This window comes from Priestia sp. USM5, from assembly GCF_058323215.1.
Window position 1 is genome coordinate 749,730 of the sequence record NZ_JBSGKN010000001.1, and the last position, 57,671, is coordinate 807,400.

Here is a 57,671-nt window from a genome sequence, read left to right on the forward strand (position 1 = left end):
CAGGTGAACACTACTCGATTCTAACGGACATTCAAGGAATGGAAGATCACCTAGGAGACATGGACTTTAAAGTAGCAGGTACCGAAAATGGCGTAACTGCGCTTCAAATGGATATTAAAATTGACGGGTTATCTCGTGAAATTTTAGACGAAGCCCTTCAACAAGCAAAAAAAGGCCGTATGCAAATCTTAAATCATATGATGTCAACGATTGCTACGCCTCGTCAAGAGCTTTCTCAATATGCGCCTAAGATCCTTACAATGGCGATTAACCCTGATAAAATTCGTGATGTTATTGGACCAAGCGGCAAGCAAATCAATAAAATCATCGAAGAAACAGGCGTTAAAATTGATATCGAACAAGATGGTACAATCTTCATTTCTTCTATTGATCAGCCGATGAATGAAAAAGCGAAGAAAATTATTGAAGATCTTGTACGCGAAGTTGAAGTCGGCCAAATGTACTTAGGAAAAGTAAAACGAATTGAAAAATTCGGTGCATTTGTAGAAATCTTCAGCGGAAAAGATGGGCTTGTTCATATTTCAGAGCTTGCAGAAGAGCGTATTGGAAAAGTAGAAGACGTTGTAGCGATTGGTGACGAGCTTTTAGTTAAAGTCATGGAAATTGATAAACAAGGTCGCGTTAACTTATCTCGTAAAGCAATTTTAAAAGAACAAAAAGAAAAAGAAGAAAAAGCAAAAGAAACAAAATAATCTTCTTTTACTACTATATAGATATTGTGAAATCGTCCATACATGAAGAAAATCCATGTGTAGGGCGATTTTATCGTTTGTAGATGTTTGTTCTACCTTGTCCTCTTTATACATATTTTAAATGGTAAAGGGGGAAGGATAAGTGAAGAGAACCATTGTGCAATTTACAGCATTTCTATTTTTACTGGCAATTACATATAAATCTATTTATAATCCTTTTGCTGAAGCATATATAGAAGCACTTAAATCCGATGTACAACTTGTATCAGCTCAGCATGATGCGTTATATCAAAAGATTGAAGAAAAAGCAAAAGATTATGAAAAGCCAGCGGCGAATGCACGAATCGATCCCGTTTGGAAACGGGTTCCTGGCTATAACGGCATAAAAGTTGATCTTGCTGCTTCTTATAAAAATATGAAACCTGCGGGTAAATTTGATGAAAAAAAATTAGTGTACAAACAGGTTAGACCAAAGGTTCACTTGAAGGATTTACCACAGGAACCTATCTACCGTGGACACGATGAAAAGCCTATGGTATCGTTTACAGTGAACGTAGCATGGGGGAACGAGTATTTGCCTAAAATGTTAGAAGTGCTGAAAAAGCACCATGCTAAAGCAACCTTCTTTTTAGAAGGAAAATGGGTTAAAAATAATCCAGATATGGCAAAAATGATTGTAGACGCAGGGCATGAAGTGGGAAACCACTCTTATTCTCATCCTGATATGGCCACTTTATCGGCTAGTCAAATCAATCAGCAGCTTAAAAAAACGAATGATATTATTACATCTACTACGGGACAAAAAGTAAAATGGTTTGCTCCGCCGAGCGGCAGTTTTCGCCCCGAAGTAGTAACGCTTGCTTCTCAGTTAAAAATGAGTACAATCATGTGGACAGTTGATACAATCGATTGGCAAAAGCCAAGTTCAGAAGTGTTAATTAATCGAGTAATGAAAAAGATTCATCCAGGGGCTATTGTACTGATGCACCCGACTGAATCAACGGCTGAATCGCTTGACCAATTGTTAACCGATATTGAACGCAAAGGCCTGAAAGTTAGCGATGTGTCAACAATGCTAGATGAAGAAAGAATGATGAAAATACCTTCTTCTACTAAGAAGTAAGTGAGATAAGCAAAAGGGAGGCACTAGCTTGATAAAACGATATACGTGCAAAAATGGTGTAAGAATTGTATTGGAAAATATCCCAACTGTTCGATCTGTGGCCATTGGGGTATGGATCGGAACGGGTTCTCGAAGTGAACACCCTGAAATTAATGGTGTATCACATTTTCTTGAACATATGTTTTTTAAAGGAACAAAAACAAGATCTGCTCGTGAAATTGCAGAAAGCTTCGACCGCATTGGGGGACAAGTAAATGCATTCACTTCTAAAGAATACACGTGCTACTATGCAAAAGTATTAGACGAACACGCAGATCAAGCGCTAGATGTGCTGGCGGATATGTTCTTTAATTCTTCATTTGATGAAGAGGAATTAGCTCGTGAAAAAAATGTTGTATATGAAGAAATTAAAATGTATGAAGATACACCTGACGATATTGTACACGATCTATTAGGAAAAGCCGTATATGGCAATCATCCATTAGGGTATCCAATTTTAGGAACGGAAGATACGTTAAAAACATTTAACGGTGATTCGCTTCGTCAATATATGGAGCAAATGTATATTCCTGAAAACATCGTTATTTCAGTAGCTGGAAACATTGATGAGAGTTTTATACAACAGGTGGAAAACTATTTTGGTACATATACGTCAAGTCATTCCGCTCATCAATATGTTCAGCCTGAGTTCCATACAAATCATATTGCGCGCAAAAAAGAGACAGAACAAGCTCATCTTTGCCTTGGCTTTAAAGGTTTGCCAATCGGCGGAGAAGATGTATATAGCTTAATTGTATTAAACAACGTGCTTGGCGGAAGCATGAGCAGTCGTTTGTTCCAAGAAGTCCGTGAACAGCGCGGCTTGGCTTACTCTGTTTTCTCTTATCATTCTTCTTATCGAGACAGTGGTCTTGTAACGATTTATGGGGGAACTGGAAGCCATCAGCTCGACGTATTATATGATACGGTTCAAGAAACGCTTTATGATTTGAAAGACAAAGGTATTACAGATAAAGAACTTGCTAACAGCAAAGAGCAGCTGAAAGGAAACTTAATGCTGAGTCTTGAAAGTACAAATAGCCGTATGAGCAGAAACGGAAAAAATGAGTTAATGCTGGGCTATCACCGTTCATTAGATGAGATTTTAGACCTTGTTAATGCCGTGACTAAAGATAGTGTAAATGGTCTTGCACGAGATATTTTCAAAGACGAATTTGCGCTTTCATTAATAAGCCCGAGTGGAGATTTACCTAAGGGTTTTAAAGGAAATTAAACCATAAAAGTAAGGTTGGCTAAAATAATTGAGCCAGCCTTATTTTTATGTCATTTTTTGTATGGTTGTTCAATAAATTAGATGAAAGGAGGGATTTCATGAGATTAAGTGAGCTGAGTGGAAAAGAAATTGTAGATGTTAAGCGAGCAGAGCGTTTGGGTATTTTAGGGCAAACAGATCTTGAAATTAATGAACATACGGGACAAATTAATGCGCTTATTATTCCATCTGTGAAGTGGTTTGGATTTCGAAAACAAGGAGATGAAGTGCGAGTGCCGTGGGGGAATATCGAAAAAATTGGTACGGATATGGTGATTGTAAATGTTCATCAGCTAGAAGACATAAATAATGAGTCAACAAAATAACAAACGAGATGCTTCCTGCATCTCGTTTCTTTTATTTTCAGGGATAAAGATTCACCGATTCCTGTGTGTTTACATAGTATGTTGAAGAAAAGCAATAGGCATTCTAGGGCGTAATGATAGCACTTTACATCTCGATGGTTTAAGCGAAGGATACATCTATTTAATGTTAAAGAAGGTGAAAATGAAACATGTTAACGGATTTGCACATAGCTGTAATTGGCGGTGATGCTAGGCAGCTTGAAGTCATTCGAAAATTAATTCAATTAGATGCAAAAACCTCTCTTATTGGTTTTGATCAGCTAGATCATGGTTTTACAGGTGCGACGAAATATCAGATAGAGGAGCTGGATTTTTCAGATGTTGACGCCATCATCCTTCCAGTGCCTGGAACAAATCACGAAGGGCAAGTAGATACTATTTTTTCAAATGAAAAAGTAGTATTGACTGAAGAAATACTTAAAAAAACGCCTGAGCACTGCATTATTTATTCTGGTATTAGCAATGGGTATTTAAACGAATTAGTCAAAACGACAAACCGTAAACTCGTTCAGCTATTTGAGCGTGATGATGTAGCAATTTATAACTCTATTCCTACTGTTGAAGGTACCATCATGCTTGTTATTCAACATACGGATTTTACCATTCACGGTTCAAATATTTCTGTCCTAGGTTTAGGAAGAGTAGGAATGAGCGTGGCGAGGTCCTTTGCTGCACTTGGTGCCAATGTAAAAGTAGGAGCTAGAAAATCTGAACATTTAGCACGTATTGCTGAAATGGGTTTGCAGCCTTTCTATCTTTCTGAACTCGATAAAGAAATTGCTGATAGTGATATATGTATTAACACCATTCCATACCCCATCTTAACGGCTAAGACATTATCTAATGTCCCGACCCACGCGCTCATTATTGATTTAGCTTCAAAGCCTGGAGGAACCGATTTCCGCTATGCAGAAAAACGAGGAATTAAAGCTATTTTAGCACCTGGTCTTCCAGGGATTGTGGCTCCAAAAACAGCAGGTCAGATTGTCGCTAATGTATTAGTGAATTTATTAAAAGACGCTGCGGATGCGAGAGAGGAGAAAAAATAATGTCATTAAAAGGTAAAAGAATAGGATTCGGCTTGACCGGATCTCACTGTACGTATGATGCGGTTATGCCAGAAATTGAAAAGCTTGTTAATTTGGGAGCAGAAGTGTTACCGGTTGTTTCTTACACTGTACAATCCACAAATACTCGTTTTGGAGATGGAGAAGACTGGGTGAAGAAAATTGAGGAATTAACAGGTCACGCCGTCATCAATACAATTGTAAAAGCAGAGCCTCTAGGACCAAAGATTCCGCTTGATTGTATGGTAGTTGCCCCAATCACTGGGAATACGATGAGTAAGTTTGCGAATGCAATGACTGAATCTCCGGTACTCATGGCAGCTAAAGCAACGCTTCGTAATAATAAGCCAGTGGTACTGGGAATTTCGACTAATGACGCACTAGGGCTAAATGGTGTAAACTTAATGAGGCTAATGGCGACTAAAAATATTTATTTTATTCCATTTGGTCAAGATGACCCGGTGCTTAAACCAAATTCAATGGTAGCGCGTATGACGATGTTATCAGACACGGTGTACGCAGCGCTTGAAGATAAACAGATTCAGCCTGTTATTGTCGAAAGGTTCCGCGACGGTCAAGAGTCATAGGACATATATGCCTCTTGCTGTTGTATGAATCTGTTCAATACTGCGGCTGTAAGAGAACTCTCAATCTCAAAGAAGAGAAGATTTTAAAAATCTTCTCTTCTTTGACGCAATGAAGCATAATAATATGTTAAAATAGTCAGTATATGCAGATAAATGTTGAGTAGTTGAAAATTGTTGGAGGCGGTATTAAAATGACAAGAGAATTACATGTAGCAGTAGTAGGAGCAACAGGTGCAGTAGGACAACAAATGATTAAAACCCTACAGGAGCGTAATTTTCCAGTTGGTAAATTAACGTTATTATCTTCAGCTCGTTCAGCTGGTAAAAAAGTGTTGTTTAACGGAGAAGAAGTTGTTGTGCAAGAAGCAACTCCTGATAGCTTTGAAGGCGTAGACATTGCTTTATTCAGTGCAGGCGGCAGCATTTCAAAAGCACTTGCACCAGAGGCAGTAAAACGCGGAGCAATCGTTGTAGACAACACAAGCGCTTATCGAATGGATGAAAATGTCCCGTTAGTTGTGCCGGAAGTGAACGAAGATGCATTACACGCACATAACGGAATCATTGCTAATCCAAACTGCTCTACAATTCAAATGGTAGCAGCATTACAGCCATTACGCGAAACATACGGCTTATCTAAAGTGCTAGTATCAACGTATCAAGCCGTTTCTGGAGCAGGTGCTGCTGCAATTAATGAATTAAAAGAACAAGCTAAAGCTATTTTAGAAGAAAAAGAGTTTACACCGGAAATTTTACCGGTTGGTGGAGATAAAAAACATTATCAAATTGCTTTTAATGCCATTCCGCAAATTGATAAATTTCAAGATAACGGTTTTACATTTGAAGAAATGAAAATGATTAATGAAACGAAAAAAATTATGAGCATGCCTGAATTGCCAGTAGCTGCTACTTGTGTTCGTCTACCGGTTGTAACAGGTCATTCAGAGTCAGTGTACATTGAAATTGAAAAAGACGGTGTAACGGTAGCTGATGTGAAAAATTTATTGGCTGATGCACCTGGTATCGTATTGCAAGATGATCCAGAAAATCAAGTATATCCAATGCCAGCAGACTGTGTAGGTAAACGAGATGTGTTTGTCGGCCGTATTCGTAAAGATTTAGATCGCGATAACGGTTTCCATATGTGGATCGTTTCTGATAACTTGTTAAAAGGTGCAGCTTGGAATTCTGTACAAATTGCAGAATCACTTATTAAGCTTAGCTTAGTAAAATAAGCGCAACCAGAGTGTCTCGGAACATGATGAGGTGTAAGTATGAAAATAATCGTCCAAAAATTTGGAGGAACTTCCGTTCGTAACGAAGAAGGAAGAGCAAGAGCAATCTATCATTTAAATAATGCATTAAGTGAGGGTTACAAAGTAGTCGTTGTTGTATCGGCAATGGGACGAAAAGGTGAACCGTATGCAACGGATACATTGCTTTCACTTGTTGATGGAAATAAAGCGTCTCTTAACAAACGTGAGCTTGATATGCTTATGGCATGCGGAGAATTAATTTCATCGGTTGTATTTACAAATTTATTAAACGAAAATGGGATTAAAGCTACAGCATTAAACGGTGCACAGGCAGGGTTTGTGACGAATGATGATTTTACCAATGCCAAGATACTAGAAATGAAATGCGACCGTTTGTTAAAAGAATTAGAAGAATATGATGTCGTTGTCGTAACAGGCTTTCAAGGGGCAACTGCTGAAGGTGATACAACAACGCTTGGACGCGGAGGTAGCGATACATCTGCTTCAGCGTTAGGTGCAGCCCTTATGGCTGATTACATTGACATTTTCACGGATGTAGAAGGTGTGATGACAGCGGACCCGCGTATTGTAGAAGATGCAAGACCGCTATCCGTTGTCACATATAACGAAATATGCAACATGGCTTATCAAGGTGCAAAAGTAGTTCACCCACGTGCCGTAGAGATCGCCATGCAAGCAAAAGTACCGATGCGCGTCCGTTCCACGTATGCTGATTCAGAAGGTACGCTCGTTACATCTCAAGGTGAAGCACAGCAGCGTGGAAGCGATGTGCAAGAACGCCTTGTAACAGGAATCGCCCACGTATCCAACGTGACTCAAATTAAAGTTTTTAGTAAAGAAGGCCATTATGATACGCAAGCAGAGGTATTCAAAGCAATGGCACAAGAAAAAATCAGCGTAGATTTTATCAATATTTCACCGAAGGGTGTTGTATATACGGTAACAGATGAAGCAACTGACAAAGCAATTGATGTGCTTCATGCGCTAGGGTATGAGCCGGCTGTTATTCGCAACTGTGCCAAAGTATCAACGGTTGGAGCAGGAATTGCAGGGGTGCCTGGTGTTACATCTAAAATTGTTACAGCTCTTTCTAGCGAAGGTATTCAGATTTTACAATCTGCTGACAGCCATACGACGATTTGGGTGCTTGTAAAAGAAGAGGATTTAAAGAAAGCCGTTAATGCTCTTCATGGTGCCTTTGACTTGTCAAAAGCACCGCAAAAGAGATAAACTACATGTTCCGTTAGCTATAAGCTAACGGTTCATTACATGAATAGGGATAATGCAATTTCAAGGAGTGAAAACATGATTGATTTTGGGAAAGTCGCAACAGCGATGGTAACGCCTTTTGATCATAAAGGAAATATTGATTTTGAAAAAACAACGCAGCTTATTAACTATTTAATCAGCAACGGTTCAGATGCGTTGGTTATTGCAGGAACAACGGGTGAATCTCCTACGCTTTCAACAGAAGAAAAGCTGGCGCTGTTCCGCCACTCAGTAAAGGTAGTAGATGGCCGTGTACCTGTTGTTGCAGGTACAGGAAGCAATAATACGTATGCATCAATTGAATTAACGAAAAAGGCAGAAGAAATCGGCGTAGATGCGATTATGATTGTAGCACCTTATTATAACAAGCCGAATCAGGAAGGCTTATATCAGCACTTTAAAACAATTGCTGAAAGTACAGAGCTGCCTGTCATGTTATACAATATTCCAGGGCGATCCGTGATCAATATGTCTGTGGATACAATTGTACGCCTAGCTGAACTGCCAAATGTTGTAGCGTTAAAAGATGCAAGCGGCGACCTTGACGCAATGACAGCTATTATCGCACAAACAAGCGATGATTTTGCTTTATACAGCGGTGATGATGGCTTAACACTGCCGGTATTAGCAATTGGAGGAACTGGGATTATTTCTGTTGCCTCTCACGTTATTGGAAATGAAATGCAAGAGATGGTTAAGTTGTATGAGTCAGGAAATCCGAAAGAAGCAGCAAAAATTCATCAGCGTATTGTACCTGTGATGAAATCTCTTTTTGCGGCTCCAAGTCCAACGCCTGTTAAAACAGCTTTACAGCTAAAAGGGTTAGACGTAGGATCGGTACGATTACCTTTAGTTCCGTTAACGGAAGAAGAACGCCAAACGTTAGTCAGCACATTAAATACGCTATAAGCTATAAGTATGTTTTTTAAACGTCTCTTCATTGACCGTATATACGAGTTGATGAAGAGACGTTTTTTTCTTATAAGATAATAGAAGAGCACATGACGGAAATAGACGAATGAAATTTCTTGTATTCCAATTCTTACTTCAGTTATAATGTAAGCAAATGAAATTGTACGGGTGAAAGTAAGTAGGAGGAACTTATGGTACTAGAAAAGACAGAAAATATTAAAATTTCAGCCTTGGGTGGAGTTGGAGAACTTGGAAAAAACATGTATGTGGTGGAAATCAATGAAAACATATATGTGTTAGATGCAGGGTCAAAGTTTCCGGGAGGGGAAATGTTAGGAATTGATATTGTCATTCCTGACATTACATATTTAGTAGAAAATCAGCAGAACGTAAAAGGCATTTTTGTTACTCATGGACATGAAGAGCAAATTGGGGCTATTCCCTTTATACTTCAAAAATTGGACGTGCCGGTATATGGTACAGAATTAACGCTAGCACTTATCAAAGAAAAGTTAAAAGAGTATGGAATTAAAAAATATGAAGCTTTACATCCTATCACTTCGTCAACGGTTTTATCGTTTGAAGGAGTGGATATTTCATTTTTTAGAACGCAGCACAGTATACAAGATTCAGTCGGCATTTGTTTACAAACCAATCAAGGTGCGATTGTATATACAGGTGATTTTAAATTTGATCAAAACTCAGTCAGCATTCAAAGCGCTGATATTGGAAAAATGGCTGCCATTGGGGAAAAAGGCGTCCTGTGTTTGCTTTCAGACAGTACAAATGCGGATAAGCCAGGCTATACAGTTTCCGAGGCCGTCATCGGACAAAATATTACCGACGCTTTTTATAAAAGCAAAGGTCGAATCATTGTTGCTGCATACAGTTCCAATCTGCACCGTATTCAGCAAATTATTCATGCCGCATATCAGCATGGCCGTAACCTGATCGTTATGGAAAAGAGTATGCTGAAAATTATTGATATTGCAGCAAAACTTGGACATTTGCAGCTGCCTGAGGATTTAATTGTTCCTGTGCAAAAGCTAAAGGATCTTTCAGAACATGAAACGGTTATTTTAACAACAGGTCATCACGGAGAGCCGATTTCAGGTCTTACTCGAATGGCTAGACAGTCCCATAAATTGATTCAAATCAAACAAGATGACACGGTCCTGCTGGCTGCTACACCCGTGGCGGGGCACGAAACGACCTTTTCAAAAACAATTGACGTCATCTTTCGTTTAGGAGCAAGCGTAGTGTTTGCTCAGAAGAAAGTGCAGGCTTCCGGACACGGCAGTCAAGAAGAACTAAAATTTATGATTAACTTAACAAAGCCGAAATATGTCATGCCTGTGAATGGAGAGTACCGAAAACAAAAAGCTTATGCAAAGCTAGCCGGTCAATTAGGAATATCAGAAGATCATATTTGTTTGCTTGAAAAAGGTGAGCGAGTTGAGTTTAAAGATGCTCGCATGTACCCTAGCGGTTCTATTCAAGCGGGAAATACGCTCATTGATGGACTAGGAGTCGGCGATATTGGGAATATCGTTCTGAGGGATCGCAGGCTGCTGTCACAGCACGGAATCTTAACGGTAGTAGTTACGATTAATAAACGTCAAAAAACAGTAGTAGCGGGGCCAGAAATCATCTCCCGAGGCTTCGTCTATGTAAGAGAATCAGAAAAGCTTTTAGAAGAAGCAACGAAGATTGTTCAGCAAATTTTAGAAAAGTGTATGGAAGACAAAGTGATCGAGTGGTCTTCATTAAAATTAAAAATGAGAGAAAGTTTAAATCAATTTTTATATGAAAAAACCCGTCGTAAACCGATGATTTTACCGATTATCATGGAAATCTAATGTGAAGCCTTCCCGCTGGGAAGGCTTTTTATTTGCAGCTGATGCGGATGTAATAACTATGAGAAGTTCATACTACTACTATCAATAAGTGAAAGGAGCTAGAATATGTTTGAAAATAACGAAAGATTACATTCTGATGAAGCGCCTCAGCAGCCTAATAAAAATGAAGAAAGCAAGGGCGGAATATTAGATAAAATTCAACAATTGGGACAGACCAACGTGGCTCAGCTTCCTCAGGATTCTAATATTCACTGTTTAACGATTGTAGGACAAATCGAAGGGCACATGCAGCTGCCTCCTCAAAATAAAACGACAAAATATGAGCATGTCATCCCGCAAATTGTGGCGATTGAACAAAATCCAAAAATTGAAGGATTGCTTATTATTTTGAATACAGTAGGTGGAGATGTAGAAGCAGGTCTTGCCATTGCGGAAATGATTGCTTCGTTATCCAAGCCTTCTGTGTCCATTGTGCTAGGAGGCGGACATTCAATCGGTGTTCCAATTGCGGTTTCAACTGATTATTCGTATATTGCCGGTACAGCGACCATGACCATTCATCCCATTCGCTTAACGGGTCTTGTTATTGGTGTACCGCAAACATTCGAATACTTAGATAAAATGCAAGAGCGCGTGATTAACTTTGTGAGAGAACACTCTCATATTTCAGAAGAAAAGTTTAAAGAACTTATGTTTTCAAAAGGGAACTTAACGCGTGATATCGGGACAAATGTAGTTGGCGGAGATGCTGTTTCATACGGGTTAATTAACGAAGTAGGCGGAGTTGCTCAAGCAATCAAAAAATTGAATGAACTGATTGAGCAAGGACGTCAGAATGAGGAGCAGCTGCTGCAATGATTTTATATACAATGATGCCACAAGAACTGATTTTTCAGCAGTCTTATCATCAAGAACAATCTCAGCCAAAGCTTATTAATCATAATGGAATCCCGGTTATCGTTGAAGAAAATGAACAAAAACAACAGCAAATTGTGAGGGTTTTAAGCACGAATCCTCAAGATTATTTGAATGAAAATTATTATCCTGGTCAAATTTTGTCGTAAGGATTTCAGTATAATTATGGTGAATATGGTATAATGAATATGACGAAGAAGGCAGCCGCTGTATTGGCTGCTTTTTTATTCAACTGATAAAAGAAACAAAATCAACATAGGGTGTTGGACGTTGATTGGAGTGGAAAAATGGCAAAGAAAAAACGAAGAGGTCAAATAAAAAAGGATGAATGGAAACGCATATTGCGCTTTGAGCTTATTGGCTTATTTTTATTAGCGTTAACGTTAATTGCCATGGCAGGACTCGGTGCTGTAGGACAGGCTCTTGTACTCGTGGTCCGCTTATTTATTGGCGAATGGTATATGCTGTGTTTAATCGGAATGGTTATTCTATCTGTTTATATTATTTGGAAAAGAGAAATGCCTCCTTTAGTGACGCGGCAGCTTATCGGTACATACCTCATTATTTTATCTATTTTACTGTTTAGTCACGTGACGTTATTTGAAAATTTATCGAAAAACGGAACGTTTACAGATCCATCTGTCATTATGAATACGTGGGATTTGTATATGCTCGAAGCAACGGGACAATCGAATCACAGTGATTTAGGGGGAGGGATGATAGGAGCTATTATGTTTGCCATGTTCTACTATCTGTTTGATAGCTTAGGAACAGAACTTATCGCTGCCTTGCTTATTGTGATTGGGGTACTGCTCATTACCGGACGTTCGCTTCACGAAACGGTATTAAAACTTCTGTCACCTCTAGTTAATTTTTTAACAACGGAGTTAAAAGAAGGCTGGCAAGATATTCAGACGTGGAAACATAAGAAGAAAAAAGCCCCTAAAACAACAAAAAAGAGACGCCAAGAAAAAGCTGTTCAAGAACCTGAAGAAAGCGTGGAAATAGAAGTGGAAGCACCTTCGCCTCCAATTATTGAACACTTTGATTATGGAGAGGAAGAGTCTAGTCAATCTCCTGCTGCTCCTATAGCTCCGGCGCCTCCGGTTATGGAATCGAAGCCTGTAGCTGCTGCACCGCAACAGCCAAGGCCGCAAAAGGAACAGGAAGAAGAAAAAGCTCCTATGATTACCTTTACTGAAACGGAAAATAAAGAGTATGAGCTTCCTCCTATCAAGCTATTGACGATGCCAAAGAAAAGTAACCAGGCAAAAGAGCATAAAAACATTTATAAAAATGCCGAAAAGCTTGAAAAAACGTTTCAAAGTTTCGGCGTAAAAGCAAAAGTGGCAAAAGTTCACCTTGGACCAGCTGTTACAAAATATGAAGTATATCCTGATGTAGGAGTAAAAGTAAGTAAGATTGTCAATTTAAGTGATGATTTAGCACTTGCATTAGCTGCCAAAGATATTCGGATTGAAGCTCCAATTCCCGGGAAATCAGCGGTAGGAATTGAAGTGCCGAACGAAGAAGTAGCGATGGTTTCACTTAGAGAAGTACTTGAAGCGACTGAAAATAACCGACCTGATAAAAAGCTATTAGTTGGTTTAGGAAGAGATATTTCAGGCGAAGCTGTGCTAGCAGAGCTTAATAAAATGCCTCATATGCTTGTAGCAGGGGCAACAGGAAGCGGAAAAAGTGTGTGTATCAACGGTATTATTATTAGTATTTTAATGAGAACAAAGCCTCATGAAGTAAAATTAATGATGATTGACCCTAAAATGGTTGAGTTGAATATGTACAATGGTATTCCGCATTTATTGGCTCCTGTCGTAACAGATCCGAAAAAAGCTTCTCAAGCATTAAAGAAAGTTGTAAGTGAGATGGAGCGACGTTATGAGTTGTTCTCACACAGCGGAACGAGAAACATTGAAGGATATAACGATTTAGTAAAACGTATGAATGATGATGGAGACGCCGATGCAAAACAGCCGACTCTTCCTTATATTGTGGTGATTGTTGATGAGTTGGCTGACTTGATGATGGTTGCTTCATCTGACGTCGAAGATTCGATCACACGTCTTGCTCAAATGGCTCGTGCTGCCGGCATTCATTTGATTATTGCTACACAGCGACCATCAGTAGATGTTATTACTGGAGTTATTAAAGCAAACATTCCTTCCCGAATCGCTTTTAGTGTATCTTCACAAACTGACTCTCGTACGATCCTAGATATGGGAGGAGCTGAGAAGCTTCTAGGAAGAGGAGATATGCTGTTCATGCCTGTTGGAGCTTCAAAACCTGTGCGTGTGCAAGGTGCCTTTTTATCAGATGAAGAAGTAGAAGAGATTGTTGATTTTGTAATTGCACAGCAAAAAGCACAGTATCAAGAAGAAATGATTCCAACAGATGCCCCTGAACAAGTCGATGATTTTGCAGATGAGCTATATGACGAAGCGGTTCAGCTTGTGGCAGAAATGCAAACAGCTTCTGTTTCTATGCTGCAGCGACGCTTTCGAATTGGCTATAACCGGGCTGCACGCTTAATCGATGCGATGGAAGATCGTGGAGTGGTTGGGCCTTACGAAGGAAGTAAGCCGCGTTCGGTGCTGATTTCTCAGCAAAATGAAGATGTTGGATCTTAATAAGGTTATTAAAAAAGATGGAGCTGGGACAAAAGTATTTTAGCCTAAGTGAAAAACGAATCACTAATCAACATGTCTGATTAGCGGTTCGTTTTTTTTGTTAGGGTGAATATAGGTTTCATCCGTTTCGTTCCTTCTAGAAGTTGACTGAAAGACAAGGTGAAGACTCCTGCGGGAAAAGCGTAAGCGACGAGGAGGCCCATCGCCCGCCCGTGGAAACCGAAGTCTTGCACGGAAATCAACTGCGGTGTCGCAAGCGTTTCAGCTCATGTATCTTATTTGATTGTCTTTAGATTGGATTCATTTAGTTATGTCTCAACCTCATTTTTTTATGGAAGAAGAGACGGTAAGAATAGTATTATACAAAAATATGTCATGCTAAATAAATAAAATAAAAACGAATATTAAAAAATTTAATGACTAAAATGTTTGGGTTTTATCTAATATTAGAAGAAAAGTAGGTTGTTAGGTATGCTGACATTAAAAAATAACAAAAATTCATTTTTTTTAAAAAATATTAAAAATTTTAACAAAAAATTAATATAACCTATTTATTTATCTGTCGAAAAATGATATATTATTTTCGATTAAGTAGTCGAACATCAGAGGTCTGATGACTTTTTAATATGGAGGAAGAGTGATGTCTATACGTGCGGATAATCGGCACTTGTATTTACAAGTGATTGATAAAATTAAACAAAATATAGAAAAAGGAATTTTTAAAGAAAAGGAAAGACTCCCTTCAGAGTTTGATTTATCAAAGCAGCTAGGGGTTAGCCGCGCAACGCTACGTGAGGCACTTCGCATATTAGAAGAAGAGAATATTATTGTTCGCAGACACGGCGTGGGAACATTTGTCAACACGAAGCCTACTTTTTTGTCAGGGATTGAGCAATTAAATAGTATAACACATATGATTGAACAAGCTGGTATGAAGGCCGGAACAATCTTCTTATCTTCTCAAATACAAGAGTTGTCTGAAAATGATTTAACACGTTTTGCTTGCGGGGAAGACGAACAGATTTTATTTGTTGAACGGGTGAGAACGGCAAACGGAGAGCCTGTTGTATATTGCATGGACAAGGTTCCTCAAAAAATATTGCCTGAAAATTTCGAATATAAACAGGAATCTTTGCTAGAAATTCTTGAAAAACAAGCAGGAAAGCACATTTCATACGCCGTGGCAAATATTGAGCCTCTAGGCTATCATGAAAAAGTTTCTCCTATTTTACAATGCGAGCCAGAAACCGCTTTGCTTGTGCTGAAACAAATGCATTATGACCAGTATGATGAACCCATTTTATATTCCATCAATTATTTTAAAGCAGATCAATTTAGTTTCCAAGTACTGCGTAAACGCGTCTAGTTTTTTTATGGTTAAATGTCAGAAAATTTACAACTATTTAACATTGTCCTTTTAAGGAGGTGTCAAATGTAGGTCACAGGGACGAAATAGAAAATTGGCTTTATACTTTTAAAACTATTCAGGGGGTTAAAACATGTTAAAACGTAAAACGGGACTTGCATTATCACTAGTATTAGCGGCAGGAACACTTTTAAGCGCGTGTGGCTCAAACGACGCAGATAAGAGCAGCGGAGATAAAAAAGCAGCGGATTTTAAAGTGGGAATGGTAACAGATACGGGCGGGGTAGATGATAAATCGTTTAACCAATCTGCTTGGGAAGGTCTAACAAAGTTTGGGAAAGACAACGGACTTGATGAAGGGACTGGATACAAATATTTGCAGTCTACAAAAGCATCTGAATACGAGAGCAACCTTTCTAAATTTGCTGAGAGTGGCTATAACTTGACGTATGGAATTGGCTTTTTGTTAAAAGAAGACATTAAAAAAGCAGCGAAGCAGTATCCAGATGCTAACTTTGCATTAGTAGACGATACGCTAAAGTCAGAAAACTTAGATAACGTGGCAAGCATTCTATTTAAAGAAGAGCAGGGCTCTTTCTTAGTAGGTGTAGTGGCAGCGAAACAAACGAAAACGAACAAAATCGGCTTTATCGGAGGCGTTGAATCTCCATTAATCAAGAAGTTTGAAAACGGATTTAAAGCAGGTGTTAAATCTGTAAACCCAGACGCTGAAGTTATTTCTCAATACGCGGAAAGTTTTAACTCTCCAGAAAAAGGCTCAGCTATCGCTTCTACCATTTACAGCAAAGGCGCTGATATTATTTATCAAGCGGCTGGCGGTACTGGAAACGGCGTATTTACAGAAGCTAAAAACCGTTCAAAAGGCGGTAAAGACAAAAAGGTTTGGGTAATTGGAGTTGACCGCGATCAGCATGAAGAAGGTATGCCTGAAAACGTAACGTTAACTTCGATGGTAAAACGCGTTGACCTGGCTGTAGAAGATGTTGCAAAACAAGCAATGGACGACAAATTCCCAGGCGGTAAAGAGGTTGTGTTTGGCTTAAAAGAAGACGGAGTGGGAATTGCTCCATCACAAGATAATGTAAGCAAAGATGCGTTAAAAGCAGTTGATGAGTATAAGCAAAAAATTCTAGACGGTGACATTACAGTGCCTCAAACGGATAAAGAATTTAAAGAGTTTGAAAAAACGCTTAAAAAATAAGCTGATATCTGTTAAGCAATGATTATATGAGTATAAAAGGCTAGTGAAAACTAGCCTTTTTCATAGCCAAAAAACGGAAGACAGAATCCTGTAGCAGGCAGGAATAGGGAGTGAAAGTAGTGGAATATGTTATTGAAATGCTAGATATTCGCAAAGAGTTTCCCGGTATTGTCGCTAATGACAATATTACACTCCAAGTGAAAAAGGGAGAAATTCATGCTTTGTTAGGAGAAAATGGTGCAGGTAAGTCAACGCTGATGAACGTTTTATTTGGGCTTTATCAGCCTGAAAAAGGGCAGATTCGTGTAAACGGCCAAGAAGTCAAAATCACGGACCCTAACGTAGCGAATGACTTAGGAATTGGAATGGTTCATCAGCATTTTATGCTTGTTCAAAACTTTACAGTCACAGAAAATATTATTCTTGGGAACGAACCGACGCGAACGGGGAAAATCAATATTAAAAAAGCAGCTCAAGATATTCAAGAGCTTTCAAATCAATATGGATTATCGGTAGATCCATATGCGAAGATTCAAGATATCTCAGTTGGCATGCAGCAGCGAGTGGAAATTTTAAAGACGCTTTACAGAGGAGCCGACATTCTTATTTTTGATGAACCTACTGCCGCCTTAACACCTCAGGAAATTACGGAATTAATTCAAATTATGAAAAAATTAATTCAAGAAGGAAAGTCGATTATTTTAATTACGCATAAATTAAAAGAAATTATGTCAGTGTGTGACCGCTGTACAATTATTCGAAAAGGTGTCGGGGTTGGTACGGTAAATGTGCAAGAGACCAACCCTGATGAACTTGCTGCTTTAATGGTAGGAAGAGAAGTACATTTTAAAACTGAAAAGAAAACAGCGACTCCAAAAGAAGCTGTGTTAACAATAAAAGAATTAGTAGTAGAAGACAGCCGAGGAGTAGAGGCTGTAAGTTCACTTGATCTAAGCGTTCGAGCAGGCGAAATTGTAGGCATCGCGGGTGTGGATGGAAATGGCCAAACAGAGCTGATTGAGGCAATTACGGGTCTAAGAAAAATAAAGTCGGGCTCGGTCACGTTAAAAAATCAAGAGTTGTCTACGTTATCCACGCGTAAAATTACGGAGTCAGGAGTAGGACATATTCCGCAGGATCGCCATAAGCACGGGCTTGTATTAGATTATACAATTGGTGAAAATATCGGTCTTCAAACGTATTATCAAAAGCCGATGTCTAAATCAGGTATTTTGAATTATAAAGAGCTGTATAAAAAAGCAAAAGAGTTAATTGCAGAATATGATGTGCGAACCCCTAGTGAATATACGCAAGCGCGATCGCTATCGGGCGGAAATCAGCAAAAAGCCATTATTGCCCGTGAAGTAGACCGCAGTCCGGAACTATTAATTGCAGCTCAGCCAACGAGGGGGCTGGATGTAGGAGCCATTGAATTTATTCATAAAAAGCTGATTGAAGAACGAGATAAAGGACGGGCAGTGCTGCTCGTTTCGCTAGAACTAGATGAAGTAATGAATCTAAGCGATCGCATTGCGGTTATTTATGAAGGGAAAATAGTTGACATTGTAGATCCAAAAGAAACGAATGAACAAGAGTTAGGTCTATTAATGGCAGGCGGTACGCGTGAGAAAGCGGGTGGAACAGCATGAATAAACTTGTGAAAAATGAACGTGTAATGATGATTTTGATCCCTGTTGTATCGGCCATATTAGGACTCATTGCCGGAGCGGTTATTATGTTACTAGGCGGCTATGATCCAATGCTTGGCTATCAATCTCTTTTTGACGGGATGTTTGGAACGCCAAAAGCCATTGGAGAAACGATTCGTGCCATGACGCCTCTTGCTCTGGCCGGTATTGCGGTTGCGTTTGCTTATAAAACCGGTCTCTTTAACATTGGAGTAGAAGGACAGCTTTTGGTTGGCTGGTTGGCTTCAGTATGGGTTGGGTATGCGTTTGATTTACCAGCAGTCATTCATATTCCTTTAGCTGTATTAGCAGCAGCTGCAGCTGGAGCAGTTTGGGCGTTTATTCCAGGATTTTTAAAAGCAAAATTTCATGTTCATGAAGTAATTGTTTCCATCATGATGAACTATATTGCTCTTTACACCACGAGCAGTTTAATCCGTACGTATTTATACGCGGGTAATGAAAAATCGTATGATATTAAAGAATCGGCATCTTTAGCATCAAGCTTTTTAGCACAGTTAACCAATAACTCCCGCCTTCATTACGGCATTCTTATTACCATCGCTGCAGCCGTCGTAATGTGGTTTATTTTGAATAAAACAGCTAAGGGATTCGAGCTAAGAGCCGTTGGTTTTAATCAGCATGCTTCACAGTATGCAGGAATGAATGTAGGCCGAAACATTGTGTTATCCATGGCTATTTCAGGCGCTTTTGCCGGGCTTGCCGGAGCTATGGAAGGGCTTGGAACATTTCAATATATGGGCACATTCACTGCGTTTACGGGTACGGGATTTGACGGTATCGCCGTAGCCCTTTTAGGAGCTAACAGCGCAATTGGAATTTTATTAGCTTCATTCTTTTTCGGAGGACTGCAAACTGCGGCTCCTCAAATGAACTTTATGACAGGCGTACCGTCTGAATTAATTCAAATTGTCATTGCGCTTATTATCTTTTTTGTTGCATCTAGTTATTTAATTCGCTGGGTGCTTGGCCGTGCAGGCAAGGGGGGAGCAAAATGAACTTCTTAGAGGTGTTAGCCATTATTATTCCAGCGGCGCTTTATTCAGCTGCACCGCTTATCTTTACCGCGCTCGGAGGGATATTTAGTGAACGTTCCGGGGTCGTGAACATTGGATTAGAAGGGCTGATGATGTTTGGCGCGTTCACAGGTATTGTTTCAACCCTTTTACTTCAGGATTCATTAGGTGCTTGGGCCCCGTGGGTAGCAATAGTAATTGCGGCTGTTGTTTGCGCTGTGTTCTCACTGATTCATGCTGTTGCAAGCATTACATTAAAAGCAGATCAAACTGTAAGTGGTGTAGCCCTGAATTTTCTAGCTGCGGGTCTTTCAATCTTTTTAATCAAAAAGATTTTTGGGAAAGGACAAACAGATTTTATTCAATTCCGTATCGATAAAGTAAGTATTCCAGGTTTATCAGACATTCCAGTAATCGGTAAAATTCTGTTTTCGAACGTTCCTATTACGTCTTATATTGCGATTGCGCTAGCTTTTGCTGTATGGTACATCATTTATAAAACGCCGTTTGGTCTCCGTCTTCGTTCAGTTGGTGAACACCCAATGGCAGCAGACACGATGGGGATCAAAGTTGTGAGAATGCGTTACGTTGGCGTTATGATTTCCGGCATGTTCGCTGGAATCGGCGGAGCGGTGTATGCCACGTCTATCGCTACAAACTTTGCAGCGGGTACGATTGCTGGACAAGGGTTCCTTGCTATTGCGGCCATGATTTTCGGGAAGTGGCATCCTATTGGTGCTTTAGGTGCAGCCATGTTTTTCGGATTAGCACAGTCTTTGAGTATCACTGGAGCTCAGATTCCGGTTATTCAAGATATCCCATCCGTCCTTTTAACCATTGCACCGTACGTATTAACAATCTTAGCGCTTACTGGTTTTGTAGGACGTGCTGAGGCTCCTAAAGCGCTGGGCGTTCCTTATGAAAAAGGCCGCCGCTAATAAATCCTCTATACGAGGTCTAACAATGACTAAAGTTGGATAAATATAGAAGGTGGAGACAAAGAAATCATATTCTTTTCTCCGCCTTTTTTTCATTGAGAGAAAGAATATGAAAAGAAATGAGGAAGCGCGCGGCAAGTTACTTGAAAATGTTTCCTTGAATTCGATATAGTGGTTATAAGACTAAAATTAGCGTTAAAGATTCAAAATAGAAGTATTGTCTAGTTAATACATCAAAATTTAAAAGGAGGTTTATATATGAAATTATTGACTGAACAAAAACATGAACTAGAAGGATTGACTGTTCATACCATTCAAACAGCTAAGTACAAAACAAACACGTTCATTTTAAAACTAAATGCCCCTTTAGATAAGAAAACGGTGACAATGCGTGCCCTTTTACCTTATGTGCTTCAAAGCGCTACCGAGTCGCTGCCGTCTACGACAAAGCTTCGTACATATTTAGATGAGCTTTATGGTGCTACTTTACAAGTAGACTTAACAAAAAAAGGTGATAACCACGATATTACGATTCGCATTGATATAGCGAATGAAAAATATTTGAAAGATTCAACTCCGCTTTTACAAAAAGCGTTAGCGCTTCTTGGCGATATTTTATTAAAGCCAGCAGTTGAAGGGGACTCTTTTTTAACGGATATTATGACAAAAGAAAAGCGTTCGCTTCGTCAGCGAATTCAAGCCGTATTTGATGATAAAATGCGCTATGCTAATTTAAGACTAGTTGAAGAAATGTGTAAGGAAGAACCTTACTCTTTACATGTAAACGGTCAAATTGACGATGTGGAAGAAATTACAGGTGAAAGTTTGTACGCTTATTATCAGCAGGTGTTAAAAGAAGATGCCATTCACCTTTATGCTATTGGAGATTTGCAAGTCGAAGAGGTTTTACAAACAGTAAAAGAAACATTTACTTTACCAAAGCGCGAGCAAAAAGACATTGAAGATTCTATCACGTCTAAAGAGATCTCAAACGTAAATGAAGTGGTGGAAAAACAAGAAGTCAAACAAGGGAAATTAAATATTGGCTATCGTACAAACGTTGTATACGGAGATAGACAGTATTTTGCTCTTCAAGTATTCAATGGGATATTCGGAGGGTTCTCACATTCCAAGCTATTTATTAACGTGCGTGAAAAAGCGAGCTTAGCTTACTATGCTGCTTCGAGAGTAGAGAGTCATAAAGGATTACTAATGGTCATGTCGGGTATTGATGCTAAAAATTACGACCAAGCTGTTACGATTATTAAAGAACAAATGCAGGAAATGAAACAAGGATCGTTTACAGACGGCGAAATCGCTCAAACGAAAGCCGTTATTCACAACCAACTGCTTGAAACGGTGGATACTCCACGAGGACTAGTAGAGGTTATGTATCATAATGAATTAACGGGTAAAGATATTTCAATTGATGAATACTTAAAGCATATTGATGCGGTATCTAAGCAGGAAATTATTAAAGTGGCTGAGAAAATTGAAATGGATACAATTTATTTCTTAACAGGAACGGGCGGTGAAGAAAATGGAGAAAATTGAATTTTCGCAGCTTCAAGAACAGCTGTATCATGAAAAAATGGATAACGGGCTGCAGGTATACATTTTGCCAAAACCGGAGTTTAACAAAACGTTTGCCACTTTTACAACAAACTACGGATCGATTGACAATCAATTTGTACCGCTAAATGAAAATGAAATGACAAAAGTTCCGGATGGAATTGCCCACTTTTTAGAGCATAAATTATTTGAAAAAGAAGACGGAGATGTCTTTCAGCAGTTTAGTAAACAAGGTGCTTCGGCCAATGCATTTACTTCTTTTACCCGCACAGCTTACTTATTCAGCTGTACATCTAACTTTGAAGAAAATCTTGAAACATTAGTGGACTTTGTACAAGAGCCGTACTTCTCAGAAAAAACGGTAGAAAAAGAAAAGGGCATTATCGGTCAAGAAATTACAATGTATGACGACAATCCGGACTGGCGCTTGTATTTTGGTACCATTCAAAATATGTACAAAAACCATCCTGTTAAAATTGATATTGCCGGCACGATCGAATCAATTTCACATATTAATAAAGATTTACTGTACACATGCTATGAAACGTTTTATCATCCGAGCAACATGCTGTTGTTCATTGTAGGTCCTGTTGATGCGGAAAAAGTAATGAAGCAAGTTCGAGACAATCAGCAGAAAAAAGATTATAAAGAAATCTCTGACATACAGCGTCATTTTGACGAAGAGCCTGAAACGGTGGATCAAGAAAAACAAGTATTAAAAATGCCGGTGCAGTCTTCGAAATGTATGGTGGGTCTAAAAGCGAAAAATCCGCAGCGTTCAGGCGGAGAAATGCTTAAATACGAGTTAGCAATGAATATCATTTTAGATTATGCATTTGGAAAAAGCTCTTCGTACTATGAGGAGTTGTATGCAGACGGACTCATTGATGAAACGTTTGCGTATGATTATACGGAGGAAAGAGGATTTGGTTTTGCTCTTATCGGAGGAGATACGGATCAACCGGAACAGCTGTATGATCGAGTTAAACAAATTTTACTTGAAATGAAAACAAAATCACTAACAGAAGAGGAACTTGAGCGTATTCGTAAAAAGAAAATCGGCGGATTTTTACGTTCATTAAACTCACCTGAGTTTATCGCTAATCAGTTTACACGCTATGCGTTTAATGATATGAATTTATTTGATATTGTTGAAACGCTAGAAAAACTGAAGGTAAACGAAATAAAAGATGTGCTAAACGAGATTATTGATGAAAAGAACTTTACGGTTTGTGAAGTAGTACCTAAATAAAGATGATTGTTGCCAAAAAAGCTGATGTTCATCAGCTTTTTTGCATGTAAAGGAGAGAAGGCTATGGAGAAATTTGCCCTTGTGACAGGTGCAAGCGGAGGAATTGGCACAGCGATTGCTAAGCAATTGGCTGAAGATGGATACTCGCTTATTTTGCACTATCATCAACGAAAAGACAAAATAGAGGCGCTTGCACATGAGCTAGCTGAAAAGGTGAAAACCGTGTTTACAGTACAAGCGGATTTATCATGTAAAGAGGGAGTGGAGAAGTTTTTAAAGGAGATTATTGTTCCGGTAGAAGTTATTATTCATAACAGCGGACGAAGCGTTAGCGGGTTAATGACAGATGCTTCGGCAAATGAAACCGAAGAAATGATCTATCTTCACATCACGGCTCCCTTTGTTATTACAAAAGCTTTGCTGCCTAAAATGATCAGTGCTAAAAGCGGACAAATTATCATGATTTCTTCCATTTGGGGACTTACAGGAGCTTCGTTTGAAGTTCTTTATTCAATGGTAAAAGGCGCCCAAAATACGTTTGTAAAAGCTTTGGCAAAAGAGGTTGCATTAAGTGGAATTCGCGTCAATGGAGTTGCGCCCGGAGCGATTGAAACGGGTATGATGGCCAGCTATTCAAAAGAAGAGGTTAAAGAGCTGGCTGAAGAGATCCCTTTAGGAAGAATAGGATATCCAAAAGAAGTGGCAGATACGGTTTCATATTTAATATCTTCACGTGCTTCGTATATAACTGGACAAATATTATCGGTTAATGGCGGTTGGTACATATAAAGTGTGCATAAAATTAAAAACAAGGTACAAACTATGATATGAATAAACCTTAAGGAGGGCTACTCATGTCAGTATTAGAAAACTGGGATAGCTGGAAAGATTTTTTAGGCGACCGTTTACATCATGCACAAAACGAAGGAATGCAAGAAGAAGTTATTCATGATCTTGCTTATCAAATTGGTGGATATTTAGCAAACCAAGTTGATGCAAAAAATGATCAAGAGCGAATTTTAGCAGACCTTTGGAGCGTTGCTTCTAAAGAAGAGCAGCATGCGATTGCGAGCAGCATGGTGAAATTAGTTCAAAATAACGGATCAGTAAAATAAGTTATCGTTTCTAAAAAGGAGCTAATTCACCGCGTGTGAAAGCTCCTTTTTTCTTAGAATTAAATAGTACAAATAAATAAGCGCTTACATACATAACAAATGTAGAACTACTTGCCTTTAGGGTTTATAATATAATGGAAATCATTTATAGTTAAACTAGGTGAAAAAAAGGGGGCACCTCTCGAAGGCCAGCCAAGAAATGGGAGGGGTTTGATGGAGAAAATTGAGTGGTATTTAGAATATCAAATACAAAAAAATCGTCCGGGTCTTTTAGGTGATATTTCATCGCTTCTTGGAATGTTGTCAATTAATATTGTCACAATTAATGGAGTGGATGATATTCGCCGTGGATTATTGCTGCGCTGTGATTCACATGAGCAAATAGACAGGCTTGAATCTATTTTGAAAACAATGGATAATATCATTGTGACAAAAATGAGACCGCCTAAATTGCGTGATAAGTTAGCAGTGCGTCACGGTCGCTATATTCAGCGTGACGCAGATGATAAAAAGACATTCCGTTTCGTAAGAGATGAATTAGGTTTGCTCGTAGATTTTATGGCGGAACTGTTTAAACAAGACGGTCATAAGCTTATCGGTATTCGAGGTATGCCGCGAGTAGGCAAAACCGAATCGATTGTAGCAGCTAGCGTATGTGCGAACAAAAGGTGGCTTTTTGTGTCTTCTACACTCTTAAAACAAACGATTCGCAGTCAGCTTATTGCTGACGAATACAACGCTGATAATATTTTTATCATTGACGGGATTGTATCGACAAAACGAGCGAATGAAAAGCACTGGCAGCTTGTTCGAGAAGTAATGAATGTACCCGCGACAAAAATCGTGGAGCATCCGGATGTATTTGTACAAAATACCGAGTATTCGTTAGATGATTTTGCCTACATTATTGAAATAAGAAATGACCCCAATGAGAAGATTACATATGAAATAATGGAAGGTCCTCAAATGTTTCAAGACGGTGGATTATCGATGTTTGATTTTTAGCATAATTGGTAGGTGTTAGCATTGACAGAGTTAGGACAAAGGTTAAGACAAGAACGAGAAAGCAAAGGATTGTCGTTAGAGGATTTACAAAAACTAACGAAAATTCAAAAACGCTATTTACTTGGCATTGAAGAAGGCAATTATGAGGTTATGCCAGGGAAATTTTACGTACGAGCGTTTATTAAGCAATACTGCGAAGCAATTGGGTTGGACACAGATGCTATTTTTGAAGAATACAAATCAGACATTCCTTCAACTCAAACAGAAGACATGCCGCAGCAGCTTTCGCGCGTTCGCAGCCGCAAAGAAATTCCTCAGCATACAAAAGGAGTTTCAAAAGCATATGACTACCTTCCAACTGTTCTAGTGGTGGCGGGAGTTGTAGTTGTTGGGATTATTATTTGGGTAATCGCTCAAAATATCGTCTCGGATAAAAACAAGGAGCAGGCTAACCAAGAAGCTCCAAACAGCGAAGTTCAGCAGTCTAACACGCAGGAAGAAACGAATGAAACTACTGCAAAAAATGACAATAGCAAGTCAGAAGATGAACAAAGTGCTGCTGATAAGAAAGAACAAGAAAAAGAAAAAGCTGAAAAAGAAAAAGCCGCAAAAGAAAAAGCTGAGAAAGAAAAGAAAGACAGCGGTAAACAAGAATACAAGGAAGTTCAAAAAACAGGCAGAAGTGCTACGTATGCTCTTTCCGGTACAGATGCATTTAACCTAGAAGTAACATCCACTCAAGCAGATACTTGGTTAGATGTGAAAAATGGAAAAGGAAATGCTTTCTTTAGCTCCATTCTAAAAAAAGGTGAAACAAAAGAATTTGATTTGACGAAAGAAACGGAAGCTCGTGTCAACATCGGTTATTCACCTGGAGTAGAGTTAAAAGTAAATGGAAAAGCGGTTGACTTGCCGTTTGATTCATCCAAGCAAGTTCGACAAGTTGTAACGATTCAATATCAGCCGGCAGAAGCACAGTAAACAGCCTGTTTTAAAAAGTGGTCAGGGTGTAAATAAAGATAATATGTGAATTAAACACTCATTCACGCTATAATAAAACCAAAGCCGTGCAAACAACTTCGTTTGCACGCTTTCAGTTTGTAACAGTAATTGGAGGCAGAAGAAGTGAATTTACCAAACAAGATTACCATTTCGCGAATTTTTCTAATTCCCGTATTCCTCATTTTTATGATGGTGCCGCTACCATTTGGCACAGTAGAGGCAGCAGGAAAAGAGATTCCGATCGCTCATCTATTAGGGGCGGCATTATTTATTATTGCATCTACAACAGACTGGATCGACGGATACTATGCAAGAAAGTACGATTTAGTCACGAACTTGGGCAAGTTTTTAGATCCACTAGCAGACAAGCTGTTGGTTTCAGCTGCGCTTGTAGCTATTGTTGACTTAGATTTAATTGCAGGTGCAGGATGGGCTGCTATCATCATTATTAGCCGTGAATTTGCTATCACAGGTTTAAGACTTGTACTAGCAGGGGAAGGAGAAGTTGTAGCAGCCAATATGTTAGGTAAAATTAAAACATGGACTCAAATTTTAGCTATTTCAGCTATTCTGTTGTACAACTTGCCTTTTGAATGGATTTCCATTCCGTTTGCTAGCGTAATGCTTTGGATCTCAGTGATTTTTACGGTTATTTCAGGCTGGGACTACTTTGCTAAAAACAAACAGGCTTTTGTTAATTCAAAATAAGTAAGATGGAGATGATATGATGAACGCTGAAATTATTGGAGTCGGCTCTGAGCTGCTGCTTGGGCAAATTGCCAATACAAACGCTCAGTATTTATCGAAAAAATTAGCCGAACTTGGAATTAATGTTTACTATCATACAGTAGTAGGAGATAATGCACAGCGCTTGAAAGAAGTGATTGCTACAGCTCAAACACGTGCAGAGTTAATTATTTTCACAGGCGGGCTTGGTCCTACAAAAGATGATTTAACAAAAGAAACAATTGCGAGTGTGCTAGGAGTAGAGTTGACAACAAATGCGGAAGCACTTGAAAGCATTGAAGCCTATTTCAAACAGTCAAATCGTATCATGACACCTAACAATAAAAAACAGGCAATTGTACTTGAAGGTTCGACAGTGCTCCCTAATGATTACGGAATGGCTCCAGGTATGGGGCTTACAGTAGAGGGAAAACACTATATGCTATTCCCAGGGCCGCCAAAAGAGCTCTATCCAATGTATGAAGCATATGGTCAAGAATTTTTAGCTCAAAAGCTTGAATTAAAAGAAAGTATTGAATCACGCGTTCTTCGTTTTTTCGGAATAGGAGAATCACAGCTTGAGACGGAAATTGAAGATTTGCTTGATGCGCAAACAAACCCGACGATTGCACCGCTTGCAGGAGATGGAGAAGTGACGCTTCGCTTAACTGCTAAGCACGCTGATGCTGCTGAAGCACAGCGCATGTTAGACGAAGTGGAAAAAACCATTTCAGAGCGCGTAGGCGAGTATTTATATGGATACGAAGCAACTTCTTTACATAATGAATTGGTAAAAGAATTAACGGCACAAGGCTTGACGATTGCTTCAGCCGAAAGTTTAACCGGCGGGTTATTCAGCGAACGTTTAACAACTGTTTCAGGTGCTGGAGAAGTTGTTAAAGGCAGCCTGGTAGCCTATCATTATGAAATCAAGCAAAATATTCTCGGAGTGAGCGAACACACGCTGAATCAGTACGGAGCCGTTAGCGAGCAGTGCGCGGCTGAAATGGCTCAGCGTATTCAACAGTTATACAAAACGGATATTGGCATCGGTTTTACGGGTGTAGCTGGACCCTCTAAACAAGAAGGACACCCTGTAGGAACAGTGCATATAGGGGTCGCTTATAAGGATCAAACTCCTCAAGTTTACAGTTTGCAGCTATCTGGAAGCCGCCAAGGAATTCGTTCACGAACGGTTAATTACGGCTGTCATTACGTATTGAAGACGATAAAAAAATAAAGAAAAAAGGCTGCTTAGTTTTACCAAAGCAGCCTTTTTTTAATTTTATAAAAAACGAACATTTATTCGCTTTTTGCTTGTCAAACGACCTAAAAACTAGTATAGTAAGTTATAGAAAGTTGTTAATTCGACATTGCTACTACATCGTAGTAAGTTTGCAGTTTATAGATGATTTCAAAGAGATAGAGGAGGAAATTGAGTGAACGATCGTCAAGCAGCCCTTGATATGGCTTTAAAGCAAATTGAAAAGCAATTTGGTAAAGGTTCAATTATGAAATTAGGTGAACAAACGGAAAAAAGAATTTCTACAATTCCAAGTGGTTCATTAGCATTAGATATAGCTTTAGGCGTAGGTGGATATCCACGTGGACGTGTGGTGGAAGTATATGGCCCAGAAAGTTCAGGTAAAACAACAGTTGCTCTTCACGCGATTGCAGAAGTTCAACAGCAGGGCGGACAGGCTGCATTTATCGATGCGGAGCACGCGTTAGATCCTGTATATGCTCAAAAATTAGGTGTTAATATTGATGAGCTGTTATTATCTCAGCCTGATACAGGAGAACAAGCTTTAGAAATCGCTGAAGCTTTAGTTCGAAGCGGCGCAGTAGATATTATTGTTGTTGACTCAGTAGCAGCGTTAGTGCCAAAAGCGGAAATTGAAGGAGAAATGGGAGACTCTCACGTGGGTCTACAAGCTCGTTTAATGTCTCAAGCATTGCGTAAACTATCTGGAGCTATTAACAAGTCTAAAACAATCGCTATCTTTATTAACCAAATTCGTGAAAAAGTCGGCGTAATGTTTGGTAACCCTGAAACAACTCCTGGTGGACGTGCGCTTAAATTCTACTCTTCAGTGCGTCTAGAAGTGCGTCGTGCAGAGCAGTTAAAGCAAGGAAATGATATCGTAGGTAACAAAACAAGAATTAAAGTTGTGAAAAATAAAGTAGCTCCGCCTTTCCGTGCTGCCGAAGTAGATATTATGTACGGAGAAGGTATTTCAAAAGAGGGTGAAATTTTGGATATCGCTTCTGAACTAGATATTGTCCAAAAAAGTGGATCTTGGTATTCATATAACGACGAGCGTCTAGGTCAAGGCCGTGAAAATGCAAAGCAATTCTTAAAAGAAAATACTGATATTCGTCAGGAAATTGCGGGACAAGTGCGTGAACATCATGGTTTAGACCAAGATGGAGAGCCAGCTCCTGAGGATGACGATCAAGGCGATTTAAATATTTAATTTGCTGCGAGATAAAAAAAGACTCCTCTATTTCAAAGAAGGGGTCTTTTTTTTGTAAAAATTGTTAATGCTAGAAAAGTAACATACGAAATTTCAATATATACTGTAGAGGCAGGCTTGACAATAAAAATGCACAGATTTACAATTAAGATGTATATTTTCCCTTTTTAAAACATTTTAGCGTTTAAAAGCCTTTGTGTGTATATTGAAAGGTGAATACGATGTACATGCCGACATGAAATTTAAAACTTACAAGTTTATAGCAAGGGGAGGTGAAATGATGGATACTAATACAATCATCTTCGCTTTGCTTGGCCTAATCGTCGGTGCAGTTGTTGGCTTTTTTGTTTGTAAATCGATTGCTGAAGCTAAAATTGCGGGAGCAAAGTCTAGTGCAGAACAAATTATTGATGAAGGAACCCGCGAGGCGGAAGCTTTGAAAAAAGAAGCTTTACTAGAAGCGAAGGATGAAATCCATCAGCTTCGTACAGAGGCAGAACAAGATATTCGTGATCGTCGAGCAGAACTTCAAAAACAAGAAAATCGATTAATGCAAAAAGAGGAAAATCTTGATCGTAAAGACGAATCACTTGATAAACGTGAAGCGTTACTTGAAAAGAAAGATGATTCTCTTACTGTTAAACAACAGCATATTGAAGAGATGGAAAGCAAAGTTGAAGAAGTAGTACGTGCACAGCAAACAGAGCTAGAGCGCATTTCAAGCTTAACAAGAGAAGATGCAAGAGCGATTATTTTAGATCGTGTTGAAAATGAACTTTCCCACGACATTGCAATAATGGTAAAAGAAACAGAAAACCGTGCAAAAGAAGACGCCGATAAAAAGGCGAAAGAAATTCTTTCACTTGCTATTCAGCGTTGCGCAGCAGATCATGTTGCTGAAACGACTGTCTCAGTTGTTAACTTGCCAAATGACGAAATGAAAGGCCGAATTATCGGTCGAGAAGGTCGAAACATCCGTACGCTTGAAACTTTGACAGGAATTGATCTTATTATTGATGATACGCCAGAAGCAGTTATTTTATCAGGATTTGACCCAATTCGTCGTGAGACAGCAAGAATTGCACTTGATAAACTCGTTCAAGATGGTCGTATCCATCCCGCACGTATTGAAGAAATGGTTGAAAAATCTCGCCGCGAAGTGGACGAATATATTCGTGAAGTCGGTGAACAAACGACGTTTGAAGTCGGTGTTCACGGGTTGCATCCAGACTTGATGAAAATTCTTGGTCGCTTAAAATTCAGAACAAGCTATGGTCAAAATGTGCTGAAACATTCAATGGAAGTAGCTCATTTATCAGGACTTATGGCTGCTGAATTAGGTGAAGATGAAACGTTAGCCAAACGAGCAGGATTGTTACATGATATTGGTAAAGCAATTGACCATGAGGTAGAAGGAAGCCACGTAGAAATCGGTGTTGAATTAGCTACAAAGTATAAAGAACATCCGGTTGTTATTAACGCGATTGCTTCTCACCATGGAGATACAGAACCAACATCAATCATTGCTGTACTAGTTGCAGCAGCGGATGCATTATCTGCTGCAAGACCAGGTGCTCGCAGTGAGACGTTAGAAAACTACATTCGTCGTCTTGAAAAGTTAGAAGAAATTTCAGAGTCTTATGAAGGCGTTGAAAAATCATTTGCAATTCAAGCAGGGCGTGAAGTTCGTATTATGGTGAAACCAGATACGATTGGTGATCTAGAAGCGCATCGACTTGCTCGAGATATCCGAAAACGAATTGAAGATGAGCTGGATTATCCTGGCCACATCAAAGTAACGGTTATTCGCGAAACAAGAGCAGTAGAGTATGCAAAATAAAAATGAAGTGGCGTTTCGCCACTTTATTTTTTTTCGTAGAGATGAAGATGCAGATTAAGAATGAAGTATAGGAGCTTTTACATGAGAATTTTATTTATTGGAGACGTAGTTGGTTCTCCAGGCCGTGAAATGGTTGAAGAATATTTACCGAGATTAAAAAGAAAATACTCTCCGGGACTTACAATTGTGAATGGAGAAAATGCAGCTTCAGGAAAAGGAATTACCGAAAAGATTTATCGTCAGTTCTTACAAGCAGGGGCTAACATTATTACTCTTGGTAACCATGCGTGGGACAAACGTGAAATTTTTGATTTTATTGACGATGCAAAAAATCTTGTTCGTCCAGCAAATTTTCCTGAAGGTACACCGGGCAAAGGAATTACGTATTTTACGTACAATCAGCTTGAGGTAGCCGTGATTAATTTACAAGGGCGTACGTTTATGGCTCCGCTCGATTGTCCATTTCAAAAAGCAGATGAATTAATTGAAGAAGCACGCCAGCGCACTCCGCTTATTTTTATTGATTTTCATGCTGAAACAACAAGTGAAAAGCAAGCGATTAGCTGGTATGTGGACGGTCGTGTCAGCGCTGTTGTCGGCACTCATACGCACGTTCAAACAGCTGACAATCGTATATTGCCAAAAGGAACAGCCTACATCTCTGACGTAGGAATGACGGGACCTTATGACGGCATTTTAGGGATGGAGCGCGAAGCAGTTATTAAGCGTTTTTTAACGTCTCTTCCTGTTCGATTTGAAGTGCCAAAAGAAGGAAGAACGCAGCTTAGTGGAATCGTTATTGATATTGATCAAAAGACGGGGAAAGCAACAAAAACAGAGCGAATTTTAATTAACGAAGATCATCCGTTTTTTGAATAAAGGGAAAAAGTCAATGTGTCGAAAGGCGATACATTGGCTTTTTTATTTTGTCAAAAACGTAAAAAGAAAAAAGAAAGGTGTAGAAATATAAGTTTTTGAATATTTAGGAAAAACAAGCAGGAATACGTTTGACATATCGTGAATATAGTAACATTGAAATCAATTAAGTCATTGGTCTAATGATCTCTCATCATACATTGTAAAGAATAAGGAGGAGCTAGATATGGAAATATTAAAAGTTTCAGCAAAGTCTAATCCAAATTCAGTTGCTGGTGCCTTAGCAGGCGTGCTGCGCGAACGCGGCGCAGCAGAAATTCAAGCCATTGGGGCCGGGGCACTTAATCAAGCAGTAAAAGCTGTAGCAATCGCAAGAGGGTTCGTTGCACCAAGTGGGGTTGATTTAATCTGCATCCCAGCTTTTACAGATATTCAAATTGATGGAGAAGAGCGAACAGCCATTAAATTAATTGTAGAGCCGCGATAATTATAAAAACCACGGACCTGTAAAGCATAGAAGCCAAACAGGTCCTTTTTGTATAGAGCTAAAGGGGTGTTGGTTGTGATATTTGATGCTCATTGTGATGTATTAATGAAGCTCTGGTTAAATAAACGTTTATCTTTTACATATGATTCAGCGCTGCATGTTACGTTAGAAGGCATAAAAAAAGCAAAAGGGAAAGTTCAGCTATTCGCTATTTATATTCCAGAAGTGGTTCCGGCAGCTCAGCGCTTTGATGTTGCGTTAGAAATGATTCAGCTGTTTCAGAGTCATATTTTATCGCTTCCCGGTGTAAAATGGGTTCGTTCAAAGCACGATATAGATAGCTTGAAAAAAGGTGAACTTGGAGCCATGCTGACGCTTGAAGGGTGCGATGTCATTGATACAAGTTTAGTTCGCTTAAAGACACTTTTTTCACTGGGTGTACGTTCAGTAGGCTTGACATGGAATTACAGCAATGCTGTATGTGATGGTATTTTAGAACCTCGAGGCGCGGGGTTATCGTCTTTTGGAAGAGAAGTTGTTGAATTGAATAATGAACATAAAGTATGGACGGATGTCTCTCATTTATCAGTAAGAGGTTTTTGGGATGTGATTGAGCTAGCACAATATGTAGTGGCTACTCATTCCAATTCACACGTATTGTGTTCTCATCCCCGGAATTTAAGAGACGATCAAATTCATGCTTTAATAAAGCGCAACGGCGTGATTGGTATTACGTTTGTCCCTGAATTTTTAACGAGTTCTGCCAAAGCGCACATAGCGGATGTGATCCGTCATCTTGATTACATATGTGAAAGAGGAGGCGAATACTCCGTTGGTTTTGGCTCAGACTTTGACGGCATTGACAAAACGGTTTATCGTCTCGGAAGATATGAACAGTATACGAATTTAATTGAAGAACTCCTTAAGTATTACACTGAGGAGCAGGTAAAACGTTTTCTGTTTCAAAACTTTGCCGATCGTGTATGCAACTAATAAAAAAAGAGCTTTTTCTTTTTGGGAAAGCTCTTTTTATAGAAGTTATTTATATAATAATACCTCATGTGAAGGCAGAAAAGATCATTAAAAAACTTCATCTTATTCATTAAATATAAATATAATTAAAACGATTGAGAATTCAATGGAAAGGGTTGCATTTTTCTGGCAATCGGAATAAAATTGAAAACGGATTATGGAGCTGTTCACGCAGAAACGTATCCTGCACAGCGACAAGGTGCTGTGGGAGTTTTGCGGATGATTTTTGTTCGTGAAATGCAGAAGCAAATGAAATCGTTTGCTAATTTACTTTTTTCAGTTTTTATCAATAAAATAGATTTCTATATTAAGAGCAATTAAAGGAGTGGCGTTGATTTATGGTACAGCAACTTTCATGGAAAGTTGGCGGACAGCAGGGTGAGGGAATCGAAAGTACGGGAGAAATCTTTTCAACCGCTTTAAATCGATTAGGTTATTACTTATACGGCTATCGTCATTTTTCTTCTCGTATCAAAGGTGGACATACAAATAATAAGATCCGAGTGAGTACAACTCAGGTTCGATCTGTGTCAGATGATTTGGATATTTTAGTTGCGTTCGATCAGGAAACAATCGATGTAAACGTCCATGAGCTGCGCGTAGGAGGCGTTGTAATTGCAGATGCGAAATTCAACCCAAGTCTGCCCGAAACATGTACAACTGCTACGCTATACGCTGTTCCGTTTACAGAAATTGCAACGGAACTAGGAACGTCGCTAATGAAGAACATGGTTGCTGTAGGCGCTTCAAGTGCTGTGCTTCATATTGACACAGAAGTATTTGAAGAAGTAGTGCTTGAAATCTTCGGTAAAAAGGGCCAAAAAGTTGTACAAAAAAACATGGAAGCTATTAAAAAAGGTGCAGATTACATTCGTGAACAGCTAGGCGAACAATTAGAAACAATGAAACTAGATCCAGCGGATGGTAAAAAACGTATGTTTATGATTGGAAACGATGCGATTGCACTAGGTGCTTTAGCCGGTGGGGCTCGTTTTATGCCAGCATATCCAATTACCCCTGCTTCAGAAATCATGGAATACTTAATTAAAAAGCTTCCTCAATTCGGTGGAACTGTTATTCAAACAGAAGATGAAATCGCAGCATGTACGATGGCTATCGGAGCTAACTATGCAGGCGTACGTGCGCTGACAGCATCAGCTGGACCTGGTCTATCATTAATGATGGAGTCGATTGGATTAGCGGGCATCACTGAGCAGCCTGTTGTGATTATTGATACGCAGCGCGGCGGTCCAAGTACAGGGCTTCCAACTAAGCAAGAACAGTCTGACTTAATGGCTATGATTTACGGTACGCACGGTGAAATTCCGAAGATCGTCATGGCGCCAAGTACGGTTGAAGAAGCATTCTACGATACGATTGAAGCGTTTAACTTAGCAGAAGAATATCAGTGTCCAGTTATTATGCTAACGGATTTACAGCTTTCACTTGGGAAACAGTCGGTAGAACCGCTTGACTATAACCGCGTTGAAATCCGCCGCGGCAAGCTTCAGCAAGGAGAGCTAGAAGAGTTGGAAGAAAAACAATACTACAAGCGCTACCGCGTAACAGAAGACGGCGTATCACCACGCGTCATTCCAGGAATGAAGCATGGCATTCATCACGTAACGGGAGTAGAACATGATGAGACAGGAAAGCCATCTGAATCTCCGGTGAACCGCGATGATCAAATGAATAAGCGTCTTCGTAAAACAAAAGGAATTCGTTTTAATACGCCAATTCATGTTCACTCTCATGAAAAAGAGTCTGATATTTTATTTGTTGGATTTAATTCGACGCGTGGAGTTATTGAAGAGGCAATGGAACGTTTGGAACAGGACGGTATAAAAGTAAATCACGCTCACATTCGTTTAATTCATCCTTTCCCAGTTGACGAACTGCTTCCTTACGTGCAAGGAGCTAAAAAAGTAGTTGTCGTTGAAAACAATGCTACTGGACAGCTTGCTAATATTTTAAAAATGAATATCGCAAGTCATGATAAAATTCAAAGCGTATTGAAGTACGATGGAAATCCATTTCTTCCGCAAGAAGTATACGCAAAAAGTAAGGAGATGTTTGTGTTAAATGGCAACGTTTAAAGATTTTCGTAACAGTGTAAAACCTAACTGGTGTCCGGGGTGTGGAGATTTCTCCGTACAAGCAGCCATTCAACGCGCATCTGCTAACGTAGGTTTAGAACCTCATGAGCTTGCTGTTATTTCAGGTATTGGATGCTCTGGACGTATCTCTGGTTATATTAATTCATATGGTTTTCACGGTATTCACGGACGTGCGCTTCCAATCGCTCAAGGTGTAAAAATGGCTAATCGTGATTTAACCGTTATCGCATCTGGCGGTGATGGAGATGGGTTTGCTATCGGTATGGGACACACGGTACATGCGATTCGCCGAAACATCGATGTAACGTATATCGTAATGGATAACCAAATCTATGGTTTAACAAAAGGACAAACATCTCCTCGCAGTGAAGTAGGATTCAAGACAAAAAGTACGCCTGAAGGATCAATTGAGTCGTCTTTATCTGTCATGGAGCTGGCGTTAACTTCCGGGGCAACGTTTGTAGCGCAAAGCTTTTCAACGAATTTAAAAGAGTTAACAAGCTTAATTGAACAAGGCATTCAGCATAAAGGTTTTTCTTTAATTAACGTATTTAGCCCGTGCGTAACGTATAACAAAGTGAACACGTATGATTGGTTTAAAGAAAACCTAACTAGTCTTAGCACAATTGAAGGTTATGATGCAAACAATCGTATGCAAGCTATGCAGACGTTAATGGAGCATAATGGCTTAGTAACAGGGCTTATTTATCAAAATGCGCATCAGCCGTCGTATCAGCAGCTTGTTCACGGCTATAGTGAAGAGCCGCTGTCAAAAGCAGACTTAGGTATGACTGAGGAAAAATTTGATGAGCTAGTGGCTGAATTTATGTAAAAGAGGCTGCAATAAAAGCAGTTTAGTAGAGGGAAAATCCGAACGGTAAATTGAGATTCTTAATGGAGAATCCAGCTCGTTCGGATTTTTTCATAGTGATAGGTATAGAAAATAGGTATATGATTGTGTTCGCTACTTGAAAGTTATATACTATGTTAATGTGATGAGTTTTATGCATAAGCATAAGGCTGTCACATTTTTTTGCGATTTACAGGTGCAACGTGACAATTGTCATGGCGAAAGGAGATTTTTTTATGAACGAAAAACAACGTTTAGAAAGCAACCAAGTTAATCCAGCGGACAAAAAATCCGAAAAGGATTACAGCAAATATTTTCAAACAGTATACATGCCACCTTCTTTAAAAGATGCGAAAAAACGAGGAAAAGAAGAAGTTTCCTATCACAACGATTTTGCAATCGATGAACAGTTTCATGGAATGGGACAGGGACGTAAGTTTTATATCCGTACGTACGGCTGTCAAATGAATGAGCACGATACAGAAGTAATGGCTGGTATTTTTCTAGGCCTTGGCTACGAGCCGACTGACTCTGTTGAAGATGCTCATGTTATTTTATTGAATACGTGTGCGATCCGTGAAAATGCGGAAAATAAAGTGTTTGGTGAATTAGGACACTTGAAGGCCTTAAAGCGCGAGCGTCCTGAGCTATTAATCGGCGTCTGCGGATGTATGTCTCAAGAAGAGTCAGTTGTAAATAAAATTTTACAAAAACATCAGCACGTGGATATGATTTTTGGTACACATAACATTCACCGTTTGCCTCACATTTTGAACGAAGCATACTTAGCAAAAGAAATGGTGATTGAAGTATGGTCTAAAGAAGGGGACGTTATTGAAAACCTTCCAAGAGCACGTAAAGGCAGCGTCAAAGCATGGGTTAACATCATGTACGGCTGTGACAAGTTCTGTACGTACTGTATCGTTCCGTATACGCGAGGAAAAGAACGAAGCCGCCGTCCAGAAGATATTATCCAAGAAGTACGTCATTTAGCTGCTCAAGGCTACAAAGAAATTACGCTTCTAGGCCAAAACGTTAATGCATACGGAAAAGATTTTGAAGACATGACGTACGGCTTAGGCGACTTAATGGACGAAATCCGTAAAATTGACGTTGCTCGTATCCGTTTTACAACAAGTCATCCTCGTGACTTTGATGACCGTTTAATTGAAGTTCTTGCTAAAGGTGGAAATCTTGTCGATCACATTCACTTGCCTGTTCAATCAGGAAGCAGTGATATCTTAAAAATTATGGCACGAAAATATTCTCGTGAACATTATTTAGAGCTTGTTCGTAAAATTAAAGAAGCCATTCCAACGGCATCATTAACAACTGATATTATTGTTGGTTTCCCAAATGAAACGGATGAGCAGTTTGAAGAAACAATGTCGCTATATCGTGAGGTTGAATTTGATAGTGCTTATACGTTTATTTATTCACCTCGTGAAGGTACGCCGGCTGCTAAGATGCAAGACAACGTACCAATGGAAGTGAAAAAAGAGCGTCTTCAGCGTTTAAATGCTCTTGTAAATGAAATTTCTGCAAAGAAATTGAAGGAATATGAAGGTAAAGTTGTCGAAGTATTAGTAGAAGGTGAAAGTAAAAATAATCCGGAAGTATTAGCAGGCTACACGGAAAAAAGTAAGCTTGTAAACTTCAAAGCACCTAAGTCAGTGATTGGGCAACTTGTAAAAGTAAAAGTTACAAAAGCCAAAACATGGACATTAAACGGGGAAATGGTAGAAGAAACAGCAGAGGTGAAGTAATATGGCGCAGTATAACAAGAGTGACGTAATTAAACGTGCTCAAGAGCTGGCAAAAATGATTGCTGAAACGGAAGAAGTAGATTTCTTCAAGCGTGCCGAAGCTCAGCTTAACGAAAATCAAAAAGTGCGTGAAACCATTGCAAGCATTAAAAGTTTGCAAAAACAAGCTGTTAATTTCCAACATTATGGTAAAACAGAAGCGTTAAAACAAGTGGAGGCAAAAATCGATCGTTTACAGGAAGAGCTGGATGAACTGCCGATTATTCAGCAGTTTCAAGAGTCTCAAATAAACGTGAATGATTTGCTTCAACTTGTCGCTAACACTATTTCAAACACAGTAACAGATGAAATTATTGTGTCAACAGATGGTGATTTACTGCGTGGTGAAACAGGTTCACAGGTGCGAAACAGCCCTGGATCTAGCTGCTCATAAAGAAAAAATGCCTTAGCAAATTGCTGAGGCATTTTTTTGTGCATCACGTGTGCATTATGTGGCATGAAAATTGGGCAGATTTTCTCTCTAATAATTGTCACGTTTTTCTATATCCTTGCATACAATGGAACATAGGTTTTTTATGCCTTAAACCTAGTTTCTTAAAAATAATGTGCAAACAAGTGAATGAGCCTGCATAGGATGAAATGAAGATAGTTTGAGGAGGGTATGCTCACATGTCACAACACTATAGAGAAATTATTACAAAAGCAGTCGTAGGTAAAGGTCGCAAGTTTACACAATCGTCTCATACGCTTGCACCGAAAAATCGACCAACAAGCATCTTAGGATGCTGGGTGATTAACCATGAGTACAAAGCAAAGAAAAGCGGCAGCAATGTAGAAGTTGACGGCAGATATGATATTAACATCTGGTATTCGTACAATAATAATACAAAAACCGAAGTTTGGACGGAAACCGTATCATACAAAGATAATATTAAGCTGCGCTATAAAGACGAAGATTCGATTGGAGACGATTACGAAGTAATTGTTCGCGTGCTGCAGCAGCCAAATTGCCTAGAGTGCACAATTTCACCAAATGGCAATAAAACGATTGTTCAAGTAGAGAGAGAATTGTTGGCGGAAGTGATTGGCGAAACCAAGGTTTGTGTTGCAGTAAATCCGAAAGGCTGCGATGATGAAGACGAGTTTGATTTAGACGTAGATGACGATGAATTTGAAGATTTAGATCCTGATTTTATATTAGGAGACGATGAGTAACTAGGAAGAAGTTCTTCCTAGTTTTTTTATTTTTACTATTTTAAGAAAATTCTTATAAAAATAAAAAAATATATTGCTTTTTGTCGAATGCGCAGTGTATAGTAAATCTAAAGAAAATAATGCATTAATTTTCAGAAAATTTAGTTATATCAGATAAGTATTTTTTGGGGGTTTACTATGAGCTTATTTCGTAAAAAATCAATTCAAACGTTAATTAGTGAAACCAACTCTAAAGGTGTTAAATTAAAAAAGGATTTAGGTGCTTTCGATTTAACAATGTTAGGAATTGGAGCCATTATCGGAACCGGAATTTTTGTATTAACGGGCGTAGCCGCCGCTGAACATGCCGGTCCAGCTTTAGTTATATCTTTCATTATGTCAGGACTTGCGTGTGTGTTTGCAGCTCTTTGTTATGCGGAGTTTGCCTCAACAGTTCCCGTTTCAGGAAGTGCATACACTTACAGTTATGCAACATTTGGTGAATTAATCGCTTGGATTTTAGGGTGGGATCTTATCTTGGAATACGGTCTTGCTTCTTCTGCTGTAGCGAGCGGATGGTCGGGATATTTCCAAGGATTGTTAGCAGGGTTTGGCATACATTTTCCAAAAGCTTTAACAAGTGCATACAATCCTGCAAACGGCACGTACGTTGATATTCCAGCAATTATGATTGTTTTCTTAATTACCTTGCTTTTAACACAAGGAGTAAAAAAATCTTCACGTTTTAATGCTATCATGGTTATTATTAAACTGGCTGTTGTACTTCTGTTTATCGGGGTAGGAGTTAGCTATGTTAAGCCAGAAAACTGGACGCCGTTTATGCCGTTTGGTTTCTCGGGAGTAGCGACAGGAGCAGCAACTGTATTCTTCGCCTACATTGGATTTGATGCTGTAGCAACAGCGGCCGAGGAAGTACGTAAGCCTCAGCGAGATATGCCAATTGGAATCATCGCATCTCTTGCGATTTGTACAGTCCTTTATATCGTCGTATCGCTTATCTTAACAGGAATCGTCCCTTATACTGAATTAAATGTTAAAAACCCTGTAGCATTTGCTTTAAGCTACATTAATCAAGACTGGGTAGCAGGATTTATTTCATTAGGTGCAATTGTTGGTATTACAACGGTATTACTCGTTATGATGTATGGACAAACTCGTTTATTTTATGCGATCAGTCGAGATGGTCTATTGCCGAAGCCTTTTTCAAAAATCAGTGAGAAAAAACAAACGCCAGTAGTAAATACGTGGATTACATGTTTACTAGTATCTATCTTCTCTGGTTTAGTACCATTAGGAAGATTAGCAGAGTTAACAAATATCGGTACTCTTTTTGCTTTCATGACTGTATCAATTGGAATTTTATATTTACGTAAATCAAAACAAACTTCAGAATCGACTGGTTTCCGCGTACCGTTCGTGCCGGTGATTCCAATTTTAGCTTTTGTGTTCTGTTTATACTTAGCACTTCAGCTTCCAAAGTTAACATGGATTAGTTTCGTAATTTGGCTTGTACTAGGGCTAGTGGTTTACTTCTTATACGGACGTAAGCATAGTCATTTGAACAGCAGTAAATAATGAAAAGCTTCGGACAAGCTTCTTCCTTCGTCCGAAGCTTTTTTATTTGTTTGATGAAAAGAAATTGAAGATTGTTCTATTTGAATAAATTAAGTTTAAGAAAGACTTATGTTATAATACGTGTAGCAAAAACGCACAACTAGATGTGGTATGGAGGAATAGTATGGCAGCGTATACGCCAATGATACAGCAATATTTGAGAATTAAGGCAGAGTATCAAGATGCCTTTTTATTTTTTAGATTAGGTGATTTTTATGAAATGTTCTTTGAAGATGCTACGACAGCTTCTCAAGAACTTGAAATAACATTAACAAGTCGAGACGGAGGAGGACAAGAGCGAATTCCGATGTGCGGGGTTCCGTATCACTCTGCTCCTACGTATATCGAGCGTTTAATTGAAAAGGGATTTAAAGTAGCTATTTGTGAGCAGGTAGAAGACCCTAAGCATGCAAAAGGTGTTGTAAAGCGAGAAGTGGTGCAGGTGATTTCACCCGGAACACTGATGAACGAACGCGGACTGCATGAAAAGGAAAATAACTATATTTGTTCTGTTACTGCGTTCGAGGATCAAACGTTTGGTCTTGCTCTTTCTGATTTGTCTACAGGAGAAAACAGCGTAACGCTTGTTAGTTCGTTTCACGATATCGTCTCAGAAATTTATGCAAAAGAAGCAAAAGAAGTCGTTGTAAGCTCTGAGTTTCCTGCTGACTTATTACAAACACTAAAAGAGCGCATGACGATTACCATTTCTTATGAGAATAGTACAGATCAAGTAGAAGGACTAGATTATTTAGTAGAGTCGCTTCAGCAGCAAAAGCTTATTACAACGTTTGCGCGTATTCTTCAGTATTTAACTCGCACGCAGAAGCGTTCGCTTGAGCACTTACAGCCCGTGCAGTTTTATCAAATCAATGAATATATGAAAATTGATTTGTTCTCTAAGCGAAACCTAGAGTTAACCGAAACGATTCGTTCAAAAGGAAAGAAAGGCTCGCTTCTATGGCTATTAGACCAGACCGTTACGGCAATGGGCGGCCGTTTATTAAAAAATTGGATTGACCGTCCGCTTTTAAAACAAGCGGATATTGATAATCGTTTGAATATGGTAGATGTCTTAATGAAACAGTTTTTTGAACGAGAAGAACTGCGTGAGTTGCTAAAAGACGTATATGATTTAGAACGCTTAGCTGGTCGAGTAGCTTTTGGGAATGTAAATGCTCGTGATTTAATTCAATTAAAAAAATCATTGCAAAATGTGCCTCATATTCAAGAGGTTGTGAATCGTTTGAATCATCCTTATGCCACAAAGCTTGTTGAAGACATTGATCCTTGTGAGCGATTAGCTAATCTTCTTGAAAGAGGATTAAAAGAGCACCCTCCTTTGTCAATTAAAGAAGGAGACATTATTAATGACGGCTATCATGAACAGCTTGATCAATACCGAGATGCAAGCCGAAACGGAAAAACGTGGATTGCGTCACTTGAACAGCAAGAGCGGGAGAAAACAGGGATTCGCTCACTGAAAATTGGTTATAATCGCGTGTTCGGCTATTATATAGAAGTAACGCGGGCAAATCTGCATCTTTTGCCTGAAGGAATGTATGAACGAAAACAGACGTTAACCAATGCAGAACGTTTTATTACGCCTGAGCTGAAAGAAAAAGAAGCGCTGATTTTAGAAGCGGAAGAGAAAATTGTAGAGCTGGAATATGAATTGTTTTTACAAATTCGTGAAGAAGTAAAAGCATATATTCCAAGGCTGCAAGAACTTGCTAAAAAAGTAAGTGAGCTTGACGTACTGCAGTGCTTTGCAAAAATCAGTGAAGAACGTCATTACACGAAGCCTATTTTTTCAAGTGAAGACATTTCGATTCAAAATGGACGCCATCCAGTAGTAGAAAAAGTAATGAATTCGCAGGAATATGTGCCAAACGACTGTCAAATGACGGATGATAGTTCAATTTTACTGATTACAGGACCAAATATGTCTGGTAAAAGTACGTACATGCGTCAGGTCGCTTTAACGGCGATATTAGCTCAAATTGGCTGTTTTGTGCCAGCTGACGAAGCGGTTCTGCCGATTTTTGATCAAGTGTTTACACGTATCGGAGCGGCTGATGACTTAATTTCAGGCCAAAGTACGTTTATGGTCGAGATGCTAGAAACGAAGAATGCAGTGACAAATGCCACTCAGTCGAGTCTGATCCTGTTAGATGAAATTGGACGGGGCACGTCTACGTATGACGGAATGGCTCTTGCTCAAGCAATTATTGAATACGTTCATGAACATATTGGCTGTAAGACACTATTTTCTACTCATTATCATGAATTAACCGTACTCGATGAGTCGCTTCCTGCGCTTAAAAATGTTCATGTAAGCGCGGTTGAAAAAAATGGGAAAGTCGTCTTTTTACACAAAATCAAAGATGGTGCCGCAGATAAAAGCTATGGTATTCACGTAGCGGAACTAGCAGAACTTCCAGATCCGCTTCTGGAGAGAGCTCGCGTCATCTTACACGATTTAGAACAATTTTCTGAGCGTGAACCTGTACGTCAGGCTCCAAAAAGAGAAGAGATAACACAACAAGTTCCACAAGAAGGTGCTTCTTTGGTTCAAGAAGAACGTGCAGATCGTAAAAAAGCAGATGAAGCCAATCAGCTTTCGTTCTTTGAAATAGAAGAGAAAAAAGAAAAGCCTGCGCTTTCAAAACGTGAAAAAGCAATTATCGATCGTTTAAAAGAGCTCGATATTTTAGAAATGACGCCTTTAGACGCAATGAATGCGATGTATGAACTGCAAAAATCATTAAAAAAGAAATAGATTGAGAGGAGTGAGTCTGTGGGTAAAATTGTGCAGCTTTCAGACGAACTTTCAAATAAAATTGCTGCCGGAGAGGTTGTTGAACGACCTGCTTCGGTGGTGAAAGAACTAGTCGAAAATGCTATTGATGCAAACAGTACAGTTATTGAAATTGAACTAGAAGAAGCTGGGCTTTCAAAAATTCGTATATTGGATAATGGAGACGGCATTGCTTCTGAAGACTGCTTGACCGCTTTTAAAAGACATGCGACAAGTAAAATCAAAACAGAACAAGATTTATTTCGAATTCGAACGTTAGGATTTCGCGGTGAAGCTTTGCCAAGTATTGCTTCGGTTTCAATGCTTGAACTCAAAACGAGTACGGGAGAAGAAGCTGGCACTCACCTTAAACTTAGAGGCGGAGAAATCGTTCATCACGAATTAACGTCAAGCCGAAAAGGTACCGAACTTGTTATTGAAAACCTATTTTTTAACACACCTGCACGTTTAAAATATATGAAGACGGTAAACACGGAGCTTGGTAACGTAACGGATGTCGTCAATCGCCTTGCGATGTCTCATCCTGAAGTTTCAATTCGGCTGATGCATCAAGGAAGACAGCTTCTGTATACGAACGGAAGCGGAGATGTGCGCCAAGTGCTTGCAGCTATTTATGGAATGGCAGTGGCTAAAAAAATGATTCCGATTAACGTTCAGTCTCTTGATTATGAAGTGAATGGTTACGTTGCTCTTCCTGAAATTACACGAGCTTCTCGCAACTATATGTCCACCATTATTAACGGTCGTTTTGTTAAAAACTACGGGTTGTTAAAAGCGGTACAGCAGGGCTATCATACCCTTTTACCTATCGGCCGTTTTCCAATCGTGTTTTTAACCATTACAATGGACCCTTTGTTAGTGGACGTGAATGTTCATCCAGCGAAACTAGAAGTGCGTTTAAGTAAAGAAGCGGAGCTGTTTGAGCTTATTGAACAAGGAGTAAAAGCTGCTTTTAAAAAGCAGCAGTTAATTCCGGATGCTGTAGTACCAACCAAGTCAAAATCAGCTGTGCAGCCAACTGAGCAGCAGACCTTTACATTTGATCATCAGTCTAAACCGTCTGGCTATCAGCCGTCTGATACGGTTCGCGAGCCTAGCTTTAAGGAGACTACCGCTCGTGTAGACGAGATCATGCCGCCTGTTAAAACAGAGGTCATACGTCAAGATGAAGAACTTGAGCCAACGTTTCGAGAAATAGAACACTATGAAGAATCGGTGGAAGAAAACGCACCTATTCCAGAACCAAACCGTTCAGCCAAAGAGCAGCCAGAACCGCGTGTTCCTGCGATGTACCCAATTGGACAAATGCACGGAACGTATATTTTGGCACAAAATGAAAAAGGATTATTTATTATTGATCAGCACGCGGCGCAGGAGAGAATTAAGTACGAATATTTTAAGCGAAAGCTTGGAGAAGTAGATTCAGAAGTTCAAGAACTGCTTATGCCGCTTACGCTAGAGTTCTCGGGAAATGAAGCCTTGATTTTAGAAGAATACAAAGACATGCTTGCTGAAGTAGGAGTCTTTTTAGAACCGTTTGGACAAAACTCCTATATCGTTCGCTCACATCCGCAGTGGTTTCCAAAAGGAGAGGAACAGGAAACCATTGAAGAAATGATTCAGCAAATCTTTACGATGAAACGAGTCAATATCGAGAAGTTACGAGAAGAAGCGGCTATTATGATGAGCTGTAAAGGATCGATTAAAGCGAATCATCATTTGCGAAACGATGAGATTTTTGCTTTACTTGAAACGTTAAGAAAAACAACGGATCCATTTACGTGTCCGCACGGACGACCAATTATTATTCATCATTCGACGTATGAAATGGAAAAAATGTTTAAGCGAGTGATGTAGGCAATGCGGCTAGCTGCAGCTAGCCGTTTTGTTGAATAAATCATGACCATTTGGATAAAATGGAATGATGTGAATGCCTATAGATGAAAGTAGTGTTGTTATGACGGGAGAGAAACCAAAACTTATTGTCATTATTGGACCAACTGCGGTTGGTAAAACAAAATTAAGCATTGAACTTGCCAAACAGTTAGACGGAGAAATTATTTCAGGTGATTCGATGCAAATTTATAAAGGGATGGATATCGGAACAGCAAAGGTGTCAGAAGAAGAGATGCAGGGTGTTCCCCATTACCTGATCGATATTAAGGAGCCGGATGAATCGTTTTCTGTGGCAGAATTTCAAGAGATTGTAAGAAAACAAATCGATGATATTCATGCTAAAGGAAAAATGCCGATGATTGTTGGAGGGACGGGTCTTTATATTCAATCCGTTATTTATGATTATCAGTTCACAGAAACGCCTAGTGATGAAAAAGTTCGTGAACGAATGGAAGTATTTATTAAAGCTCATGGCATTGATCCCCTGTATGAGAAGCTCAAAGAAATTGACCCAGACAGTGCGGCTGCTATTCATAAAAATAACCATCGCCGTGTAATTCGAGCGCTTGAAGTTTATGAAGTAACCGGCAAAAAATTCAGTGACTATACAAAAGAACAGTCGCAAGAGTTATTATACGATGTAACCATTATTGGACTTACAATGGATCGAGACGTATTATATGAGAGAATTAATCACCGAGTCGATATGATGATGCAGGCTGGACTGCTTGAGGAAGTCAAATCATTGTACGAAAGTGGTCTGCATGATGTACAATCAATTCAAGCTATCGGCTACAAAGAGCTTTATGCTTATTTTGAGGGACGCTGTACGCTCGAAGAAGCCGTTGAACAGTTGAAACAAAATTCACGCAGATATGCAAAGCGTCAGTTAACATGGTTTCGAAATAAAATGCCTGTAAAATGGATAGAGATGGAAGTTGACAAATTTCCCGAAAAGTTTGCTGAAATTTTTACATATATTGCAGGAAAGCTGAAGAAAGAAGCGAATTAAGTAAACAGATAGAGAAACGAGGAGGCCGAATAATGAAACAATCAGTTAATATTCAAGATCAATTTTTAAATCAATTACGTAAAGAAAATATCTATGTGACGGTATTTCTTTTAAATGGTTTTCAATTAAGAGGACTAATTAAAGGATTTGATAATTTTACTGTGCTAATTGAATCTGAAGGAAAACAGCAGCTGATTTATAAACATGCGATTTCGACATTTGTACCAAATAAAAATATTACAGTAGAACTTGAATAGAGATTAAAGAGAAGCATCCGCATATTCGGATGCTTTTTTTATGTAAATAAAGGCTTAGAAAAGTTTCTTAACATTGTTTTTACTCATTGAACATAAACCTTATAATAGACGATTATTTCTTCGGTAATAAGAGATCATTGTCTTCGTATCGTTCATCGCATGCAGCTATGCGATACAGAGAAGTGGGATGAAACGAGAGGTGAACATGGTGGAACAGCCGATAACTCTTAAAAATAATGGGCAAATTAATATCATTTTAAATAATGAAACAAAAAAGGAAAAATCGTATACGACATCAATTCCGCGTCCTGCCAAAAAAGCTGTGATAAATCATGAGCCGCTTCGGGAAATTGAACGAGAAATGAGCGGACTGGTTGGAATGGAAGAATTGAAAAAAATGATAAAAGAAATATATGCGTGGCTATATATTAACAAAAAAAGAGAGGAACAGGGCTTAAAAGCGGGAAAGCAGGCGCTGCATATGATGTTTAAAGGAAATCCAGGAACAGGGAAAACGACGGTAGCCCGCCTGCTGGGTAAATTATTTTTGAATATGAACATCTTGTCTAAAGGACATTTAATTGAAGCAGAGCGTGCAGATTTAGTTGGAGAATACATTGGTCATACCGCTCAGAAAACGAGAGATCTTGTAAAAAAAGCGCTTGGAGGTATTTTATTTATCGATGAGGCTTATTCTCTTGCAAGAGGGGGAGAAAAAGATTTTGGAAAAGAAGCGATTGATACATTGGTCAAACATATGGAAGATTCAAATGATAAGTTTGTATTGATTTTAGCTGGTTATCCAAGAGAAATGGAAAATTTCTTAAGTCTTAATCCAGGACTGCGCTCTAGGTTTCCGTTTATTTTTGATTTTCCGGATTATGATGTTAATGAACTGATGGACATTGCGGGTCACATGATGAATGACAGGCAGTATCAGTTTAGTACAGAGGCCTATAAAAAGCTAAAAGATCATTTTATGGACGTGAAGTACAATCAGACGCCTAGGGATTTTAGTAACGGTCGATATGTGCGAAACATTATTGAACGTTCCATACGTACTCAATCCATGAGGCTTTTAGAAGAAGAAAGCTTTGAACGTAACGAGCTTTTAACTTTAACGTCAAGCGATATTCAGCTGTGAAAAAAAGCCTTTCGTCATGAAAGGCTTTTTTCTACATATTTGGTTGTCGAATCGTTTTAATCGGCAGGCGCCATTTGTAAATGTATGAACACATCCGAAGGCCTACAAGCAAGATAAATAACGTATAAAGTTCTACAGGCGTGTTTGTAATATGGAGCCCTACGCTAAATCCTGCGATAATCGCCCATACGGCATAAATTTCATCTTTAAGAACAGTAGGCTTTCGGCGTGCTAATAAATCTCGGATAATCCCCCCGCCGCTTCCTGTTAAGACCGCAGCTACAATAACCGCGCTAAGCGGATGGTTCATATGAGTGGCATAAAGCGCTCCTTGAATCGCGAATGCTGCAAGGCCAATGGCGTCCGAAAAATTTCCCCATCGCTTCCAATGTTTTAAGATATTGTTTGGAAATAAAAAAGTGGCAGTGATAGATAATAAAGCAATTTGAAAAAAGAGTCCTTGTTCCCAAAGGGCAGACACCGGTACACCGATAAGCAGGTTTCGAATGGCTCCTCCGCCAAAAGCCGTTACGATTCCGAGTATGTAAACGCCTAAAATATCATATTCCTCTTCCATGGCAATGAAAGCTCCGCTGATTGCAAAAGCAATCGTTCCAATAATGCTAAGTACGTCCCAAGTCATGATGCTATCCCCTTTATTCTGTTTTCACCAAGTAGCGACTATTATTTTAAAATCAGGCAGCCTGATTCAAATTTCGATAAGTAAACCAATTCAAATTGTATACAGAATTTCGTGATATTTCAATGTTTTTTTAATCATCGTTTTATAGATTTTAAAAAGGGTGTTAAACTAGTAAAAGACAATGTATTCTGTCTCTTTTGCAAAGATGGAGAAATGGAGATTTTTTTGATATGATATGAATGATTTGTCAATTTAATAGTAAGGGAAGGAAAAATCTTTGACAGCAGAAATGAATACTGAACTTGAACGCGTAATTTTAGTCGGATGTCAGCTTCATGACGATGACGAACGTTTTGAATATTCAATGGATGAGCTAGCATCTTTAACTGAGACTGCAAAAGGCGAAGTGCTGGTAAGGTTAACGCAAAAGCGCGATCGCATTCATCCAGCTACTTATATTGGAAAAGGGAAAGTAGAAGAACTTGTGGCTCTTGAAGAAGAGTTAGAGCCTGATTTAATTGTATTTAATGATGAATTGTCACCGAGTCAAATCCGCAATTTGTCAGCAGGGTTATCTGCGCGTGTTATTGACCGCACGCAGCTGATTTTGGATATCTTCGCACAGCGTGCTCAAACGCGAGAAGGAAAAATGCAGGTGGAACTTGCTCAATTAAATTATCTGCTGCCTAGGTTAGTAGGACAAGGTACCGCTTTGTCGCGTCTTGGAGGCGGAATTGGAACAAGAGGTCCTGGTGAAACGAAACTTGAAAGTGACCGCAGACATATTCGCCGTAAAATTGATGAAATTAAGCGTCAGTTAAAGACAGTGGTAAGTCACCGCGAACGTTATCGAGAAAGACGTAAGCGTAATCATGTCTATCAAATTGCAATTGTGGGCTATACGAACGCTGGTAAATCGACGATCTTTAACCGCTTAACCGAAGCTGGTATTTTTGAAGAAAATCAGCTGTTTGCAACTCTTGATCCAACGACAAGACAGTATACGCTTCCGTCAGGATTAACCACGCTGTTAACGGATACGGTTGGATTTATTCAAGATCTTCCAACAACGTTAGTAGCCGCGTTCCGTTCAACACTTGAAGAAGTAACTGAAGCTGACCTTGTTCTGCACGTGGTAGATTCATCTAATCCAGATTACAACAACCACGAAAAAACAGTGCATCGCTTACTAGAAGAGCTTAACGTAACGGACATTCCGATGCTGACAGTTTACAATAAAGAAGATATGCAGCATGAACTATTTGTCCCATCCGCTTCAACATCGTTATCAATGAGCGCTTTTAAAGCTACGGATTTAGTGAAGCTTGGGGAAAGAATTCAAGAAGAAATGAAAAAAGAAATGGCGTTTTTTCATGTGCTGCTGCCGGCTTATGAAGGAAAAATGCTTGCTGAACTAAAAACGGTCTCTATTCTTGAGTCGTTAAAGTTCAATGAAGAAACTGAGAAGTATCAGTGCAAAGGGTATATTGCAAAAGAGCATCCCCTTTACAAAAAGCTACAAACGCTTGAAGAAAGTTGAGGAACAAAGAAATGATGTTTGATCAGTTAAAAAACGGGGCACGCATTCGGGAACTTGCTGCAAAAGTAGAAAAGCAGATTAAGCCCGTACATGAGAAAATTGACGAGCGTATTGAAGCAAATCAATTTCGAGTGCTGCAAAGCTTTCAGCAAAACCGAGTGAGTGATTCACATTTTAATCCGACAACGGGGTATGGCTACGACGATCTAGGCCGCGATACGTTGGAGAAAGTATATGCGGACGTTTTTGGAACAGAAGCATGTCTAGTGCGTCCGCAAATTATTTCAGGCACGCATGCAATCGGCATTTCGCTGTTTGGTGTACTGCGTCCTGGAGATGAACTATTATATATAACCGGAAAGCCTTATGACACGCTTGAAGAAATCGTTGGCATACGAGGAAGCGGTGTAGGTTCTTTAAAAGAATATAACATTAGCTATAAATCAGTAGATTTAACTGAGGAAGGTCAAGTGGATTTTGAAGAAGTGAAAGCGTCTATTCATGAGCATACAAAGATGATAGGCATTCAGCGTTCAAAAGGGTACGGCATTCGTCCTTCTTTTACAGTCGCTCAAATAAAAGAAATGATTTCGTTTGTAAAGAGCATTAAGCCTGACGTTGTTGTATTTGTTGACAACTGCTACGGTGAATTTGTAGAAACAATCGAGCCAACGCATGTAGGAGCAGATTTGATGGCGGGGTCGCTTATTAAGAACCCTGGTGGAGGTCTCGCTAAAATCGGTGGCTATATTGCAGGACGAAAAGACCTAGTGGAAGCTTGTTCATACCGAATGACAACTCCTGGAATCGGTGCAGAAGCTGGAGCGACGCTGTATAGCTTGCAAGAAATGTATCAAGGGTTCTTCTTGGCGCCGCATGTAGTAGGTCAAGCCTTAAAAGGAGCGGTTTTCTCATCCGCTATGTTTGAAGAGCTTGGTATGCAAAGTGAACCGAAGTGGGACAGTGAACGAACAGATTTAATTCAATCCGTTCAGTTTGATGACCGCGATAAAATGGTGGCTTTTTGTCAGGCAATTCAATTCGCTTCGCCAATTAATTCACACGTAACGGCGTATCCTGCTTATATGCCAGGGTATGAAGATGATGTGATTATGGCAGCAGGAACGTTTATACAAGGAGCGAGCCTCGAACTTACGGCAGATGGTCCTATCAGGCCGCCTTATGTCGCTTACGTGCAGGGCGGATTAACGTATGCTCATGTAAAAGTAGCAATATGCATGGCGGTAGATCAATTACTGACAAAAGAACTTTTATAAGATAGAAAGATTATTTCTCCCCGTTAAGAAGGAAAAAATAAGCTATAAAAATAAACGAAGTGCTATTTATTTGTATAGAAAAAATGTTCAGAAAAATTTATGTTAGAATTACTAACATTCGGTTGACAGGTGAACTAACATAGCATACAATGTAAATAGTTAATCCAAAGGAGGAACTGAAATGAGTGACAACATTCGAAGAAATACGCCACTTTTCCCGATTGGAATTGTGATGCAGTTAACTGAGTTGTCTGCTCGCCAAATTCGCTACTATGAAGAACATGAATTAGTTGCACCGGTAAGAACAGAGGGAAATCGACGACTATTCTCATTTAACGATGTTGATAAGCTGCTTGAAATCCGCGATCTAATCGAACAAGGTGTAAACTTAGCAGGTGTAAAACAGCTGTTTCATCTTCAAAAGGAGCAAAAAGGGCATAAGCAAGAAGAAAAAGTTGTGGCAGAAACAGCAAAGCCAGAATTAACGGACGATGAGTTGCGAAAAATGCTTCGTGCAGAACTTATGCAAGCAGGCCGTTTTAATCGAGCAACTTTAAATCAAGGAGATATGTCCAGGTTCTTTCATTAATAAAGTTATCAATATTTATGCCGTTCGTATATGAGGGGTATAGATTATAAATATTATATAGAGATTTAGGGGAGGATCACACGATGGCAAAGTACACAAAAGAAGATATTTTCCGCAAAGTTCAAGAAGAGAATGTAAAGTATATTCGTCTTCAGTTCACTGACATTTTAGGAACAATTAAAAACGTTGAAATTCCAGTAAGTCAATTAGAAAAAGCGTTAGACAACAAAATGATGTTTGACGGTTCTTCTATTGAAGGGTTTGTACGTATTGAAGAATCAGATATGTACCTATTCCCGGATATTGATACATTTGTTATTTTCCCTTGGACATCTGAAAAAGGTAAAGTAGCACGTTTTATTTGTGACATCTACAATGCAGATAGAACTCCGTTTGATGGCGATCCACGTAATAACTTAAAACGTGTGTTAAAAGAGATGGAAGAGTTAGGATTTACTGATTTTAACCTTGGACCTGAGCCAGAGTTCTTCTTATTCAAATTAGACGAAAAAGGCGAACCTACATTAGAATTAAATGATAAAGGTGGCTACTTCGACTTAGCGCCAACTGACCTTGGTGAAAACTGCCGTCGTGACATCGTATTAGAGCTTGAAGAAATGGGCTTTGAAATTGAAGCATCTCACCATGAGGTAGCTCCTGGACAACACGAGATCGACTTCAAATATGCTGCTGCATTAAAAGCTTGTGATGATATCCAAACGTTCAAACTTGTTGTAAAAACAATTGCACGTAAACATGGCTTACATGCTACATTTATGCCAAAACCATTATTTGGTGTGAACGGTTCAGGTATGCACTGTAACGTTTCATTATTCAAAGATGGCCAAAACGCATTTTATGATGAGAACGGTAATCTAGAGCTAAGTGATACTGCTCGTCAATTTATCGCAGGTATCATCAAGCACGCACACAGCTTTACAGCAGTAACAAATCCTACTGTAAACTCTTATAAGCGTCTAGTACCTGGATATGAGGCTCCTTGTTATGTTGCATGGTCTGCTCGCAACCGTAGTCCATTAATCCGTATCCCAGCTTCTCGCGGCGTAGGAACTCGTGTTGAAGTACGTAGCGTAGACCCGGCTGCTAACCCATATTTAGCAATGGCTGTTCTATTAAAAGCTGGTTTAGATGGAATCAAGAACAATCTTGAAGCTCCAAAACCTATCGATCGTAATATCTATGTAATGACAAAAGAAGAGCGTGTTGAAGAAGGTATCGTAGATTTACCTGCAACATTAGCTCAAGCTTTAGATAGCTTCCAATCAAATGAAGTTATGGTTTCTGCATTAGGTGAACACTTAGCAGAACACTTCGTTGAAGCGAAAGAAATCGAGTGGGATATGTTCCGTACACAAGTTCATCCTTGGGAACGTGACCAATACATGAGCCAATATTAATTTTTAAAAGTCGGAGAGATCGTTTGTACGTTCTCTCCGACTTTTTTTGTTTTTCACAATGAATAAATAACATTCTGCATACGTAAATTGAATAATATAGCTTGTTTATAAAAAAGCTGCCTGTCATATAATTTACAGGGAGCTTTTTTATTGTTTTGTTACATACAAGAAAGAATTTGTTTACATGAATCAAAAAGGATGAGCTTTTTGTCTCATTGAATCTATAAGTAAAAGTAGTGTATAACAGATAGTGAGATTGTTTATGTGTTCACTCTGCACTGTATTTCAGTATAACTTCAGAGAGTTTTCAGCCAATCATAGTATCGTTAGAAAATACTGTTGGAGAGGAATGTAATAAAAATGAAAGAAGGAAATTTCTTTAAAGGTTTAGTGATAGGGATATTGATAAGCATTCCAATTTGGATTATTCTCATTGTTGTAGGCGTTCTGCTTTTTAAATAGGTCCTAATGTTATAAATAATAGACCCTCCTGATCTATACTTTAATCAACCAGAATAGAATTTGGACCAAAAGTATGTTAGGGGGAGGGAACCGCACGATGAATTGTGCGGATTTTTTTATTGGTAGGGTAAACGTAGATTTCATCTATTTAGTTGCTTCTAGCAGTTGATTGGAGGGACTCCTGCGGGAAAAGCGGAATAGGTGAGACCCCGCAGGAGCGCACGCGACGAGGAGGCTCACCAGCCCCCCGCGGAAAGCGAAGCCTTGCACGGAATTCAACAGCGATGTAACAAGCCATCCATACTAGCGCATTTATCCCATTTGTTCGTTTTTAGGTTGAAGTGATTTCGTTATGTCTCAATCTCCTTTTTTAGTAATTTTTCACTAAGTAGGCTAGTATACGTAGCACTTTTTTCCCTCATGCATATGTTAACAATAAGGAGGGACAAGTAATATGAAAAAAATCTATCTTGATGCAGGACATGGTGGGGCAGATGCAGGAGCAGTTGGAGCAAGCGGACTATATGAAAAAAACTTAGTGTTAAAAATTCAACAATATTTAATAAGCTATTTAAATAGCACCTACAGTGACTTTACGATTAAAACCACCCGTACCACAGATACTTTTTTATCGTTATCTCAGCGAGCTTCTCAAGCTAACTCGTGGGGAGCAGATGCATTTATGTCTATTCACGTAAATGCCGGTGGAGGAACAGGATACGAAGATTATGTTTATAGAAGCGCTAGCAATGCCAGTAAAGCGTTTCAATCAATTGTACATGGCCAAGTACAGCCAGCGCTGCTGTCGTATAATCATCCGAATCGAGGACGAAAATCAGCCAATTATGCGGTGCTTCGCTTAACAAATATGCCCGCAGTACTCACTGAAATTGCCTTTATTGATAACAGCATAGATGCAGCACTTCTTCAAAATGAAGCATTTTTAAAAAGCATGGGTGAATCGTATGCAAAAGGAATTGCCGTATATTTAAATTTACCTCGTCGTGCAGTTCCAAATCCATCTCCATCTCCAACACCGACACCAAATCCTTCACCTTCTGAACCGGGTACAAAAACGTATACGATCAAGCAAGGAGATACGCTGTACAGTATTGCACAGAAGTACGGAATAACAGTACAAGCGCTTCAAGAAGCAAATACAGGGCTTTCTGATCCTTTAACCCTAAAGGTTGGAAAAACAATTGTTATTCCTTCAGGAACTTCACCAAACCCATCTCCAACACCAACACCGTCACCAACTCCACCTTCTGAACAATATCCACTTCCAAATGGAATTTTAAAACAAGGCGATTCTGGAGAAGCAGTGAAACAGCTTCAAAAAGCATTAAACGCGGTTAATTTTAAAGTAGGGTCAGTAGACGGAATATATGGAGTACAAACGAAAGATGCAGTCAGACGTTTTCAGCTTGTGTATCTTCCTTATGATGTAGATGGCATTTATGGTCCTCAAACGAAAAACAAGCTAGCAGCCGTTTTAAAAGCAAAAAGTTAAAGAAAGCAGGTCTTCTGTAAGCAGGCAGAAGGCCTTTTGTTTTCCCCTTAAAAGCGCCTTAAGCACTATTTTATCGTTTACGTAAAATAATGCTTTACAAACCATTTGTACGGGAGTATATTATCTAAGAACAAAGGATAGTTATGAAAGAAACATGTTATCGATCATACTCTTTAACCGAAAATTATATTGACCTGTTATCGCTTAATTCGTCAGAAGTGGGGGACCCAAATTTGTGCATTGTCACTTGGGGTGAATCCTTTTTTTAAAAGGTAGGGCTACTCTCATAGCCCGAATCCGACAGCTAACCCCATAAGCGTTTTGGAGAGGAGGTTTAAGCTGTGTAAAAACGCTGAGAACCCTTAGTGTTTTTTTTGTGCGCTTTTTTAACATAAAAAGGTATTTTTTAGGGATAATATCACTTATTCATGAACTTGTAACGGAGCTTAGCAACGAACAGTGAATACTAGCTAAGCAATCATCGGAGGGAAATTACGTGAACTATTCAGTTCTCAAGAGATTATTGATTGGAAAGCCGCTCAAAACAAAAGAGTTAGGCGATCAAAAGCTTAGTAAGCTTAAAGCGCTGGCTATTTTATCATCAGATGCCTTATCTTCAGTGGCTTATGGAACAGAACAGATTTTGATTGTCCTTGCAACAGTGGGCGTGCTTGCCTATTGGTATTCGATTCCAATTGCGATTGGGGTATTGGTGCTGCTGACGGCTTTAATTCTTTCATATCGTCAAATTATTTATGCGTATCCGCAAGGCGGAGGAGCTTATATTGTTTCGAAAACCAATTTAGGAGAAAATCCTGGACTTATCGCTGGGGGATCACTGTTAGTAGATTATATTTTAACAGTTGCCGTGAGTGTTTCAGCAGGAACCGATGCTTTAACTTCGGCTTTTCCAACGCTGCATCACTATAATGTAGTGATTGCGTGTTTACTGGTGATTTTTATTACGGTTTTAAATTTACGAGGTGTAACAGAATCCGCTTCTGTATTAGCTTATCCGGTTTATTTATTTGTCATTGCTCTTATTTTGTTAATAGCGGTAGGCTTCTTCAAAATAGTGACAGGTCAAGTGTCACCTGAGCTTCATACATCTCTCGGTACAGTGGTGCCAGGTATTAGTTTATTTTTATTATTAAAAGCTTTTTCGTCAGGCTGTTCGGCATTGACTGGTGTAGAAGCTATTTCAAATGCAGTGCCTAACTTTAAAGATCCAGGTGCAAAAAATGCTGTTCATACATTAATGCTGATGGGCGGTATTTTAGCCGTTTTATTTTCTGGCATCACGTTTTTAGCTTATTGGCTTGGCATTTCTCCAAAAGCAGATGAAACGGTTGTATCACAAATTGCATCGAGTGTATTTGGACGAAATGGATTTTATTATTTTATTCAAGGTACCACAGCTCTGATTTTAGTGCTAGCGGCGAATACAGGTTTTTCAGCTTTCCCTTTGCTTGCCGTAAACTTATCGTCTGATAAATACATGCCAAGAATGTTTCAAATTCGCGGCGATCGACTAGGCTATTCAAATGGAATTGTGACCCTTGGAATTGCTTCTATTGTCTTACTTGTCGCCTTTAAAGGAGCGACGGAACAATTAATTCCTCTTTATGCAGTTGGAGTGTTCATTCCATTTACGCTTTCTCAAACAGGCATGATTGTCAAATGGCTTAGAGAAAAGCCGGCCGGCTGGCAAGGAAAGCTAACCATTAACTTAATTGGTGCCCTCATTACCTTAACGGTGCTAATCATTTTGTTTACAACGAAGTTTTCACAAGTATGGTCCGTGCTCGTTTTCTTACCGGTTATCGTTTATATTTTTCATCGCATTCATACGCATTAT

The 57,671-nt window shown here is 39.2% G+C and carries 50 protein-coding genes and 1 riboswitch (2 of these 51 cut by a window edge); of the genes, 49 read left to right on the forward strand and 1 reads right to left on the reverse strand.

Annotation, left to right across the window (positions count from 1 at the left end; translation table 11 throughout):
- From pnp to spoVK, 43 genes are all read left to right on the forward strand, one after another.
- A protein-coding gene (pnp, locus tag ACWATA_RS03885) for a polyribonucleotide nucleotidyltransferase (RefSeq protein WP_014458473.1) crosses the window boundary here: on the forward strand, nucleotides 1-713 show its final stretch. It extends 1,414 nt beyond the left edge of the window; only the last 713 of its 2,127 coding nucleotides appear in the window; the start codon falls outside the window, past its left edge; it ends in the stop codon at nucleotides 711-713.
- Between the two features lie 142 nt (nucleotides 714-855).
- Complete coding sequence (locus tag ACWATA_RS03890) at nucleotides 856-1,836, forward strand: polysaccharide deacetylase family protein (protein ID WP_016765374.1); 981 nt, start codon at nucleotides 856-858, stop codon at nucleotides 1,834-1,836.
- 28 nt (nucleotides 1,837-1,864) lie between these two features.
- Nucleotides 1,865-3,109, forward strand: a complete 1,245-nt coding sequence (locus tag ACWATA_RS03895; protein ID WP_028411394.1) for a M16 family metallopeptidase — start codon at nucleotides 1,865-1,867, stop codon at nucleotides 3,107-3,109.
- A 98-nt stretch (nucleotides 3,110-3,207) separates the two neighbouring features.
- Nucleotides 3,208-3,474: a YlmC/YmxH family sporulation protein gene (locus ACWATA_RS03900; protein WP_013058827.1), complete on the forward strand. Its 267-nt coding sequence runs from the start codon at nucleotides 3,208-3,210 to the stop codon at nucleotides 3,472-3,474.
- A gap of 188 nt (nucleotides 3,475-3,662) precedes the next feature.
- Nucleotides 3,663-4,562 carry a dipicolinic acid synthetase subunit A gene (gene dpaA, locus ACWATA_RS03905; RefSeq protein ID WP_013058826.1) on the forward strand — a complete coding sequence of 300 codons (900 nt, stop codon included), beginning with the start codon at nucleotides 3,663-3,665 and terminating at the stop codon, nucleotides 4,560-4,562.
- Nucleotides 4,562-5,167, forward strand: coding sequence for a dipicolinate synthase subunit B (locus ACWATA_RS03910; protein ID WP_013058825.1), 606 nt, complete (start codon nucleotides 4,562-4,564; stop codon nucleotides 5,165-5,167). Before dpaA ends, ACWATA_RS03910 begins: the two co-directional genes overlap by 1 nt.
- Before the next feature lie 191 nt (nucleotides 5,168-5,358).
- A complete protein-coding gene (gene asd, locus ACWATA_RS03915) occupies nucleotides 5,359-6,402 on the forward strand; it encodes an aspartate-semialdehyde dehydrogenase (protein ID WP_013058824.1) in 1,044 nt (347 codons plus the stop codon).
- Between the two features lie 39 nt (nucleotides 6,403-6,441).
- Nucleotides 6,442-7,674 (forward strand): aspartate kinase, encoded by a 1,233-nt coding sequence (dapG, locus tag ACWATA_RS03920; RefSeq protein WP_028411393.1) that lies wholly within the window; start codon nucleotides 6,442-6,444, stop codon nucleotides 7,672-7,674.
- A gap of 75 nt (nucleotides 7,675-7,749) precedes the next feature.
- Complete coding sequence (dapA, locus tag ACWATA_RS03925; protein ID WP_013058822.1) at nucleotides 7,750-8,622, forward strand: 4-hydroxy-tetrahydrodipicolinate synthase; 873 nt, start codon at nucleotides 7,750-7,752, stop codon at nucleotides 8,620-8,622.
- Nucleotides 8,623-8,816: 194 nt separating this feature from the next.
- Nucleotides 8,817-10,484, forward strand: coding sequence for a ribonuclease J (locus ACWATA_RS03930; RefSeq protein ID WP_473049580.1), 1,668 nt, complete (start codon nucleotides 8,817-8,819; stop codon nucleotides 10,482-10,484).
- A 105-nt stretch (nucleotides 10,485-10,589) separates the two neighbouring features.
- Nucleotides 10,590-11,342 (forward strand): ClpP family protease, encoded by a 753-nt coding sequence (locus tag ACWATA_RS03935; protein ID WP_013058820.1) that lies wholly within the window; start codon nucleotides 10,590-10,592, stop codon nucleotides 11,340-11,342.
- Nucleotides 11,339-11,548, forward strand: coding sequence for a YlzJ-like family protein (locus ACWATA_RS03940; protein WP_028411391.1), 210 nt, complete (start codon nucleotides 11,339-11,341; stop codon nucleotides 11,546-11,548). The genes ACWATA_RS03935 and ACWATA_RS03940 overlap by 4 nt, the downstream gene beginning before the upstream one ends.
- A 138-nt stretch (nucleotides 11,549-11,686) precedes the next feature.
- Nucleotides 11,687-14,044 carry an FtsK/SpoIIIE family DNA translocase gene (locus tag ACWATA_RS03945; protein WP_182029300.1) on the forward strand — a complete coding sequence of 786 codons (2,358 nt, stop codon included), beginning with the start codon at nucleotides 11,687-11,689 and terminating at the stop codon, nucleotides 14,042-14,044.
- A gap of 640 nt (nucleotides 14,045-14,684) precedes the next feature.
- Nucleotides 14,685-15,410 carry a GntR family transcriptional regulator gene (locus ACWATA_RS03950; RefSeq protein ID WP_028411389.1) on the forward strand — a complete coding sequence of 242 codons (726 nt, stop codon included), beginning with the start codon at nucleotides 14,685-14,687 and terminating at the stop codon, nucleotides 15,408-15,410.
- A gap of 133 nt (nucleotides 15,411-15,543) precedes the next feature.
- Entirely contained in the window at nucleotides 15,544-16,632 is a 1,089-nt protein-coding gene (locus ACWATA_RS03955; protein ID WP_028411388.1) for a BMP family lipoprotein, read from the forward strand.
- 119 nt (nucleotides 16,633-16,751) lie between these two features.
- Entirely contained in the window at nucleotides 16,752-18,281 is a 1,530-nt protein-coding gene (locus ACWATA_RS03960) for an ABC transporter ATP-binding protein (RefSeq protein ID WP_028411387.1), read from the forward strand.
- Nucleotides 18,278-19,339 (forward strand): ABC transporter permease, encoded by a 1,062-nt coding sequence (locus tag ACWATA_RS03965; RefSeq protein WP_014458483.1) that lies wholly within the window; start codon nucleotides 18,278-18,280, stop codon nucleotides 19,337-19,339. Before ACWATA_RS03960 ends, ACWATA_RS03965 begins: the two co-directional genes overlap by 4 nt.
- The gene (locus ACWATA_RS03970) at nucleotides 19,336-20,295 is read left to right on the forward strand and encodes an ABC transporter permease (RefSeq protein ID WP_013084750.1); all 960 of its coding nucleotides are present in this window, start codon (nucleotides 19,336-19,338) and stop codon (nucleotides 20,293-20,295) included. Before ACWATA_RS03965 ends, ACWATA_RS03970 begins: the two co-directional genes overlap by 4 nt.
- Nucleotides 20,296-20,553: 258 nt before the next feature.
- Nucleotides 20,554-21,849: an EF-P 5-aminopentanol modification-associated protein YfmF gene (gene yfmF / locus ACWATA_RS03975; RefSeq protein WP_028411385.1), complete on the forward strand. Its 1,296-nt coding sequence runs from the start codon at nucleotides 20,554-20,556 to the stop codon at nucleotides 21,847-21,849.
- Complete coding sequence (yfmH, locus tag ACWATA_RS03980) at nucleotides 21,836-23,119, forward strand: EF-P 5-aminopentanol modification-associated protein YfmH (RefSeq protein WP_025750276.1); 1,284 nt, start codon at nucleotides 21,836-21,838, stop codon at nucleotides 23,117-23,119. Before yfmF ends, yfmH begins: the two co-directional genes overlap by 14 nt.
- A gap of 63 nt (nucleotides 23,120-23,182) precedes the next feature.
- A complete protein-coding gene (gene ymfI / locus ACWATA_RS03985) occupies nucleotides 23,183-23,908 on the forward strand; it encodes an elongation factor P 5-aminopentanone reductase (RefSeq protein ID WP_154973158.1) in 726 nt (241 codons plus the stop codon).
- A gap of 65 nt (nucleotides 23,909-23,973) precedes the next feature.
- The gene (locus ACWATA_RS03990; RefSeq protein WP_013058809.1) at nucleotides 23,974-24,234 is read left to right on the forward strand and encodes a DUF3243 domain-containing protein; all 261 of its coding nucleotides are present in this window, start codon (nucleotides 23,974-23,976) and stop codon (nucleotides 24,232-24,234) included.
- A gap of 213 nt (nucleotides 24,235-24,447) precedes the next feature.
- Nucleotides 24,448-25,239 carry a DUF3388 domain-containing protein gene (locus tag ACWATA_RS03995; RefSeq protein WP_013058808.1) on the forward strand — a complete coding sequence of 264 codons (792 nt, stop codon included), beginning with the start codon at nucleotides 24,448-24,450 and terminating at the stop codon, nucleotides 25,237-25,239.
- 12 nt (nucleotides 25,240-25,251) lie between these two features.
- A complete protein-coding gene (locus ACWATA_RS04000) occupies nucleotides 25,252-26,220 on the forward strand; it encodes a helix-turn-helix domain-containing protein (protein WP_240717338.1) in 969 nt (322 codons plus the stop codon).
- Nucleotides 26,221-26,364: 144 nt separating this feature from the next.
- A complete protein-coding gene (gene pgsA, locus ACWATA_RS04005; RefSeq protein ID WP_028411382.1) occupies nucleotides 26,365-26,949 on the forward strand; it encodes a CDP-diacylglycerol--glycerol-3-phosphate 3-phosphatidyltransferase in 585 nt (194 codons plus the stop codon).
- Between the two features lie 16 nt (nucleotides 26,950-26,965).
- The gene (locus tag ACWATA_RS04010; protein WP_028411381.1) at nucleotides 26,966-28,207 is read left to right on the forward strand and encodes a competence/damage-inducible protein A; all 1,242 of its coding nucleotides are present in this window, start codon (nucleotides 26,966-26,968) and stop codon (nucleotides 28,205-28,207) included.
- A gap of 199 nt (nucleotides 28,208-28,406) precedes the next feature.
- The gene (recA, locus tag ACWATA_RS04015; protein WP_013058804.1) at nucleotides 28,407-29,444 is read left to right on the forward strand and encodes a recombinase RecA; all 1,038 of its coding nucleotides are present in this window, start codon (nucleotides 28,407-28,409) and stop codon (nucleotides 29,442-29,444) included.
- 280 nt (nucleotides 29,445-29,724) lie between these two features.
- Entirely contained in the window at nucleotides 29,725-31,284 is a 1,560-nt protein-coding gene (gene rny, locus ACWATA_RS04020) for a ribonuclease Y (RefSeq protein WP_013058803.1), read from the forward strand.
- Between the two features lie 81 nt (nucleotides 31,285-31,365).
- A complete protein-coding gene (locus ACWATA_RS04025) occupies nucleotides 31,366-32,163 on the forward strand; it encodes a TIGR00282 family metallophosphoesterase (RefSeq protein WP_028411380.1) in 798 nt (265 codons plus the stop codon).
- Between the two features lie 223 nt (nucleotides 32,164-32,386).
- Nucleotides 32,387-32,647 (forward strand): stage V sporulation protein SpoVS, encoded by a 261-nt coding sequence (spoVS, locus tag ACWATA_RS04030; RefSeq protein WP_003181955.1) that lies wholly within the window; start codon nucleotides 32,387-32,389, stop codon nucleotides 32,645-32,647.
- A 75-nt stretch (nucleotides 32,648-32,722) separates the two neighbouring features.
- Nucleotides 32,723-33,640 carry a dipeptidase gene (locus tag ACWATA_RS04035; protein WP_473049581.1) on the forward strand — a complete coding sequence of 306 codons (918 nt, stop codon included), beginning with the start codon at nucleotides 32,723-32,725 and terminating at the stop codon, nucleotides 33,638-33,640.
- Between the two features lie 183 nt (nucleotides 33,641-33,823).
- Entirely contained in the window at nucleotides 33,824-34,000 is a 177-nt protein-coding gene (locus ACWATA_RS04040) for a hypothetical protein (protein WP_155017479.1), read from the forward strand.
- Nucleotides 34,001-34,017: 17 nt separating this feature from the next.
- Nucleotides 34,018-35,775, forward strand: coding sequence for a 2-oxoacid:acceptor oxidoreductase subunit alpha (locus ACWATA_RS04045; RefSeq protein ID WP_473049582.1), 1,758 nt, complete (start codon nucleotides 34,018-34,020; stop codon nucleotides 35,773-35,775).
- Entirely contained in the window at nucleotides 35,762-36,628 is an 867-nt protein-coding gene (locus tag ACWATA_RS04050; RefSeq protein WP_013058799.1) for a 2-oxoacid:ferredoxin oxidoreductase subunit beta, read from the forward strand. The genes ACWATA_RS04045 and ACWATA_RS04050 overlap by 14 nt, the downstream gene beginning before the upstream one ends.
- A 254-nt stretch (nucleotides 36,629-36,882) precedes the next feature.
- Nucleotides 36,883-38,412 carry a tRNA (N6-isopentenyl adenosine(37)-C2)-methylthiotransferase MiaB gene (miaB, locus tag ACWATA_RS04055; protein WP_025601388.1) on the forward strand — a complete coding sequence of 510 codons (1,530 nt, stop codon included), beginning with the start codon at nucleotides 36,883-36,885 and terminating at the stop codon, nucleotides 38,410-38,412.
- Between the two features lies 1 nt (nucleotide 38,413).
- The gene (locus tag ACWATA_RS04060) at nucleotides 38,414-38,845 is read left to right on the forward strand and encodes a YlbF/YmcA family competence regulator (protein ID WP_013058797.1); all 432 of its coding nucleotides are present in this window, start codon (nucleotides 38,414-38,416) and stop codon (nucleotides 38,843-38,845) included.
- Nucleotides 38,846-39,081: 236 nt separating this feature from the next.
- Nucleotides 39,082-39,627 carry an outer spore coat protein CotE gene (locus tag ACWATA_RS04065; RefSeq protein WP_013058796.1) on the forward strand — a complete coding sequence of 182 codons (546 nt, stop codon included), beginning with the start codon at nucleotides 39,082-39,084 and terminating at the stop codon, nucleotides 39,625-39,627.
- 177 nt (nucleotides 39,628-39,804) lie between these two features.
- A complete protein-coding gene (bcaP, locus tag ACWATA_RS04070; RefSeq protein WP_063248600.1) occupies nucleotides 39,805-41,202 on the forward strand; it encodes a branched-chain amino acid transporter BcaP in 1,398 nt (465 codons plus the stop codon).
- Nucleotides 41,203-41,365: 163 nt separating this feature from the next.
- The gene (gene mutS / locus ACWATA_RS04075; RefSeq protein ID WP_028411377.1) at nucleotides 41,366-44,023 is read left to right on the forward strand and encodes a DNA mismatch repair protein MutS; all 2,658 of its coding nucleotides are present in this window, start codon (nucleotides 41,366-41,368) and stop codon (nucleotides 44,021-44,023) included.
- 18 nt (nucleotides 44,024-44,041) lie between these two features.
- A complete protein-coding gene (gene mutL / locus ACWATA_RS04080) occupies nucleotides 44,042-45,919 on the forward strand; it encodes a DNA mismatch repair endonuclease MutL (protein WP_028411376.1) in 1,878 nt (625 codons plus the stop codon).
- 100 nt (nucleotides 45,920-46,019) lie between these two features.
- Nucleotides 46,020-46,970, forward strand: coding sequence for a tRNA (adenosine(37)-N6)-dimethylallyltransferase MiaA (gene miaA, locus ACWATA_RS04085; protein ID WP_098112974.1), 951 nt, complete (start codon nucleotides 46,020-46,022; stop codon nucleotides 46,968-46,970).
- A gap of 32 nt (nucleotides 46,971-47,002) precedes the next feature.
- On the forward strand, nucleotides 47,003-47,227 hold the full coding sequence (hfq, locus tag ACWATA_RS04090) for an RNA chaperone Hfq (protein WP_013058791.1): 225 nt from the start codon (nucleotides 47,003-47,005) through the stop codon (nucleotides 47,225-47,227).
- Between the two features lie 187 nt (nucleotides 47,228-47,414).
- Nucleotides 47,415-48,371, forward strand: a complete 957-nt coding sequence (gene spoVK / locus ACWATA_RS04095; RefSeq protein WP_016765353.1) for a stage V sporulation protein K — start codon at nucleotides 47,415-47,417, stop codon at nucleotides 48,369-48,371.
- Nucleotides 48,372-48,402: 31 nt separating this feature from the next.
- Here the strand turns inward: spoVK and ACWATA_RS04100 are convergent, their stop codons facing one another.
- On the reverse strand, nucleotides 48,403-49,014 hold the full coding sequence (locus ACWATA_RS04100) for a trimeric intracellular cation channel family protein (protein ID WP_013058789.1): 612 nt from the start codon (nucleotides 49,012-49,014) through the stop codon (nucleotides 48,403-48,405).
- 277 nt (nucleotides 49,015-49,291) lie between these two features.
- On the opposite strand from ACWATA_RS04100, the gene hflX reads away from it, so the two are divergent.
- From hflX to ACWATA_RS04130, 6 genes are all read left to right on the forward strand, one after another.
- Nucleotides 49,292-50,554: a GTPase HflX gene (hflX, locus tag ACWATA_RS04105; RefSeq protein ID WP_080968623.1), complete on the forward strand. Its 1,263-nt coding sequence runs from the start codon at nucleotides 49,292-49,294 to the stop codon at nucleotides 50,552-50,554.
- Between the two features lie 14 nt (nucleotides 50,555-50,568).
- Nucleotides 50,569-51,831: a methionine gamma-lyase family protein gene (locus ACWATA_RS04110; RefSeq protein WP_033579808.1), complete on the forward strand. Its 1,263-nt coding sequence runs from the start codon at nucleotides 50,569-50,571 to the stop codon at nucleotides 51,829-51,831.
- Nucleotides 51,832-52,012: 181 nt separating this feature from the next.
- Nucleotides 52,013-52,420: a MerR family transcriptional regulator gene (locus ACWATA_RS04115; RefSeq protein ID WP_014458504.1), complete on the forward strand. Its 408-nt coding sequence runs from the start codon at nucleotides 52,013-52,015 to the stop codon at nucleotides 52,418-52,420.
- A gap of 83 nt (nucleotides 52,421-52,503) precedes the next feature.
- Nucleotides 52,504-53,838, forward strand: a complete 1,335-nt coding sequence (glnA, locus tag ACWATA_RS04120) for a type I glutamate--ammonia ligase (RefSeq protein ID WP_013084732.1) — start codon at nucleotides 52,504-52,506, stop codon at nucleotides 53,836-53,838.
- A gap of 916 nt (nucleotides 53,839-54,754) precedes the next feature.
- Nucleotides 54,755-55,813 (forward strand): N-acetylmuramoyl-L-alanine amidase, encoded by a 1,059-nt coding sequence (locus ACWATA_RS04125; RefSeq protein WP_473049584.1) that lies wholly within the window; start codon nucleotides 54,755-54,757, stop codon nucleotides 55,811-55,813.
- 191 nt (nucleotides 55,814-56,004) lie between these two features.
- Nucleotides 56,005-56,147, forward strand: a riboswitch (cyclic di-AMP (ydaO/yuaA leader).
- A 162-nt stretch (nucleotides 56,148-56,309) separates the two neighbouring features.
- Nucleotides 56,310-57,671, forward strand: the 5' portion of a protein-coding gene (locus tag ACWATA_RS04130) for an APC family permease (RefSeq protein WP_028411372.1). It continues 465 nt past the right edge of the window; 1,362 of the gene's 1,827 nt are visible here — the first part of the coding sequence; it begins with the start codon at nucleotides 56,310-56,312; the stop codon falls past the right edge of the window.

What these genes read in the sequence shown, in the direction of transcription:
- hfq (WP_013058791.1), top strand. Translation starts at nt 47,003, where the DNA reads ATGAAACAATCAGTTAATATTCAAGATCAATTTTTAAATCAATTACGT.
- ACWATA_RS03965 (WP_014458483.1), top strand. Translation starts at nt 18,278, where the DNA reads ATGAATAAACTTGTGAAAAATGAACGTGTAATGATGATTTTGATCCCT.
- ACWATA_RS04045 (WP_473049582.1), top strand. Translation starts at nt 34,018, where the DNA reads ATGGTACAGCAACTTTCATGGAAAGTTGGCGGACAGCAGGGTGAGGGA.
- ACWATA_RS03940 (WP_028411391.1), top strand. Translation starts at nt 11,339, where the DNA reads ATGATTTTATATACAATGATGCCACAAGAACTGATTTTTCAGCAGTCT.
- dapG (WP_028411393.1), top strand. Translation starts at nt 6,442, where the DNA reads ATGAAAATAATCGTCCAAAAATTTGGAGGAACTTCCGTTCGTAACGAA.
- ACWATA_RS03900 (WP_013058827.1), top strand. Translation starts at nt 3,208, where the DNA reads ATGAGATTAAGTGAGCTGAGTGGAAAAGAAATTGTAGATGTTAAGCGA.
- rny (WP_013058803.1), top strand. Translation starts at nt 29,725, where the DNA reads ATGGATACTAATACAATCATCTTCGCTTTGCTTGGCCTAATCGTCGGT.
- ACWATA_RS03990 (WP_013058809.1), top strand. Translation starts at nt 23,974, where the DNA reads ATGTCAGTATTAGAAAACTGGGATAGCTGGAAAGATTTTTTAGGCGAC.
- ACWATA_RS03970 (WP_013084750.1), top strand. Translation starts at nt 19,336, where the DNA reads ATGAACTTCTTAGAGGTGTTAGCCATTATTATTCCAGCGGCGCTTTAT.
- bcaP (WP_063248600.1), top strand. Translation starts at nt 39,805, where the DNA reads ATGAGCTTATTTCGTAAAAAATCAATTCAAACGTTAATTAGTGAAACC.
- ACWATA_RS03930 (WP_473049580.1), top strand. Translation starts at nt 8,817, where the DNA reads ATGGTACTAGAAAAGACAGAAAATATTAAAATTTCAGCCTTGGGTGGA.
- ACWATA_RS03935 (WP_013058820.1), top strand. Translation starts at nt 10,590, where the DNA reads ATGTTTGAAAATAACGAAAGATTACATTCTGATGAAGCGCCTCAGCAG.
- ACWATA_RS03955 (WP_028411388.1), top strand. Translation starts at nt 15,544, where the DNA reads ATGTTAAAACGTAAAACGGGACTTGCATTATCACTAGTATTAGCGGCA.
- dpaA (WP_013058826.1), top strand. Translation starts at nt 3,663, where the DNA reads ATGTTAACGGATTTGCACATAGCTGTAATTGGCGGTGATGCTAGGCAG.
- yfmH (WP_025750276.1), top strand. Translation starts at nt 21,836, where the DNA reads ATGGAGAAAATTGAATTTTCGCAGCTTCAAGAACAGCTGTATCATGAA.
- mutS (WP_028411377.1), top strand. Translation starts at nt 41,366, where the DNA reads ATGGCAGCGTATACGCCAATGATACAGCAATATTTGAGAATTAAGGCA.
- ACWATA_RS04065 (WP_013058796.1), top strand. Translation starts at nt 39,082, where the DNA reads ATGTCACAACACTATAGAGAAATTATTACAAAAGCAGTCGTAGGTAAA.
- asd (WP_013058824.1), top strand. Translation starts at nt 5,359, where the DNA reads ATGACAAGAGAATTACATGTAGCAGTAGTAGGAGCAACAGGTGCAGTA.
- ACWATA_RS04125 (WP_473049584.1), top strand. Translation starts at nt 54,755, where the DNA reads ATGAAAAAAATCTATCTTGATGCAGGACATGGTGGGGCAGATGCAGGA.
- ACWATA_RS04025 (WP_028411380.1), top strand. Translation starts at nt 31,366, where the DNA reads ATGAGAATTTTATTTATTGGAGACGTAGTTGGTTCTCCAGGCCGTGAA.
- ACWATA_RS04010 (WP_028411381.1), top strand. Translation starts at nt 26,966, where the DNA reads ATGATGAACGCTGAAATTATTGGAGTCGGCTCTGAGCTGCTGCTTGGG.
- ACWATA_RS03945 (WP_182029300.1), top strand. Translation starts at nt 11,687, where the DNA reads ATGGCAAAGAAAAAACGAAGAGGTCAAATAAAAAAGGATGAATGGAAA.
- glnA (WP_013084732.1), top strand. Translation starts at nt 52,504, where the DNA reads ATGGCAAAGTACACAAAAGAAGATATTTTCCGCAAAGTTCAAGAAGAG.
- miaA (WP_098112974.1), top strand. Translation starts at nt 46,020, where the DNA reads ATGACGGGAGAGAAACCAAAACTTATTGTCATTATTGGACCAACTGCG.
- yfmF (WP_028411385.1), top strand. Translation starts at nt 20,554, where the DNA reads ATGAAATTATTGACTGAACAAAAACATGAACTAGAAGGATTGACTGTT.
- spoVS (WP_003181955.1), top strand. Translation starts at nt 32,387, where the DNA reads ATGGAAATATTAAAAGTTTCAGCAAAGTCTAATCCAAATTCAGTTGCT.
- ACWATA_RS03995 (WP_013058808.1), top strand. Translation starts at nt 24,448, where the DNA reads ATGGAGAAAATTGAGTGGTATTTAGAATATCAAATACAAAAAAATCGT.
- ACWATA_RS04100 (WP_013058789.1), bottom strand. Translation starts at nt 49,014, where the DNA reads ATGACTTGGGACGTACTTAGCATTATTGGAACGATTGCTTTTGCAATC.
- ACWATA_RS04115 (WP_014458504.1), top strand. Translation starts at nt 52,013, where the DNA reads ATGAGTGACAACATTCGAAGAAATACGCCACTTTTCCCGATTGGAATT.
- ACWATA_RS03950 (WP_028411389.1), top strand. Translation starts at nt 14,685, where the DNA reads ATGTCTATACGTGCGGATAATCGGCACTTGTATTTACAAGTGATTGAT.
- spoVK (WP_016765353.1), top strand. Translation starts at nt 47,415, where the DNA reads ATGAAACGAGAGGTGAACATGGTGGAACAGCCGATAACTCTTAAAAAT.
- ACWATA_RS03910 (WP_013058825.1), top strand. Translation starts at nt 4,562, where the DNA reads ATGTCATTAAAAGGTAAAAGAATAGGATTCGGCTTGACCGGATCTCAC.
- ACWATA_RS04060 (WP_013058797.1), top strand. Translation starts at nt 38,414, where the DNA reads ATGGCGCAGTATAACAAGAGTGACGTAATTAAACGTGCTCAAGAGCTG.
- dapA (WP_013058822.1), top strand. Translation starts at nt 7,750, where the DNA reads ATGATTGATTTTGGGAAAGTCGCAACAGCGATGGTAACGCCTTTTGAT.
- ACWATA_RS04110 (WP_033579808.1), top strand. Translation starts at nt 50,569, where the DNA reads ATGTTTGATCAGTTAAAAAACGGGGCACGCATTCGGGAACTTGCTGCA.
- miaB (WP_025601388.1), top strand. Translation starts at nt 36,883, where the DNA reads ATGAACGAAAAACAACGTTTAGAAAGCAACCAAGTTAATCCAGCGGAC.
- ymfI (WP_154973158.1), top strand. Translation starts at nt 23,183, where the DNA reads ATGGAGAAATTTGCCCTTGTGACAGGTGCAAGCGGAGGAATTGGCACA.
- ACWATA_RS04050 (WP_013058799.1), top strand. Translation starts at nt 35,762, where the DNA reads ATGGCAACGTTTAAAGATTTTCGTAACAGTGTAAAACCTAACTGGTGT.